At 69.2% G+C, this 45,734-nt stretch carries 43 protein-coding genes; 19 read left to right on the top strand and 24 right to left on the bottom strand.

The annotated features are described in order from the left end of the window. A partial coding sequence (locus AD72_RS32485; protein ID WP_031470470.1) for an amidase occupies nucleotides 1-1,393 on the top strand: 1,393 nt, incomplete at its 5' end. Here the strand turns inward: AD72_RS32485 and AD72_RS32480 are convergent. Continuing rightward, a complete protein-coding gene (locus AD72_RS32480) occupies nucleotides 1,394-2,410 on the bottom strand; it encodes an Lrp/AsnC family transcriptional regulator (protein ID WP_031470469.1) in 1,017 nt (338 codons plus the stop codon). It lies immediately after the preceding gene. A gap of 128 nt (nucleotides 2,411-2,538) precedes the next feature. Here AD72_RS32480 and AD72_RS32475 point away from each other — a divergent pair, with 128 nt between their 5' ends. The 5 genes from AD72_RS32475 to AD72_RS32455 all read left to right on the top strand — a co-directional run bounded on the left by AD72_RS32475 (nucleotide 2,539) and on the right by AD72_RS32455 (nucleotide 8,938). Continuing rightward, nucleotides 2,539-3,729, top strand: a complete 1,191-nt coding sequence (locus AD72_RS32475) for a M20 metallopeptidase family protein (protein ID WP_031470468.1) — start codon at nucleotides 2,539-2,541, stop codon at nucleotides 3,727-3,729. A gap of 7 nt (nucleotides 3,730-3,736) precedes the next feature. Beyond that, on the top strand, nucleotides 3,737-5,056 hold the full coding sequence (locus AD72_RS32470; protein ID WP_031470467.1) for an MFS transporter: 1,320 nt from the start codon (nucleotides 3,737-3,739) through the stop codon (nucleotides 5,054-5,056). A 33-nt stretch (nucleotides 5,057-5,089) separates the two neighbouring features. Next, complete coding sequence (locus tag AD72_RS32465) at nucleotides 5,090-6,007, top strand: carbon-nitrogen hydrolase family protein (RefSeq protein ID WP_031470466.1); 918 nt, start codon at nucleotides 5,090-5,092, stop codon at nucleotides 6,005-6,007. A gap of 418 nt (nucleotides 6,008-6,425) precedes the next feature. Beyond that, a complete protein-coding gene (locus AD72_RS32460) occupies nucleotides 6,426-7,568 on the top strand; it encodes a PrpF domain-containing protein (protein ID WP_031470465.1) in 1,143 nt (380 codons plus the stop codon). Beyond that, nucleotides 7,565-8,938 carry an MFS transporter gene (locus tag AD72_RS32455; RefSeq protein ID WP_031470464.1) on the top strand — a complete coding sequence of 458 codons (1,374 nt, stop codon included), beginning with the start codon at nucleotides 7,565-7,567 and terminating at the stop codon, nucleotides 8,936-8,938. The genes AD72_RS32460 and AD72_RS32455 overlap by 4 nt, the downstream gene beginning before the upstream one ends. A 10-nt stretch (nucleotides 8,939-8,948) precedes the next feature. Here AD72_RS32455 and AD72_RS32450 read toward each other — a convergent pair whose 3' ends face one another. Together AD72_RS32450 and AD72_RS32445 are read right to left on the bottom strand one after the other, a co-directional pair. Further along, entirely contained in the window at nucleotides 8,949-11,219 is a 2,271-nt protein-coding gene (locus tag AD72_RS32450) for an FdhF/YdeP family oxidoreductase (RefSeq protein ID WP_031470463.1), read from the bottom strand. Nucleotides 11,220-11,239: 20 nt separating this feature from the next. Further along, a complete protein-coding gene (locus AD72_RS32445; RefSeq protein WP_031470462.1) occupies nucleotides 11,240-11,938 on the bottom strand; it encodes an SRPBCC family protein in 699 nt (232 codons plus the stop codon). A gap of 22 nt (nucleotides 11,939-11,960) precedes the next feature. Here AD72_RS32445 and AD72_RS32440 point away from each other — a divergent pair, with 22 nt between their 5' ends. After that, nucleotides 11,961-12,845 carry an alpha/beta fold hydrolase gene (locus AD72_RS32440; protein WP_031470461.1) on the top strand — a complete coding sequence of 295 codons (885 nt, stop codon included), beginning with the start codon at nucleotides 11,961-11,963 and terminating at the stop codon, nucleotides 12,843-12,845. Nucleotide 12,846: 1 nt separating this feature from the next. Here the strand turns inward: AD72_RS32440 and AD72_RS32435 are convergent, their stop codons facing one another. Next, nucleotides 12,847-14,550: a choline/carnitine O-acyltransferase gene (locus AD72_RS32435; RefSeq protein WP_231645099.1), complete on the bottom strand. Its 1,704-nt coding sequence runs from the start codon at nucleotides 14,548-14,550 to the stop codon at nucleotides 12,847-12,849. Nucleotides 14,551-14,569: 19 nt separating this feature from the next. Beyond that, on the bottom strand, nucleotides 14,570-15,991 hold the full coding sequence (locus AD72_RS32430) for an APC family permease (protein WP_031470459.1): 1,422 nt from the start codon (nucleotides 15,989-15,991) through the stop codon (nucleotides 14,570-14,572). A 120-nt stretch (nucleotides 15,992-16,111) separates the two neighbouring features. Here AD72_RS32430 and AD72_RS32425 point away from each other — a divergent pair, with 120 nt between their 5' ends. Then, nucleotides 16,112-17,326 carry an ROK family transcriptional regulator gene (locus tag AD72_RS32425; RefSeq protein ID WP_031470458.1) on the top strand — a complete coding sequence of 405 codons (1,215 nt, stop codon included), beginning with the start codon at nucleotides 16,112-16,114 and terminating at the stop codon, nucleotides 17,324-17,326. Between the two features lie 5 nt (nucleotides 17,327-17,331). On the opposite strand, the gene AD72_RS32420 is transcribed toward AD72_RS32425, so the two are convergent. Further along, nucleotides 17,332-18,441, bottom strand: a complete 1,110-nt coding sequence (locus AD72_RS32420) for an alkaline phosphatase family protein (protein ID WP_031470457.1) — start codon at nucleotides 18,439-18,441, stop codon at nucleotides 17,332-17,334. Further along, nucleotides 18,438-21,560 carry a beta-galactosidase, LacZ type gene (lacZ, locus tag AD72_RS32415; RefSeq protein WP_031470456.1) on the bottom strand — a complete coding sequence of 1,041 codons (3,123 nt, stop codon included), beginning with the start codon at nucleotides 21,558-21,560 and terminating at the stop codon, nucleotides 18,438-18,440. Before lacZ ends, AD72_RS32420 begins: the two co-directional genes overlap by 4 nt. Nucleotides 21,561-21,677: 117 nt before the next feature. Here lacZ and AD72_RS32410 point away from each other — a divergent pair, with 117 nt between their 5' ends. The 4 genes from AD72_RS32410 to AD72_RS36915 all read left to right on the top strand — a co-directional run bounded on the left by AD72_RS32410 (nucleotide 21,678) and on the right by AD72_RS36915 (nucleotide 23,597). Then, nucleotides 21,678-22,100, top strand: coding sequence for a PPOX class F420-dependent oxidoreductase (locus AD72_RS32410; RefSeq protein WP_031470455.1), 423 nt, complete (start codon nucleotides 21,678-21,680; stop codon nucleotides 22,098-22,100). A 37-nt stretch (nucleotides 22,101-22,137) separates the two neighbouring features. Continuing rightward, nucleotides 22,138-22,719, top strand: a complete 582-nt coding sequence (locus tag AD72_RS32405) for an HhH-GPD-type base excision DNA repair protein (protein ID WP_031470454.1) — start codon at nucleotides 22,138-22,140, stop codon at nucleotides 22,717-22,719. Between the two features lie 67 nt (nucleotides 22,720-22,786). After that, nucleotides 22,787-23,419 carry an alpha-ketoglutarate-dependent dioxygenase AlkB gene (locus AD72_RS32400; protein WP_031470453.1) on the top strand — a complete coding sequence of 211 codons (633 nt, stop codon included), beginning with the start codon at nucleotides 22,787-22,789 and terminating at the stop codon, nucleotides 23,417-23,419. Nucleotides 23,420-23,429: 10 nt separating this feature from the next. Next, nucleotides 23,430-23,597, top strand: a complete 168-nt coding sequence (locus tag AD72_RS36915) for a hypothetical protein (RefSeq protein ID WP_156365478.1) — start codon at nucleotides 23,430-23,432, stop codon at nucleotides 23,595-23,597. Between the two features lie 18 nt (nucleotides 23,598-23,615). On the opposite strand, the gene AD72_RS32395 is transcribed toward AD72_RS36915, so the two are convergent. Genes AD72_RS32395 through AD72_RS32385 form a run of 3 tightly spaced genes read right to left on the bottom strand, consistent with a single transcriptional unit; the run spans nucleotide 23,616 to nucleotide 25,779 of the window. Further along, the gene (locus AD72_RS32395; RefSeq protein WP_031470452.1) at nucleotides 23,616-24,890 is read right to left on the bottom strand and encodes an RNA polymerase sigma factor; all 1,275 of its coding nucleotides are present in this window, start codon (nucleotides 24,888-24,890) and stop codon (nucleotides 23,616-23,618) included. A 50-nt stretch (nucleotides 24,891-24,940) separates the two neighbouring features. After that, the gene (locus tag AD72_RS32390; RefSeq protein WP_231645097.1) at nucleotides 24,941-25,321 is read right to left on the bottom strand and encodes a YciI family protein; all 381 of its coding nucleotides are present in this window, start codon (nucleotides 25,319-25,321) and stop codon (nucleotides 24,941-24,943) included. Between the two features lie 29 nt (nucleotides 25,322-25,350). Next, nucleotides 25,351-25,779 (bottom strand): YciI family protein, encoded by a 429-nt coding sequence (locus AD72_RS32385; RefSeq protein WP_031470450.1) that lies wholly within the window; start codon nucleotides 25,777-25,779, stop codon nucleotides 25,351-25,353. Between the two features lie 278 nt (nucleotides 25,780-26,057). On the opposite strand from AD72_RS32385, the gene AD72_RS32380 reads away from it, so the two are divergent. Then, nucleotides 26,058-27,098 (top strand): LLM class F420-dependent oxidoreductase, encoded by a 1,041-nt coding sequence (locus AD72_RS32380; protein ID WP_031470449.1) that lies wholly within the window; start codon nucleotides 26,058-26,060, stop codon nucleotides 27,096-27,098. Here the strand turns inward: AD72_RS32380 and AD72_RS32375 are convergent. Continuing rightward, nucleotides 27,061-27,600: a DinB family protein gene (locus AD72_RS32375; protein WP_031470448.1), complete on the bottom strand. Its 540-nt coding sequence runs from the start codon at nucleotides 27,598-27,600 to the stop codon at nucleotides 27,061-27,063. The genes AD72_RS32380 and AD72_RS32375 overlap by 38 nt on opposite strands. Nucleotides 27,601-27,608: 8 nt before the next feature. Between AD72_RS32375 and AD72_RS38280 the strand changes: the two genes are divergently transcribed. Beyond that, entirely contained in the window at nucleotides 27,609-28,178 is a 570-nt protein-coding gene (locus AD72_RS38280) for a DUF6918 family protein (protein ID WP_425480794.1), read from the top strand. 81 nt (nucleotides 28,179-28,259) lie between these two features. On the opposite strand, the gene AD72_RS32365 is transcribed toward AD72_RS38280, so the two are convergent. From AD72_RS32365 to AD72_RS32355, 3 genes are read right to left on the bottom strand one after another with little or no spacing between them, the layout of a single operon-like run. Continuing rightward, the gene (locus tag AD72_RS32365) at nucleotides 28,260-29,099 is read right to left on the bottom strand and encodes a siderophore-interacting protein (RefSeq protein WP_051899249.1); all 840 of its coding nucleotides are present in this window, start codon (nucleotides 29,097-29,099) and stop codon (nucleotides 28,260-28,262) included. Nucleotides 29,100-29,137: 38 nt separating this feature from the next. Further along, complete coding sequence (locus tag AD72_RS32360) at nucleotides 29,138-29,788, bottom strand: response regulator transcription factor (RefSeq protein WP_031470445.1); 651 nt, start codon at nucleotides 29,786-29,788, stop codon at nucleotides 29,138-29,140. Next, the gene (locus tag AD72_RS32355; protein ID WP_197285141.1) at nucleotides 29,785-31,056 is read right to left on the bottom strand and encodes a sensor histidine kinase; all 1,272 of its coding nucleotides are present in this window, start codon (nucleotides 31,054-31,056) and stop codon (nucleotides 29,785-29,787) included. Before AD72_RS32355 ends, AD72_RS32360 begins: the two co-directional genes overlap by 4 nt. 265 nt (nucleotides 31,057-31,321) lie before the next feature. Between AD72_RS32355 and AD72_RS32350 the strand changes: the two genes are divergently transcribed. Further along, nucleotides 31,322-31,969: a GOLPH3/VPS74 family protein gene (locus AD72_RS32350; RefSeq protein WP_031470443.1), complete on the top strand. Its 648-nt coding sequence runs from the start codon at nucleotides 31,322-31,324 to the stop codon at nucleotides 31,967-31,969. A 10-nt stretch (nucleotides 31,970-31,979) separates the two neighbouring features. On the opposite strand, the gene AD72_RS32345 is transcribed toward AD72_RS32350, so the two are convergent. The 3 genes from AD72_RS32345 to arc form a co-directional block, all read right to left on the bottom strand. Next, nucleotides 31,980-33,374 (bottom strand): WS/DGAT/MGAT family O-acyltransferase, encoded by a 1,395-nt coding sequence (locus AD72_RS32345; RefSeq protein WP_031470442.1) that lies wholly within the window; start codon nucleotides 33,372-33,374, stop codon nucleotides 31,980-31,982. 105 nt (nucleotides 33,375-33,479) lie between these two features. Beyond that, nucleotides 33,480-34,394, bottom strand: coding sequence for an aldo/keto reductase (locus AD72_RS32340; protein WP_031470441.1), 915 nt, complete (start codon nucleotides 34,392-34,394; stop codon nucleotides 33,480-33,482). A gap of 3 nt (nucleotides 34,395-34,397) precedes the next feature. Beyond that, a complete protein-coding gene (gene arc, locus AD72_RS32335) occupies nucleotides 34,398-36,266 on the bottom strand; it encodes a proteasome ATPase (protein ID WP_031470440.1) in 1,869 nt (622 codons plus the stop codon). 343 nt (nucleotides 36,267-36,609) lie between these two features. Here arc and AD72_RS32330 point away from each other — a divergent pair, with 343 nt between their 5' ends. Beyond that, complete coding sequence (locus tag AD72_RS32330) at nucleotides 36,610-37,320, top strand: hypothetical protein (RefSeq protein WP_156365477.1); 711 nt, start codon at nucleotides 36,610-36,612, stop codon at nucleotides 37,318-37,320. Between the two features lie 27 nt (nucleotides 37,321-37,347). Here the strand turns inward: AD72_RS32330 and AD72_RS32325 are convergent, their stop codons facing one another. Both AD72_RS32325 and AD72_RS32320 read right to left on the bottom strand, forming a co-directional pair. After that, the gene (locus tag AD72_RS32325) at nucleotides 37,348-38,184 is read right to left on the bottom strand and encodes a tRNA (adenine-N1)-methyltransferase (protein ID WP_031470438.1); all 837 of its coding nucleotides are present in this window, start codon (nucleotides 38,182-38,184) and stop codon (nucleotides 37,348-37,350) included. A gap of 23 nt (nucleotides 38,185-38,207) precedes the next feature. Continuing rightward, complete coding sequence (locus tag AD72_RS32320; RefSeq protein ID WP_031470437.1) at nucleotides 38,208-39,317, bottom strand: site-2 protease family protein; 1,110 nt, start codon at nucleotides 39,315-39,317, stop codon at nucleotides 38,208-38,210. Between the two features lie 135 nt (nucleotides 39,318-39,452). Between AD72_RS32320 and AD72_RS32315 the strand changes: the two genes are divergently transcribed. Together AD72_RS32315 and AD72_RS32310 are read left to right on the top strand one after the other, a co-directional pair. Further along, nucleotides 39,453-40,337, top strand: a complete 885-nt coding sequence (locus tag AD72_RS32315) for a RecB family exonuclease (RefSeq protein ID WP_031470436.1) — start codon at nucleotides 39,453-39,455, stop codon at nucleotides 40,335-40,337. An 8-nt stretch (nucleotides 40,338-40,345) separates the two neighbouring features. After that, nucleotides 40,346-41,116 carry a thioesterase family protein gene (locus AD72_RS32310; RefSeq protein WP_031470435.1) on the top strand — a complete coding sequence of 257 codons (771 nt, stop codon included), beginning with the start codon at nucleotides 40,346-40,348 and terminating at the stop codon, nucleotides 41,114-41,116. 4 nt (nucleotides 41,117-41,120) lie between these two features. Here the strand turns inward: AD72_RS32310 and AD72_RS32305 are convergent, their stop codons facing one another. The 3 genes from AD72_RS32305 to AD72_RS32295 are packed head-to-tail and all read right to left on the bottom strand — an operon-like array spanning nucleotide 41,121 to nucleotide 43,105. Beyond that, entirely contained in the window at nucleotides 41,121-41,945 is an 825-nt protein-coding gene (locus tag AD72_RS32305; RefSeq protein ID WP_031470434.1) for an arylamine N-acetyltransferase family protein, read from the bottom strand. A 42-nt stretch (nucleotides 41,946-41,987) separates the two neighbouring features. Then, a complete protein-coding gene (gene hisG / locus AD72_RS32300; RefSeq protein ID WP_031470433.1) occupies nucleotides 41,988-42,830 on the bottom strand; it encodes an ATP phosphoribosyltransferase in 843 nt (280 codons plus the stop codon). Nucleotides 42,831-42,841: 11 nt separating this feature from the next. Next, entirely contained in the window at nucleotides 42,842-43,105 is a 264-nt protein-coding gene (locus AD72_RS32295) for a phosphoribosyl-ATP diphosphatase (protein ID WP_031470432.1), read from the bottom strand. A 46-nt stretch (nucleotides 43,106-43,151) separates the two neighbouring features. On the opposite strand from AD72_RS32295, the gene AD72_RS32290 reads away from it, so the two are divergent. After that, nucleotides 43,152-44,045 (top strand): phosphotransferase family protein, encoded by an 894-nt coding sequence (locus AD72_RS32290; RefSeq protein WP_031470431.1) that lies wholly within the window; start codon nucleotides 43,152-43,154, stop codon nucleotides 44,043-44,045. Here AD72_RS32290 and AD72_RS32285 read toward each other — a convergent pair whose 3' ends face one another. Together AD72_RS32285 and AD72_RS32280 are read right to left on the bottom strand one after the other, a co-directional pair. Beyond that, nucleotides 44,046-44,687 (bottom strand): HAD family hydrolase, encoded by a 642-nt coding sequence (locus AD72_RS32285; RefSeq protein WP_037348107.1) that lies wholly within the window; start codon nucleotides 44,685-44,687, stop codon nucleotides 44,046-44,048. It lies immediately after the preceding gene. Nucleotides 44,688-44,751: 64 nt separating this feature from the next. Beyond that, nucleotides 44,752-45,734 (bottom strand): vitamin B12 dependent-methionine synthase activation domain-containing protein (locus AD72_RS32280; RefSeq protein ID WP_031470429.1); only part of this gene is annotated, 983 nt, incomplete at its 5' end.

Here is a 45,734-nt window from a genome sequence, read left to right as displayed (position 1 = left end):
TGAGATCACGTCCATGGACGCGCGCGAGCTTTCCGCACTGCTCACCACGGGAGAGGTCTCGGCGCGCGAGGTGGTAAGCGCCCATCTGGACCGCATCGAGGCCGTCAATCCGGACATCAACGCCGTGGTCACGCTTTGCCCGGAGCGTGCCCTCGACGAGGCGGACGAGGCCGATCGCAAGCTCAGCTCGGGCGCGGAAACCGGTCCGCTGCACGGAATCCCCATCGCGCACAAGGACACCCACGAGACCGCGGGCTTGCGCACCACCTTCGGTTCCCCGCTGTTCGCCGAGCACGTTCCCGAACGCGATGAGCTCGTCGTGGAGCGGATGCGCGCGGCGGGCGCGATCACCATCGGCAAGACCAACGTCCCCGAGTTCGCGATGGGTTCGCACACCTTCAACCCGGTGTTCGGCACCACCCGCAATCCGCACGACACCGGCCGGTCCGCGGGCGGCAGCAGCGGCGGCGCGGCCGCGGCGCTGGCCTGTGGGATGACCCCGCTAGCCGAGGGCAGCGATATGGGCGGCTCACTGCGGAATCCGGCCTCCTTCTGCGGGGTCGTCGGGCTGCGCCCCTCCCCCGGCCGGGTGCCGAGCTGGCCGGATGTGCTCGGCTGGCAGACCATGTCGGTGCAGGGCCCGATGGCGCGCACCGTCGCCGACTGCGCGCTGCTGCTCTCCGTGCTCGCCGGTCCCGATCCGCGTTCCCCGATCGCGCTCGGGGAACCGGGCGCGGGGTTCGCGGGGCCGCTGGAATGCGACGTGCGCGGGCTGCGCGTGGCCTGGGCGCCCGATCTCGGCGGCCGGGTCCCGGTCGATCCGTCCGTCACCGCGACCCTGGAACGCGCGGTGCGAGCCATCGCCGATACCGGCTGCGCGGTGCGGCCCGACTGCCCGAACCTGGACGGGGCCGACGAGGTGTTCCGGACGCTGCGCGCCGCCCAGCTCGGATACGGCTTCGCCGAGCACCTGGATGTGGTCAAGCCCAGCCTCGCCGAGAACGCCCGCGCCGGACTGGCGCTCAGCGCCGCGGATGTGATGCGGGCCGAGGCGCGGCATACCGAACTGTTCGACCGGGTACGCGAATTCTTCACCCGCTACGACATCCTGCTCGCACCGGTCAGCCAGGTCCCGCCGTTCCCCGCGGAACTCGAGTACCCGGCCGAGGTCGCCGGACAGGCCATGCACGACTACCTCGACTGGATGCGCTCGGCCTATCTGATCTCCGCGACCGGTTGCCCCGCCCTCTCCCTGCCCGCGGGATTCACCGAGGACGGGCTGCCGATCGGGCTGCAGGTGATCGGCCCGCACCGGGCCGAGGCTGCGCTGCTGCGTGCCGCGCACGCCTTCGAAGCGGCACTCGGTGGAGCACCCGGCGTCGTCCGTGGCTGATCAGCCGACCGCCGCGTGTACCGCGGCCGGTTCGACGAACTCGCCGCGGCTGCGCCCGTAGCCATCCAGCAGCCAGCCCATTCGCTTGGGCATGCGCAGGGTCTGCACCGATTCGAGCAGGGTCAGCCAGGGCAGTTTCTCGTTCATCCGGTGTTCCAGGCGCATCAGGTCGCCGGGAGAACGCGCCCACACCGCGAACACCAGGTTCGCCTTTCCGGAGATCGAAAGGCACAGCCGCAGTTCGGGGAGCGTGGCCAGCGCCCGCACGGTGCGCTCCATCGCGCTCATCGGGACCCTGGCGAACCAGGTGTACACGATCGGCCAGCGGGACCGCAGCTGGGCGACCTCGCACCGGAAGCCGAGCACATCCGATTCGATGAGCCGGGTGACCTGGCGGCGCACGGTCGCGGGATTGCGTCCGGTGCGCCGCGCGATCTGGGCAGCGCTGGCCCGCCCGTCCCGCGCGAGGGCGTCGATCACCGGCAGATAGCCCTCCGGGATGTGGTTCCTCGGTTCCCCGGCCCGTACCGCGGCGAGCAGCGCGGACTGCTGGCCCCGGTCGAGCGCGTCCAGCCGCCAGTCCCCTCCTTCCCGGTGCACCGCCGTGATCAGGTGCATCGCCACTCGCCGGACACCGGAGATCCGGGGCAGATCGTCCAGCACGAACGCGGCCAGCGCCGCCTGTTCCCTGGCGAAGGTGGTGACCACGAGATCCCGTCCTGATGCGGTCTCCTCGATGGTGACCGCCCGCGGATCCCGGCACAGCGCGGCGATCGCGTCGTCCTTGCGCGCGCCCTCCAGCTCGATCTCCAGCATCGCGCTCTGCACCCGTTGCCCGATCGCCCTGGGGGACACCGTGATCCAGGCGGTCCCGGTCGAGTGCAGGCGCTCCCAGCGGGCGGCGAGGGTCGCCGGGGTCGAACCGAGCACCCTGGCGAGCTCGGCCCATCCGGCTCGCGGCGCGATCTGTAACGCGTGCAGCAACGCAAGGTCATCCTCGCTCAGCTGCGGTTGCACGATTCATCGTCCTCTCGCCGGAACCTTGCGCGAAATCCACGATTCACACCGTGTCAGCGGGCACTATCGCACACTCCCCGGCAGCTGCCCAGAACCTCGGCGACGGTCACGTTTACAAGGAGGTATCCGTGTCGGTACTGGAAGATGCCCGGGCCATGCAGGAACAACTGGTGCACTGGCGGCACGCCCTGCACACCGAACCCGAGATCGGTCTCGACCTCCCCCGGACCCAGGAAAAAGTGCTCACCGCGCTGGACGGCCTCCCGCTCGAGATCGGGACCGGCACCGGCACCACCTCGGTCACCGCGACCCTGCGCGGCACCGGGGAAGGACCGACCGTGTTGCTGCGCGGGGACATGGATGCCCTGCCCGTGCAGGAGAACACCGGGCTCGACTACACCTCCCGGGTGGCGAACCGGATGCACGCCTGCGGGCACGATCTGCACACCAGCATGCTGCTCGGCGCCGCGCACTTGCTCGCCGGGCAGCGCGACAAACTCGCCGGGGACATCGTGTTCATGTTCCAGCCCGGAGAGGAGGGTTACGACGGCGCCTCGGTGATGCTCGACGAGGGTGTGCTCTCCGCGGGTGGCAAGGACACCGATGCCGCCTACGCCGTGCACGTGTCCTCCATGCGGTTGCCGCACGGAGTCTTCGCCACCCGCAAGGGAACCATCATGTCCGCGTCGGACACCCTGCACGTCGAGGTGCACGGCAGCGGAGGCCACGGTTCGGCCCCGCAGTTCACCTCCGATCCGGTCACCGCGATCAGCGAGATGGTCACCGCGTTGCAGAGCATGATCACCCGTCAGTTCGACGTGTTCGATCCCGTGGTCATCTCGGTCGGTTCGCTGCACGCGGGCGCGGTGAGCAACGTGATCCCGGAAACCGCGCGGTTCGACGCCACCGTGCGCACCTTCAGCGAGACCGCGCGCGAACGGGTGCAGGAACGGGTTCGCACCGTGCTCGGCGGGATCGCCGCGAGCCACCGGGTGGATGTGGAGATCGACTATCAGTCCGGTTATCCGCCCACCGTCACCGATGCCGAGGAGACCGCGTTCACCGGCGGGGTGATCGAGGAGCTGTTCGGCGCCGAGCGCCATCAGGTGCTCGCCGATCCGCTGACCGGCTCGGAGGACTTCTCCCGGGTCCTCGGCGAGGTGCCGGGCAGCTTCGTGATGCTCGGCGCGGTGCCGCCCGAGGGTGACCCGGAAACCGCGGCCTACAACCATTCCCCGCTCGCGGTGTTCGACGACCGGGTGCTTTCCGACGGTGCCGCGCTCTATGCCCAGCTCGGCCTGACCCGTACCGCGAAGTGAGGAACCGATGGGTACCGCGGCCGAGGCGGCGATGCGGCGCAAAACCGTGGTCGCCGCCTCCATCGGCAATTTCATCGATTTCTTCGAATTCGGTCTCTACGGTATTTTCTCCGCGGCCATCGCGCTGAATTTCTTCCCGGGGGAAGGCGAATCCTCGCTGTTGCTCACGTTCGCGGCATTCGGTGTCTCGTTCGTGCTCCGTCCACTCGGCGCGGTCGTCTTCGGTCATTTCGGCGATCGCATGGGACGGCGGGGAACCCTCGCGGTCACCATTCTCGGGATCTCGGTGGCCACCTTCGTCATCGGCGCGCTCCCCACCGCGAACACGATCGGGCTCGCCGCGCCGGTCCTGCTGGTGATCGCACGGGTGGTGCAGGGTTTCTGTACCGGCGGCGAATTCGGCGGGGCGACCGCGTTCATGGTGGAGAACGCACCGGAGCACAAACGCGCGCTCTATGGCAGCTGGCAGATGTTCACCCAGTTCGCCGCGACCGTGATCGCCACCGCCATCGGCACAATCCTCACCGCCACCCTGTCCGGTGCGGCGCTGAACGACTGGGGCTGGCGGTTGCCGTTCCTGCTCACCCTTCCGCTCGGGCTGCTCGGACTCTATCTGCGCCTGAAAGTGGACGAGACGCAGGAATTCAAGCAGGAAGCGGGAAACCGCGAGCCGGCGAGTGCGCCGATCGTGGTCGTGCTGCGCGAGCACTGGCGTACCGTGGTCAAGATCGTGTGCTTCTGCATCGTCGGCACCACCGCCACCTACATGATCAGCGGGTTCTGGCCGGCGTTTCTGGTGCAGCGCGCCGGGGTTTCCCAGTCCCTGGTGTTCACCGCCACCCTGATCGGCACCCTCGCCCTGGTGATCGCGGTGCCGTTCTGGGCGATGTTCTCCGACCGGATCGGCAGGCGCAAACCGTTCCTGATCACCAGCGCCATCGCCATCGCGGTGCTGGCGATTCCGGTGTACTACCTGGTGCTCGCGGGCACCACGGCCTCGGTCGTCACCGGGTACCTGCTGCTCAACCTCGCGCTCTCGGTGTGCCTCGGCAGTTCGGCGACCGCGATGGCCGAGATGTTCCCGACCAGGGTGCGCTATACCGGGATGTCCATCAGCTACAGCGTCGGAATCTCCGTGTTCGGCGGGGCCACCCCGCTGATCCTGACCGCCGTGGTGAACGGGACCGGTATGCAGCTCGGTGCCGCGTTCTACCTCATCGCCACCGCGATCGTCTCGCTGATCGGGGTGCTCCGGTACCCGGAGACCGGTGGAAAATCCCGTACTGCCAACACATCCACGGCGAAGGCGGAGCCGCAGTATGGTTGACTGATGCCATCGCCGAGCCGAGGAGAGCCGTTCATGAACAAGGTCCGTGCCGCCGTCGTCCAGGCCGCCCCGGTGACCTTCGATCTGGAAGCGACACTGGACAAGGTGGAGCGGCTGGCCGCCGAGGCCGGTGCGGTCGATCTGCTGGTGTTCCCCGAGGCCTTCGTCTCCGGCTATCCGCGCGGGGCGAGCTTCGGCGCGGTGGTCGGTTCCCGTTCCGCACAGGGACGGGAACTCTACCGCCGCTACGCCGAATCCTCGATCACCGTGCCGGGGCCGGCGACCGAACGGCTCGGCCGGATCGCGGCACGGCACGGCTGCCGGCTCGTGATCGGGGTGATCGAACGCGGTGGCGACACGCTCTACTGCACCGCACTCACCTTCGACGCGGACGGTGAACTGCTCGGCAAGCATCGCAAGCTCATGCCGACCGGGAGCGAGCGGCTGGTGTGGGGCTTCGGCGACGGTTCCACCATGCCCGTCCACGACACGGCCATCGGGCGCATCGGCACCGTCATCTGCTGGGAGAACTACATGCCCGCGATGCGGATGCACATGTACGCCAAGGGCGTGCAGCTCTACTGCGCGCCCACCGCCGATCCCCGGGACAGCTGGGTGGCCAGCATGCGCCACATCGCCTGCGAGGGCCGCTGTTTCGTACTGGCCGCCAACCAGTTCGCCCGGCGCAGTGATTTCCCGGCCGACTATCCGCTGGAGACCGGCGATCCGGACGAGGTCCTCTGCCGCGGTGCCTCGGTCATCGTCGACCCGCTCGGGGAAATTCTGGCCGGACCGGCGACCGAGGGCGAGACCGTGCTGCACGCCGAACTCGATCTCGGCAGGATCACCGAAGGCAAATACGACTTCGACGCGGTCGGTCATTATGCCCGGCCCGATATTTTCACCCTGAACGTAAACACCGCCGAACAGCACGCCGTCACGGAGCAGTAGTTTCGGCCCGACTTTTTCGTCCCGGAAACACGAATTTCACCTGATCCAGGAAATACGAGGAATCCCGAAATGAACGCCGGATTACAGTACCGGGAGAATCGGATCCTCGTGTAACATTCGATCCGAACCCGCCGACGACCCCGCAACAGGGAGCGCCAGGCGTGGAATATCGGTTCACGAGCCATCAAGTTCCCAACACAAAGCGATAGACGAGGAAAATCCAGGTAAACTGGACGAAAAACCGCAGAACGTGCACTAGCCCACATACCGCCAGCGGGTGAGTCGACCTTTACATTTGGTCACCACCCCTGTTTAGAATCGGATCATCGAACAAGGCTTTCAGCTCGAAGGGCGAGCTTTTTCGGAATCGCACATCCGGAATTCAACGGCGATTTCCTTATTCTCGCAGGGAATGTGTATGGCTACTACGCATGGTCAGGTAGAACCGATACGGGGCACCCTCGTCCGCGGCGGAACGAGCAAGTGCTGGTTGTTCGACGCGACCGAGGTGAGCCCGGAACGCGAGGCCCTGGAACGGGTCTGGCCTGCCGCGTTCGGGTCCGCGGACGCCAAACAACTCGACGGGGTCGGTGCCGGAACCTCCACGACCTCGAAGGCCGCCGTGGTCGGTTCGGCCGCTGCCGAGGACGTGGATGTGCAGTACACCTTCGGTCAGGTCGGCATCGGTGATCGCCGGGTGGAATGGGGAAGCAACTGCGGCAACTGCGCCACGGCGGTGGGTCTGTACGCGGTGCACAACGGATTCGTGTCGCCGCACGGGGACGACACCCGCGTGCGCATGTGGAACGGCAACACCGGGGCGCGCATCGACGCGGTGGTGCGCACCCCCGGCGGCATCGTGCCCAGGCACGGCGGGGCGGTGGTCCCCGGGGTGACCGGGCACGGAGTCGGCGTGGACCTGGAGTTCCGCCACCCGGTCGGCCCGGCAACCGGACGACTGCTGCCGAGTGGGAACGGGCTGGATTTCCTGAACCTGCAAGGGAACTCTGTCCCGCTGAGCCTGGTCGACGCCGGTGCCCCGGCCGCACTGCTCGACGCGGAGGCGGTCGGCCTCACCGGAACCGAACCGCTCCCCCGCTTCGCCGAGGCGCTGCACGACCTGCTGCCGCTGCGTGCCGAGGCAGCCGTGCGCATGGGCCTGCGCGCCCCGGAGGATCCCGTGGACCACGCCGTGCCCAAGCTCGGTGTGGTCGGAGCACCCGCCGATTACCACACCGCCGAAGGAAAGCCGGTGGGTGCCGGGGAATTCGACATCGCGGTTCGGATGGCCTCGATGCACGCCCCGCACCCCTCCATCGGGCTCACCTCCGTGGTCGCGGTGCTCGCCGCCGCGGTCGTCCCCGGGAGTACGGTGGAGCGGATCACCGGCGCCCCGGACGGCCCACTGCGCATCGGCACCCCGGCAGGCGTGGTCACCGGAATGCCGGTGCTGGACGCCGAGGGTGAGCTGACCGGAGTGCGACTGTCCCGCTCGGCCCGGGTGCTCGCGGAGGCCACGATCTACGTGCCCGCCGCCCCCGTTCTCGCCGGCACCGCATGACCGCGGCACCGGAACAGGTCGCGGGCCGGACCGCGTTCGGTCCCCGGTTCCTCGCCCCGCTCGTTCTCGGCACCCTGCTCAACGCCATCAACTCCTCGATGATCGCGGTGACCCTCACCCCGATCGGCCGGCAGTTCGACGCGTCACCGGCACACACCGTCTGGCTGGTGACCGTGCTCTACCTGGCCACCGCCATCGCCCAGCCGATCATGGGCCGCCTCGTGGATCGTTACGGCCCGCGCCGGGTGCTCTGCACCGGCCTGGTCCTTGTCGCCCTCGCCGGGCTCGCCGGGATGCTCGCGCCCAGCCTGTGGGTATTGCTCGTGGTCCGCGTCGTGCTCGGCTTCGGCACGGCAAGCGGGTTCCCGGCCGCGATGGCGATCATCAAACAGCGCACGAGCGCGCTCGGCCTGGAAACGGTGCCCGGCGGGGTGCTCGCCACGGTGGCCACCTCCACCCAGGCCTCCATGGCCGCCGGTCCCACCCTCGGCGCGTTCCTGACCAGTGCCCTCGGCTGGCAGGCGACCTTCGCGGTGAACATCCCGCTCGCCCTGGCGGGCCTGGTGCTGGCGCTGCTCTGGCTGCCCGCCGACCAGCTACGGCGCGCCGGTTCCGCACGCGGGATCGACCTCGCCGGGATCGGTCTGTTCTCGGCCACCCTGCTCGCCCTGCTGCTGCTCGGCACCACCCCCTCGATGCCATTGCTGCTCACCGGTGCGGCACTGGCCGCGGTGCTGGTGTGGTGGCAGCTGCGCGCCCGGGAACCGTTCCTCGATCTGCGCGCCCTCGCCGGGAACGGCGCCCTGCTGCGCACCTACGGCAGGCAGGCGCTGGCCTATCTGGCGATCTACGCCTTCCTGTACGGCTATCCGCAGTGGCTGGCGCACACCGGGCAGCTCGGCGACTCCGCGATCGGAGTCGCCCTGCTGCCGATGTCGCTGACCACCGTGCTGCTGTCCGCGTTCGGCAACCGCCTCGGCATCAGGGCGCGGGGCCGACTGATGCTCACCGCGGCCACCTTGCTCGCGGGCAGCCTCGCGCTGCTGTTCCTGAGCTCGGACACCGCGCTCGGGGTGCTCGTCGCGGTCGGGTTCTGCTTCGGCCTCGGTCAGGGGCTGGCCACGGTGGCCAACCAGACCGCGCTCTATGCGCAGGCACCACTGGACCGGATCGGCACCCTGAGCGGGTTGTTCCGCACCTCGCAGTACATCGGCGCGCTCGCCTCGACCAGTGTGCTCGCCCTGTGTTTCGGCACCGGGGTCAGCGATGACGGGCTCGGCGTGCTCGGCCTCGTGCTGTGCGGCGCCGGGCTGCTGCTGTTCGGCCTGACCGCTCTGGACCGGAACCTGCGCGGGCTGCGCGAGGCCTGACCGGGCCCGCTCAGCTACGCGGTTCCAGGCGCACCACGATCGACTTCGAGGTCGGTGTGTTCGAGGCGGCCGCGGTGGACTCCAGCGGAACGAGCGGGTTGGCCTCCGGGAAGTAGGCGGCCGCGCAGCCCTCCGTGGTCGGGTAGTCGACGATCCGGAACCGCTCCGCGCGCCGCTCCCCGTCGGCCCATTCGCTGACCAGGTCGACGATCTGGCCGTTGCTGAGGCCGAGTTCGGCGAGGTCCTTCTCGTTCACGAACACGACCCGCCTGCCGTTCTCGATGCCCCGATACCGGTCGGAAAGCCCGTAGATCGTGGTGTTGTACTGATCGTGGCTGCGCATGGTCTGCAGCAGCAGCCGCCCCTTCGGGGCGCTCGGCGCCTCGAACTCGTTCACGGTGAAGTTCGCTTTCCCCGTGGCGGTGGGGAATTCCCGCGAGTCCCGCGGCGGATGCGGGAGCACGAAACCGTTCTTGGTGCGGACCCGCTGGTTGTAGTCGGCGCAGCCGGGCACCACCGCCGCGATCGCGTCCCGGATCGCGTCGTAGTCCCGCTCGAAGCGCTGCCACGGAATCGGGTGCTGCTCGCCGAACAGCGCGCGGGCCACCCCGCAGACGATCGCGACCTCGGAGCGCAGCTGCTCGGAAGCCGGGGCCAGCCGCCCGCGCGAGGCGTGCACCATGGACATCGAGTCCTCGACGGTGACGAACTGGTCCCCGCCCTCCTGCCGGTCGCGTTCGGTGCGCCCGAGGGTCGGCAGGATCAGCGCCGTGCGCCCGGCGACCGCGTGCGAACGGTTGAGTTTCGTCGACACCTGCACCGTGAGGTCGCAGTCCCGCAGCCCCTTCTCGGTGGCCTCGGTGTCCGGGGTCGCGGCGACGAAGTTCCCGCCGACCCCGAAGAACACCCGCACATCCCCGGCGTTCATGGCGCGGATCGCGTCCACCGTGTCGAAGCCGTGCTCGCGCGGCATGGGCACCCCGAACCGCTTCTCCAGCGCGTCGAGGAAAGCGTCCGGCATCTTCTCCCACACGCCCATGGTCCGGTCGCCTTGCACGTTCGAGTGGCCGCGCACCGGGCAGGCACCCGCGCCCGGCTTGCCCATCATGCCGCGCATCAGCAGCACGTTCATGACCTCGCGGATGGTGGGTACCGCGTGCTTGTGCTGGGTCAGTCCCATCGCCCAGCACACGATGGTGCGCTCGGACCCGGCGAACAGGTCGGCGACCCGCCGGATCTGGTCGAGCTCCAACCCGGTGGCGCGCTCCACGGCGGCCCAGTCCAGCCCGCGCAGGTGCTCGGCGTACTCGGCGAATCCGTGGCCGTACTGCTCGACGAACTCGTGGTCCACCGCGTCCGCTTCGAGCAGCAGCTGCCCGATCGCGGCGAACAGCGCCAGATCGCCGCCGAGCCGGATCTGGCAGAACTCGTCGGCCAGTGAGGTGCCCTCACCGAAGACCTTCAGCGGGCGCTGCGGGTTCTTGAACCGCATCAGCCCTGCCTCGGGAAGCGGGTTGACCGCGATGATCTTCGCGCCGCCTTCCTTGGCCTCCTCGAGGGCGGAGAGCATCCGCGGATGGTTGGTTCCCGGGTTCTGCCCGACGACCACGATCAGGTCGGCCTTGCCGATGTCCTCCAGGGTCACCGAGCCCTTGCCGATGCCGATGGTCTCGGAGAGCGCCGCGCCCGAGGACTCGTGACACATGTTGGAGCAGTCCGGCAGGTTGTTGGTGCCGAAGGCACGCACCATGAGCTGGTAGAGGAAGGCGGCCTCGTTGCTGGTGCGCCCGGAGGTGTAGAAGGCGGCCTGGTCCGGCGAGTCGAGGGCGTGCAGCTTCTCCGCGACGAGCGCGAAAGCGTCCTCCCAGGAGATCGGCTCGTAGTGGCTCGCGCCCTCCCTGCGGACCATCGGCTCGGTGAGCCTGCCCTGCTGGCCGAGCCAGTAGTCCGTCTTCGCGTCCAGCTCTTCGAGGCTGTGCGTGGCGAAGAAGTCCCGTTCCACGCGCCGTTTCGTGGCTTCCTCGGCGACCGCCTTCGCCCCGTTCTCGCAGAACTCGGCGGGTTTGCGGTGCCCGAGCGGATCCGGCCAGGCGCAACCGGGGCAGTCGTAGCCCTGGGTCTGGTTCAGCAGGCGCAGCGTGCGCACCGTGCGGACCGGTCCCATCTGCTCCATTCCGCGTTTGAGCGAGACCATCACCCCTGGTATGCCCACTGCCCATTCCTTGGGGTGGCCGACCTCGATGGCGGATTCGTCGATGTCCTCGCGTGGCGCCTTACTCATACCCCTATCCTGCGCCTTCCCTACCCGCCTTGACCAGCGGGGTCCCTCGGAATGATCAGCTTCACCGTGATCTCCCGGCCGCCCCGCCGCCGCAGGACCAGTCCGGCGAGGAATCCGCCCACCGCCCCGGCCAGCACCGGGGCCGCGCGGCGCAGTAGCGGGGCCAGCACCAGGCCGAGCCCGTCCACCGCTCCGGCTTCCGGTGGTGTGACGGCGGGCGCGGACTGCTGCGCACTGTCGGTGGCCCCGTCGGTGCCCGCGGTGTCCAGGCCGCCACCGGCGAGCCGTTCCCCGAGATTGCGGGCGAACTGCTCGATCAGCCGTTGCGAGACGTCACCGAGCACTCCCCTGCCGAACTGTGCGACCTTGCCGCGGATGTCCAGATCCGTGGCAAGGTGCAGCACGCTGGCCCCCTCGCCGTCCGCGGTGACCGTGGCCACCACTTTCGCCTCCGCGTTCCCCCCGCCGTGCTGTTCGGTGCCACGCGCGGAGAGCACGGCGCGCCGGTTGGTCTCGTCCAGTTCGAGGAACCGCACCTTCCCCGCGTACTGCGAGGCGATCGGGCCGACCTTGATCCGCACCGTCCCGGTGTAGGCCTCGCCGTCCCGCCCGTCCAGGCTCGCTCCCGGAAGGCAGGGCGCGATCCGCTCCACCTCGCACAGCAGCGGGAACAACCGCTCGGGCGGGATCGCGAGCCGGACTTCGTTCTGGATCTGCATGAAACATGGTATACCATTTGCCATGGCCTACGTCACTACGGACGACGGTGTCCGGCTGTTCGTCGAGGAGACCGGAACCGGGTTCCCGATCCTGTTCGTGCACGAGTTCGCCGGTGACCATCGCAGCTGGGAACCACAGCTGCGGCGGTTCTCCCGGCAGTACCGGTGCGTGAGCTACGCGGCGCGCGGTTATCCGCCCTCCGGGGTGCCCGCGGATGCCTCGGCCTACTCGCAGCAGCGGGCGGTGGCCGACGCGATCGCCGTGCTGGACGGGCTGGGCATCGAACGCGCGCACATCGTGGGCCTGTCCATGGGCGGATTCTGCACGCTGCATCTCGGCCTCGACCATCCCGAACGCGCCGCCTCGCTCGTAGTGGCCGGGGTCGGTTACGGGGCCGCCCCGGACAAGCGAGCGGGATTCGCCGCCGAGTGCGAGAAGGTGGCCGAGGCCTACACCGAAACGGGAGCCCGCGCGGTCGCCGAGTGGTACGCGCGCGGGCCGTCCCGGGTGCAATTCCAGAACAAGGATCCGCGGGGCTGGGCCGAATTCCACGAGCGGCTCGCCGAGCACGATCCGCTCGGTGCCCGGCTGACGATGCTCGGCGTGCAGCGCCTGCGTCCCTCCCTCTATGAGCTCACCGACCGGCTCGCGGAACTGCGGGTGCCCACGCTGGTGCTCACCGGGGACGAGGACGACGGCTGCCTCGAACCGGCCCTGCTGCTCAAGCGCACGATCCCCACGGCGGGCCTGCGGGTGCTCGAACGCACCGGGCACACCGCGAACCTCGAGGAGCCGGATTCGTTCAACGCCGCCCTCGCCGATTTCCTGGCGGCCGTGGAGTCCGGTTCCTGGCGGGCCCGCGACCCACGGGCCACCGTCGGGGCAACGATGCTGCGCGAGCGGTGACTCACCCCAGCAAGCTGCGCAGTTCAGCGATCGCCCCGGACAGTTCGCGGGCGAAGACCTGCATCGGTTCGCGTACCGCCTCCGGGGTGCACAGGTGCACATGGAATCGCGAGGGCAGCAGCACGTAGGCGATACCGATGCACTGCGGGCTGGTCGAACCGAAGCCGAAGTACTGAATGTGCCGGGAAGGCGCCGAACTGGTGGACAGGTAATCCGAGCGCATGATGCGCCAGCCGGGGCTGTCGTAGAGCGCGAGACCCTCCGCACCGCGCCTGGACAGTTCCCACAGGTGTTGTTCGGGCGCGGCACCTGCCTGGCACTGCTTGGCCCGCGCGACATGGGCACGCGCCGCATCGCGTGCCGCCGCGATCCGCTCCGCCGCGCTCGCCGCCGGGTCCTCCATCAGCGTCACGAAGCGGTGCAGCTCCGGGGTGACCACCCGCATCGCTTCGGTGCGCCCGTTGCGGTACTGCCGGGTGGCGATGGATTCGTAGGTGGCACCGAGGAATCCCTTGGCGCGCTGGTGCGCGAGCTGATAGGCCAGCTGGACGAACGCGTCCGGGGAGACCCCGAGCGCCTTCGCGTCCTCGGCCCCGAAATCGTCGATCGCGAGCAGTTCGGTCGCCGTCTGGCCCGCGTATTCGGTGAACGCGGCCGCGGTCTCGGCGATCCGGGCCCGCAGTGCCTCGTCGAGGGTGAACGAGATCGGCGCGTAGCCGGGTTCCCCGGTGCTGTCCTGGTCCGTACCGTCCTGGTCCTCGTCCGTGCCGAGGATCGCGTCCACCAGATGCAGCATCGTGGTGCCGTCCAAGCGGCAGTGCTCCACGTTGACCCCTGCGGTCCCGTCCGGGAACACGATCAGCGAGAGGGCCTTGTCGAACCACCGGTTGCCGGGGTCCCCGTGCAGCAGCTGGGCGCAACTGCCGTGGGTGTCCCCGGGCTGCTCGTCCTCCAGGCACAGGCACAGCAGCGCCGTCTCCACCGTCTCGAGCGCGGGCGTGTTGCCCAGTTCAAGCAGCGCCTGGCGGTCCCCGGCCCATTCGGCGCGGGCCGCACTGGTGAGCGCGCCGACCCCGGCTCCCCTGCCCACCGTCGCTTCGAGGACCGTGTCCAGCACCGCGGCGAGTTCCGCTTCCGCGTACGGCAAGCCCTGTTCGTCGAGCACATCCACGCGGAAGGCGTGCCCGCGGACGAACACCACGATGTGCCGCGCCGGTCCCGGCGGGCGCGCGGTGTCCTGGCCTTCACCGGGAATCCGGGTGGTGCCGAACAGGAATCCGTACTGCGCCATGGATTCCGGCTGCCCGCGGTTGCCCGCCTGAGCGAGTTTCCCGTCCAGGATGCGCTGCCGGTACCGCAGCGCGCGGTGCAGCAGGGTTGCCGCGCGCGGAAGCTGGCGCTGTCCGGAGTCCTCGAACAGGAAGAAGAAGTTCGCGTTCAGCGCGATCCGGTCCCGCCTGCCGAGGTAACGGAATTCCCAGAACTCGTCCAGCCAGCTCTGCACCCCCGGGCTCTGCTCGTACTCCGCGAGCCGGGCCTGGGCGTCCACCGCTTCCGGCGCGCCCCGGAACTCGGCAACCGCGGTCTCGGTCTCGCGCAGCTGCTCGGTGGTGAGCAGCGGGGCGCACCAGTCGAGGAACCGTGCACAGCTCTGTTCGACGGTCGGCAATGGCACCCGCGGTAGGACATCCTCGTTCTGCTCCACGGGCGGCACCCTAGCCGAGTCATCCGGCTTGCACAGGGTCCTGGCCGAGGAACCGCTCCTGAATGTCCTTCGGCCCGAACGGCCAGGTCCGCTCCACACGTGCCCAGATCAGGAAGGCGCTCACCCCGACGGCGAGCCAGATCAGCGACATGACGATCGCCAGCGTTCCCGAGGAGATGTACACGTAGATCCAGCCGAGAATGGCCAGCACACAGGGCACCGGGTACAGCCACTGCTTGTACGGCCTGCGCAGATCCGGTTGCCTTCGCCGCAGCACGATCAGCGCGACCGCCTGGGCAACCGCCTGCACGACTACGATCACCGCGTTGAGCATGGAGATCACCGTGGACAGATCGAGCAACGAGCCAAGTGCGGTGATCACCCCGAGTACCAGCAGTCCCACGTGCGGGAAGCGCAGCCGGGGATGCAGTTTCCCGAACCACGGCAGGAAAACCCGGTCCTTCGCGGCCTCGTAGGGCACCCGGGAACCGCCGAGCAGTCCGGCGAACACCGAGGCGAACGCGGTGATCACGATGAACACGGTGAGCACCTTGGCCACCACGGAGCCCCAGGTGCGTTCCAGCACGAGCGCCGCCGCCGAGTTCGAGTGCGCGATCTCCTGCCACGGCACCGCGCCCAGCACGCCGACCTGCAGCAGCAGGTACAGCAGCATGATGCCGATGACCGAGATGATGATCGACCGCGGCAGATTGCGCCCGGGATTCCGGATCTCCGCGCCCATGTAGGCGGTCGTGTAATAGCCGAGGTAGTCGTAGATCGCGAGCATCAGCCCGGCGCCGAGCCCCATCCAGAAGTGCCCGCCGAGGCTGAACGAGCCCTTCGGGAAGGTGAAGGCCAGATCCGGGTGGAAATGCGTGTAGGCCGCGATGACCACCGCGAGGATGGAGAACAGCATGATGCAGAAGAACACCGTGGTGATCCGGCTGACGTCGCCCACCTTGCGGTAGAGCAGCACCACGATGGCGCCCACGAGCAGGATGCCGATCACGTGCCCGAGCACGTTCGGATTGCCCGCGGAGTCCACCACCGCGGGCCACAGGTAGCCCAGGTACTGCACCAGTCCGATGATTCCGCTGGACATGATCAGCGGGATGGAGAGCACCGCGGTCCAGACGAACAGGAACGGCATCAATCGCCCGGTGCGGTACTGGAAGGCCTCGCGCAGGTACAGATAGGTTCCCCCGGCACCCGGCATCGCGGCCCCGAGCTCGGCCCAGATCAGGCCGTCGAGCAGGGCGAGCAGCGCGCCGACCACCCAGCCGATGACCGCCTGCGGTCCGCCCATCGCGGTCACGATGAGCGGGATCGTGATGAACGGGCCGATGCCGCACATCTGCGTCATGTTGATCGCGGTCGCCTGGCCGAGCCCGAGCCTTCGCTCGAACCCTGCGGAGGAGCCACCCTCTCGCGGTTTCGCCACTGGAACCACCTCTGCTCGTTATTTTGGAAAGTTTCTTAACATATGCCGGGGGCAAGTGGAAGGGCGGCGGCGTAAACTCCCCGGGAAACAGCGACAGTGGTGACGCAACCGAGGAGCGCGGTGACAACAAGCAAGCCCCCGCAGGCCGGAACCCCGGCGAGCCTGCGCGAGCTGAATCAGCGCGCGGTGCTCGACCTGCTTCGCCGTTCCGGTGCCACTACCCGCCCGCGGATCGCCAAGGAAACCGGGATATCCAAGCCGACGGTCGGCCAGGCACTACTCGATCTCGAACAGTGCGGGCTCGTCCGCGAGGCCGGACGGGAGCTGTCCGGGCCCGGTCGCTCGGCCGTGGTGTACGAGGCCGATCCCTCGGCAGGACATGTGCTCGGCATCGACATCGGCGCGGAACGGCTCCGGCTCGCCGTGGCCGATCTGGACGGGACCGTGGTCGCCACCCTCGACGAGCGCAACCGCTCCCGCTCGGCGAGCTCCCTGGTGCGCACCATCGAGAAGTATGCGAACCGGGCGGTCGCCGAGGCCGGGATCGAGCGCGATCAGGTACTCGCCACCGTGGTCGGCAGCCCCGGTGTGCCCAACCACGCTTCCCGTACCCTGCGCCAGGCGCACAACCTGCCCGGCTGGGGACGCGCCGGTCTGCTGGACGAGCTCGAGGCCGTGCTCGGCGAGGGGCTCGTGGTGGAGAACGACGCGAACCTGTGCGCGGTCGGCGAGCACCGGCTCGGCGCGGCCCGGGACGTGGACGTGTTCGCCTTCATCACCGTCGGCACCGGGATCGGCATGGGCATCGTGGCGGGCGGATCGCTGTTCCGCGGGGCGCACGGAGCGGCCGGCGAGGTCGGTTATCTGCCCTACGGCTGGCCGTTTCCCTTCGAACCGGTGGACGGCGATGCCGAGGTGCCACCGCGCCAGGGCCTGTTCGAGGCGGCGGCCGCGGCCAATTCGGTGGTGCGCATCGCCACCGACAACGGGGTGCAGGGCGTCAGCACGGCCCGCGAGGTGTTCGCGCGCGCCCATGAAGGCGATCCCCGCGCCCGCGCGGCCGTCGAGGAGGAGGCGACCCGGCTCGCGTTCGTCGTGGCCTCGGTGACCGCGGTGATCGATCCCGAGCTGATCGTGCTCGGCGGCGGGATCGGGGCGAACACCGGGTTGCTCGCCGAGCCGCTGCAGCGGGCGCTGCACCGCACCACCCCGCTGGCCCCGCCGGTCGTTTCCGGGGAACTCGGTGAGCGGGCGGTGCTCTCCGGCGCGATCAGCACCGCACTGCACACCGCGCGCGATCTCGCCTTCGAACGCAAGACCCGCGCCGGGTCCTGAACGGCTCAGCCGCGCGCAAGCAGGAGCGGCACATCCAGTTCGGCGGAGGTCAGCGAGCCGTGCTGGCCGGGGAAACGGGACATGAGTTCGGTCTCCGAGCGGGTGACGATCGTGTTCCCGCGCGCGGCGGCGAGTACCGCGCCGATCCGCGGACGGACGTGCCCGGCGACCCGCGGACCGAACCAGCCCGCCTCGATGGCCTCCTCACGGCGCACGACCCAGGCCCGGTCACCGAGCAGTTCCCGCCAGGTCGCGTACACCTGTTCGGCCGCGCCTTCCTCCGGATACAGATGCCGCATCCGCGGTTCCCCGGCCAGGGTCCGCACTCCCTCGGCGAGCTCGGGCGTGTGCTCGTACTCCACCCGCTCCCCCGCCTCGATCATCCCGTGGTCCGCGGTCACCGCCAGCAGGCCACCCGTGGGCAGTCCTTCCGCGAGCGCGGCGGCGAGCCGGTCGACGTGCACCAGCTGGTGGCACCACGGATCGCTGCCCGGCCCGTACAGATGCCCGAGCTTGTCCAGATCGGCGTGGTAGGCATAGCAGTACTGCGGACCCGGTTCGCGCAGCGCGGCATGGCTGGCTGAGACCAGATCCCCGAGCGCGTGGACGCCGTGGAACCGGGCGCCGCGCAGCACCGCCCGGGTGAGCCCGCTGCCCTCGAGTTCCGCCGGACTGACCACGTGCGCACCGATCCCGGCTTCGGCCGCGCGCTCGAACAGGCTCGGCTCTGGCTGCAGCCGTTCCGGAACCACATCCTCGGACCAGTTCAGCGCGTTCAGCACGGAGCCGTCCCCGACCGCGAAGGAGTAGCCGACGATGCCGTGTTCCCCGGAGGGGCGGCCGGTGCCGATCGAGGAGATGCTCGTCGCGGTGGTGCTCGGAAACCCGGCGGTGAGCGGTCCGCGGTCCGCGGAGAGCGAGGCCAGAAACGGTGCCCTGTCCCGGTGTTCGCGCAACAGCTCCCAGCCGAGCCCGTCCACGAGCAGCAGGCAGACCTTCTGCGTTTCCGGGAGCCCGAGCACATCCTCGGCACCGGGCAGGCCGAGCCGGGCCAGCAGCGAACCGGCGAGATCGGCGAGCGCGCCCGATCCGTAACGCGGGGCGGCCGGGATCATCGGGTGCCCCGGACCGCGCGCAGCCGGTACGCGTAGCCGTACTCGCGATCGGCGTGCAGCAGGTACCGTTCGAGCGGTGGCGCGCCCCAGGAATCGTTGCCGCCAAGACCCATCTGCCGATGATTCACCCCGAGCGTGACCTCGGCCCGCCTGCGCAACTCGTGCGGATGCCGCGGACCGTCCAGATCGAACGGGGTGTAGTGCAGCGCGCTGATCTCCAAGGGTTCTCCTTCCGGTTCGGCACCCACCTCGATCCCGGTGCCGTGCTCATCGGTCAGCCGGGCCCACCGCACCCCGGTCACGTTCCCCGTCTGCTGCGGGCGCACATACGGGGTGAACTGCTCGTCCACGGTGCTGCGATAGCTGCCGAGAAACGCCGCGGTGTGCCGGTCCCAGTAGTTCTCCTGCGGACCCCGCCCATACCAGGAAAAATCCTCGAACCCCGGCGGCACCGTGTACAGGGCGCCGACCATCGCGAGATCCGGCAGCCCGGGGCCGGGGCGCAGTGTGTGCCGCACCCGGACCTCGCCGTCCCCGCGCACCAGGAACGCACTGTCCCAAGTGGACGGTGCGGGACTCGTGGGCAGGACCGCGCGCACCTCGACGAGCACCTCGCCCGCACCCGGCCGACGCACCCGCACGCTCTCGACCCGGCGCTTGGTTCCCGCATCCCGCCAGGTGCGGGAGGTCTGCTGGAAATTCCGGCCGATGTCGTTGTCCAGTGGGCCACGCCAGAAGTTCGGTACCGGTCCGCCGGTGAGCAGACTCCGCCCACGGTCCCGGTACTCGCTCAGGACTCCGGTCTCCTTGTCCAGGCGCACCAGGAAGTCCCGCCCCGAAACGGTGATCTCAGCGGTGGTCTCGGCGAGCGTGACCTGTTCGGTCACGGCCGGTTCGGGCCGCGGCGGGGACGGCCAGTCGAGGGCGAGCTGTTCGGCGGCGACACAGTGGCCCGCCCGCGCCCAGGTGGTGTCCGCCCGCAGCGCGAAGGACAGGTTCAGCCAGTATTCCGCGCCGGCTGCCGCGGGCGGACGCTGGACGGGAACCGCGATCGTGGTGTCCTCCCCAGGATCGAGCCGCGGGGCGGGCAGGGTGCCGTGCTGGATCCGGTCCCCGTTCTCGGTGACCTCCCAGTGCAGCACGTAGTCCTCGAGGCCGGTGAACAAGGCCAGGTTGGTGATCCGCACCCGTGCGGCGCGCGCATCGGCCGTCGCCATCCGCACGGTCTGGTAGACCTTCTTCACCTCGGCGAATTCGGGTTGCACGGCAAGGTCCGCGGAGACGAGCCCGTTACAGCAGAAATTGCCGTCGGTCGGATAACCCGGCTTCCAGTCACCGCCGTAGGAAAGATAGGTCCCGCCGGGTCTCGGCAACCGGATCGCCTGGTCCACGAAATCCCAGATGAACCCGCCGTGCAGATTGGGATAGGCCTCGATGATCTCCCAGTATTCCCGGAAATTTCCCACGCTGTTGCCCATCGCGTGGGCGTATTCACAGAGGATGAACGGTTTCGGGTTGCCGGATTCGCCGTAGGCGCGCACCTCATCGGGTTTCGCGTACATCCGGCTCTCCAGATCGGCGACCGCGTTCATGCCCTCGTAGTGCACCGGCCGGGAGGAATCCCTTTCGTGCACCCAGTCGGCCATCACCTGGAAGTTCCGCCCGGCTCCCGCCTCGTTGCCGAGCGACCACACCACCACACAGGGATGGTTCTTGTCCCGCTCCACCATCGAGCGCAACCGGTCCACACAGGCCTCGGTCCATTCCGGAAGGCTCCCGGGCAGGAAATCGCGCACCCCGTGCGATTCCAGATTCGTCTCGTCGACCACGTAGAGTCCGTATTCGGCGCACAGTTCGAGCCAGCGCGGATCATTCGGATAATGCGAGGTGCGCACCGCGTTCACGTTGTGCCGCTTCATGATGCGAATGTCCGCACGCATCCGCTCCTCGGTCAGCACCTGGCCGCGTTCCGGATCCGACTCGTGCCGGTTGACCCCGCGCAGCACGATCGGTTTCCCGTTCACCGTGAAGGTTCCTGGTCCGTACTCGACGGTGCGGAACCCGACGCGGACCCGGTGCGCCTCGACGAACCCCCGCGGACCGTGCAGGCCGAGCACGAGCGTGTACAGCTGCGGGCGCTCCGCCGACCACAGCGCCGGATTCGCCAGCCGGGTCCCGGTGGTGACCGTGGCCTCGGATCCGGTGAACGGCACCGGCGCGCCGAACTCCGCGACCCGTTCGCCGTGCTCGTCGTAGAGCAGTCCGCCGATCCGGTGCCGGCCCGGCACGCCACCGCTGCGGTCGCGCACCGTGACCGTGGCGCGGAGCTCGCCGTCCTGTCCGGCGCGTACGAACACATCGTGCACCCCGACCATGGGCACCGCGTACAGGTACACCTCCCGGAAGATCCCGGACAGGTCGATCATGTCCTGGTCCTCCAGCCAGCTGCCGTCCGACCAGCGGTACACCTCGACCGCGAGCAGATTCTCCCCCGGCCGCAACCGTTCGGTGATGTCGAACTCCGCGGGGGTGTAGCTGTCCTCGCTATACCCGACGCGTTCCCCGTTGACCCAGACGAAAAAGGCCGACTTCACGCCTTGGAAGGAGAGCAGCACCCGGCGGCCGCCCCACTCCCGCGCCACGGTGAACCTCCGCCGATAGGAGCCGACCGGATTGAACCCGGTCGGCACATCCGGTGGCCGCGGTTGTTCATAGCCGATCCAGGGATAACGCACATTGAGATAGATGGGCTCCGGGTACCCTTCGATCTCCCAGTTCGAGGGAACCGGGAGCGTTGCCCAGTCCCGATCGTCGAAATCGGTGCGCCAGAACGATTCCGGGCGCTCCCCCGGATTCTTCGCGAAGTGGAACCGCCAGCGTCCGTTCAGGCTGTGGAAATACGGGGAATCGCGTTCGTTCCCCTCCCGGGCGGCGGCCGTGTCCGGGAACGGGACCAGACGCGCCCGCGCGGATTCCCGGTTCAGCTGGAAAACGCTCGGGGCGCCGTTCCATTCCGGGCGTTCCGCGGCGAAGGCCGCCTTCCGATCGTGTAGCGCCGCCAGTCCCGCCGTGGCGGCTCCGGCGACCAGAAACGACCGGCGACTGACACGGCGGGTCATGCGACCACTCCCCACAGGATTCGGCAGCGGCGGCCATTATCGGGCGGGGCGGAACCAGTCGGCAACATCATTCTCCGCTGATGGCGCATGGTTCCCGTGAAGGTTAGGTTTGCGGATATGCCCAGCGAAGCCGATTACCTCGCCCTCGTGGCCCGCAGGGACCAGGGAGTGCTGGCCACCCTCCGGCGCGCCGGAACCCCGCAGCTGTCCACGGTCAACTACGCCTTCTATCCCGAGGAGCGCCTGCTGCGCGTTTCCACGATCACCAGCCTCGCGAAGGTGGCCAACCTGCGCCGCGATCCACGCGCCGGTTTCCACGTGGCCAGCGAGGACGGCTGGTCCTACACGGCCCTCGATGTGACGGCTGAGCTCAGTCCCGTCGCCGAGAGCCCGGAGGACACGACCGTCGAGGAGCTCGTCCGGGTCTACCGCGACATCCTCGGCGAGCACCCCGACTGGGCGGATTACCGCGCCGCCATGGTCGCCGATCGCCGGTTGGTACTCCGGCTACGGATCCAGCACGCCTACGGCCGGGTTTGACCCGGGCACCGCACCCGATACGTGCGATCATGGACCCATGACGCGCACCGTGTACCTCGTCGGTGAGCCGGCGGCCGACGCCCTGCTCGCCACCGATCCACTCGCCCTGCTCACCGGCATGCTGCTGGACCAGCAGGTGCCGATGGAGACCGCGTTCGCCGGGCCCAAGAAGCTGCTCGACCGGCTCGGCGCCCTCGACACCGGCCGGATAGCCGCCATGGACCCGGACGAGTTCGCCGGCATCTGCGCCACCCCGCCCGCCGTGCACCGGTTCCCCGGTTCCATGGCCAAGCGCATCCAGGCGATGTGCCAGGCCATCGTGGAGGACTACGACGGCGACGCCGAAGCCATCTGGACCCGGGGCGAGCCGAGCGGCAAGGAAGTGCTCACCCGGCTCAAGGCGCTGCCCGGCTTCGGCGAGCAGAAGGCGCGCATCTTCCTCGCCCTGCTCGGCAAGCAGTTCGGGCTCCAGGCCGCGGGCTGGCGCGAAGCCGCGGGCGGGTACGGCGAACAGGGCGCCCGCTACTCGATCGCCGATGTCGTGGACGCCGATTCGCTCGGTGAGGTGCGGGCCTACAAGAAGGCAGCGAAGGCGGCGGCCAAGCAAGCCAAGGGCTGAGCTCGTTCGATCGAGTGAAGCACCGTCATTCGAACCTGTGTTCGAATAATTCGTGTACACTGGTGTTATGACGGCGATGTTGCAGGGTTCCCTGTTCGGCACGGAGGAAGCGGTCGGCCTGCGGCCGCTGGAGCAGGCGCGGCGCACCGAACTGGGCGACGGGGCGTGGATCGACCTGCTTCCCGGCTGGCTCAGCGGGGCGGACGAGGTGTTCGACCGGCTCGCCTCGGATGTGCCCTGGCACGCCGAGCGCCGGGTCATGTACGACCGGGTGGTGTCGGTTCCCCGGCTGCTCAGCTTCTACGAGGAGCACGACGAGCTACCGGATCCCTGCCTCGGCGACGCGCGCGCCCTGCTGACCGCGCACTATCTCGACGAGCTTCGCGAACCGTTCTGCACGGCGGGACTGTGCTACTACCGCGACGGGGCGGACAGCGTGGCCTGGCACGGCGACACCATCGGGCGCGGCGCGCGGGAGGACACCATGGTCGCGATCCTGTCCGTCGGCGCCCCGCGCACCCTGCTGCTGCGGCCACGCGATCCCGGAGTGGGTTCGCCGGTCCGCCGTTCGCTCGGACACGGCGATCTCGTCGTCATGGGCGGGTCCTGTCAGCGGACCTGGGAACACGCCATCCCCAAGACGTCTCGCGCGGTCGGCCCCCGGATCAGCATCCAGTTCCGGCCGCGCGGCGTGCGATAGGAGCGGGGAGATGGCCGGGATGCCGCTGACGACCGGGCGATGGCGGGTCGTCGATGTGGACCTCTGGGACAGCGATGCCGTCGATCTCCTGGAACCCGGTCTCATCGAGTTCACCGGCGAGGGGGCGGGTGGTTCGGTTTCCACGCCCTGCCCTCAGGACACGGACATCTCCGAATGAGCATCACCAGGCCCCGCCTCAGACCGTGCTCTCCGCCCGCTCGCGCATCACCGCCCGCTCGGCGGCGTTGCCGGTCAGTTCCGCGGCACGCGCGAATTCGGCACGGGCCTCCGCCGCCCGGCCGAGTTTCGCCAGCAGATCCCCGCGCACACTGGCGAGCAGGTAGTAGTCCCGCAGCGCGGGATCGGAACGCAGCTCGTCCACCAGCCCCAGACCGGCCTCTGGTCCGTAGGCCATGCCGAGCGCCACCGCGCGGTTGAGCTCCACGACCGGCGAACCGGTCCGGCGAGCCAGCTGCTCGTACAGGGCGGCAATACGCGCCCAGTCGGTTTCCTCCGCGGTGACGGCGCGCGCGTGACAGGCGGCGATCGCGGCCTGCAGGGTGTACGGGCCTGGTTCCGCGGCCAGTTCCACCGCGTGGCCGAGTGCTTCGAGGCCCCGGCCGATCAGTAACCGGTCCCATCGTCCGCGATCCTGATCGAGCAGCAGGACCGGCTCACCCCGCGGTCCGAGCCGCGCAGCCGTCCGGGAACCCTGCAACTCCAGCAGCGCGATCAGTCCGTGCACCTCCGGCTCTCCGGGGAGCAGGGTGGCCAGCATCCGGCCGAGCCGCTGCGCCTCCTCGCACAGCGCGGGACGCATCCAGTCATCGCCCGCGGTCGCCGAATAGCCCTCGTTGAAGATCAGGTACACCACCTCGAGGACCGAATCGAGCCGGTCGTGCAGCTGCTCCTGGCCCGGCACCGTGAACCGCACCCGCTCCTTGGTCAGGGTTCGCTTCGCGCGGACGATCCGCTGCGCCATCGTCGATTCGGACACCAGGTAGGCACGGGCGATCTCCTTCGTGCTCAGCCCACCCAGCATGCGCAACACCAGGGCGACCCTGGCCTGCGGTGCGAGCACCGGATGGCATGCGGTGAACACCAGCCCGAGCAGATCGTCCCCGAAATGCGCGTCCAGTGTGTCGTCCGGTTCGCCGGGCTCCTGCTCCAGATCCCGGCCGAGCTCCCCGAGCTTCGCGGCGAACCGCTCGTCCCGGCGGAAGCGGTCGATGGCGCGCCGCTTCCCGGTCGTCATCAGCCACGCCCCCGGATTGTCCGGCACCCCGGATTCCGGCCACTGTTCGAGCGCCGCGACCAGAGCGTCCTGGGCGAGCTCCTCGGCGAGACCGACATCGTGCACCATCCGGGCCAGCCCGGCGATCAGCCGGGCCGACTCGATGCGCCACACGGCGTCGATCCGGGCTCGGACGCGCGCACGCGCGTCCGAGCCCGGTGCTTCCGATTCGCTCATGCGGTCATCTCAGCAGCACAGCGCACCAGGCGGCAACCGGCTTACCGGCCTCAGCCCTCCAGCGCGGTGAGGCCGAGTTCCTCGAACTCGTAGATCCGCCGGATCTCCAGCCGCGCGGCACCGTGCGCGTCCAGTTCCGGCCAGCCCTTGACCCATTCGATGGCCGCGGCGAGCGAGGGAGCTTCGATCAGGCTGTAGCCCGCGATGAGCTCCTTCGTCTCCGCGAACGGCCCGTCCAGCACCCTCGGTTTCCCGCCGTCGAACTCAACCCGGGCGCCCCGCGCGCTCGGATGCAGCCCGTCCCCACCGAGGAACCGCACACCTTCCGGGGTCTTGCGGTTGAACTCCTCCATCGCCTCGTACAACTCCTGCTCGGGCTGCACTCCGGTCTCGGTCTCCTCGTCCGCCTTGCGGATCACCATGAATCGCATCGCAGTCCTTTCCGGTGCCGGTTCCCCGGTCACCGCCCCTGGTTCTGTTCGACGACGGCCGCGCGCAACCGCTCCTCCTGTGCACGGATCTCCGGTGAGTAGTTCTGCTCGAAGTCCTCGGCCTCGAAGATCTGCCGGAGCTCCACGACACCACCCTCCCCGGGGCAGCGCCTCGCCCATTCGAGCGCTTCATCCCAGTCCTTGAACTGGAGCAGCCAGAAACCCGCGATGAGTTCCTTGCTCTCCGCGAACGGACCGTCCACCACCGTCGGCTTCCCGTCACCGTCGAACACCACGCGCTTGCCCCGCGAACTCGGGTACAGCCCCTCGGCCGCGAGTAGCGCACCGGCCTTCGCCAGTTCCTCGTTGTACGCCCCCATCCGCGCGACGTCCTGCTCCGAAGGGAGCTCCCCGGCCTCGCTGTGCTCATCGGCGTGCACGAACATCAGGAATCGCATCTCGCCCTACCTTTCGTTGTGGCCCGTCCCCAGTGGCCGGGCCCGGATACCAAGGCGTCGAACGGGCCCGATCCGGATCGACAGGTGCACCGGAAATCACCCCGAACAATTCTCGGTGACCTGCATCACGCCCGCATACGGGATCCTGCCGCCCCGGGAGCAGGTCGGCAATGCCCGCCCGCCCGTGGTGAGCGGCGCGATGTTTCCAAGGCAGGCATGGTGGGTTAGCGTGACGAACAAACCGACTGGAACGTATGTAGAGCAGTAAGGGTGATCCGATGCGCTTCGGCATGGCAATGAGCTACAGCGGTGGGTTCTCCGAAGCGGTCGAGGAGATGAGCGCCCTCGAACAGGCGGGACTCGACATCGCGTTCGTCCCCGAAGCCTATTCCTTCGACGCGGTCAGCCAGCTCGGCTATCTCGCAGCCCGGACCACCCGGATGGAGCTCGCCTCCGGGATCTTCCAGATCTACACCCGGACCCCTTCACTGACCGCGATGACCGCGGCCGGGCTGGACTTCGTCAGCGACGGCCGGTTCGTACTCGGCCTCGGCGCCTCCGGCCCGCAGGTGATCGAGGGATTCCACGGCGTGCCCTACAACGCGCCGCTCGGCCGTACCCGCGAACTGGTCGAGATCTGCCGCAAGGTGTGGCGCCGCGAGCGGCTCACCTACGACGGCAAGTACTACCAGATCCCGCTTCCCGCGGACCAGGGAACCGGTCTCGGCAAGCCGCTTAAGCTGATCAACCACCCGGTGCGGGACCGGATCCCGGTGCTGATCGCCGCGATCGGCCCGAAGAACGTGCAACTGACCGCCGAGATCGCCGAGGCCTGGCAGCCGATCTTCTTCCTGCCGGAGCGGGCGAACGAGGTGTGGGGCGAGTCCCTGAGCAAGGGCAAGCAGAAGCGCGATCCCGAGCTCGGTGAGCTCGCCGTGCACGCGAGCGCGACGCTGGCCATCGGGGAGGACGTCGATCACCTGCTCGAGGCGGTGAAACCGGCGCTGGCACTCTACATCGGCGGAATGGGCGCCAAGGGCAAGAACTTCTACAACGACCTCGCCTGCCGCTACGGCTACGCGAAGGAAGCCGAGCAGATCCAGGACCTCTACCTCGCCGGGAACAAGGAGGCCGCCGCTGCCGCCGTTCCGGACGAACTGGCCAGGAACATCTCGCTGATCGGCCCCCGTTCCTTCGTCAAGGAGCGGCTCGCGGCCTTCGCCGAGGCCGGGGCGACCACGATCCACCTGACGCCCATGGCGGGCACCACGGCGGAAAAGGTCAAGCTGGTCGAGGCGGTTCGGGAGCTGAGCGACTGACCTCGCGGATATCGCGCACGTGATGGACTCCCTCGTGCGCGGCCTGACGGACGAGCCAGCGGGTCCCGCGCACCTCGCCGGGTAGCCGGCTCGCCGTCCGGTCCCAGTCCCGCACCCGTTCGATCTCGGCGAGGCATCCGTCCACGGCTGCCTCGAGCTCGCCGAGCACCGCCTCGGGAATCGTCCCCGCGTACTGGAATCGCGCCGCGCGCAGGTCGTTGAGCATGGGTTCCAGTACCGGCCGGTCCTCGGTCCTGGTGCGGTAGAGCCGGATCGTGGACGTGACGTAGACGTCCCGCAGATGGCAGGCGTATTCGAGCGCACACCAGATCCCGGGCTCCGGGCGGCGGCGCAGCACCGGCGCGGGCGTCGCCTCGAGCGCGGCCCGGGCGTTCACCGGCACCTCCCCGATGATCCGCACGGCCTCCGGTACCCCGAGCTCGGCATAGGAGAGCGCGCACGGGGCGCAGTGGAAGTCCTCGGCGGCAAGCGTGCCCAACACAGTAGGAGATGCTACCCAGGCGAGCTTGGGTATCCCCCGAGGACACGATCGGGTGCCGACCCGCTATGGTCACCCAACGCTCAATAGAGCACGCGAACAAGCACACGAAAGGAATAGACTCGGTGCCAGAGGATCTTCGTACGCAACTGGTCGATTCGCCGCAGTACCCCGAGTTTGTTTCAGATTGCCGCCAACTCGTCGACGACGAAGTGGCCTCGAAATCGGGAGCTACGGGACTCACCGTGAAAAGCGCCTACAAAATGGTGCAGAAGCTCAAGCCGAACATGATCGACGAGGCCGTCAAGGACCTGCTCCCGGAGCTGACCAGCCGGCTGCAGCCGTTCTACGCCGACTACAAGTCCGCGGGCAACGGTGCGGGTCTTTCCAGCTACTTCGAGTCGAGGCAGGACGAGATCTCCGAGGCGCTGCTCGGTCTCACCGACGACCGTGCCGAGCGCAGCAACCGGGGCACCATCAAGAAGGCCTACGGCATGCTGCGCCCGCAGGGCAAAAAGCACGTCACGGTCGCGGTCCCCAAGCTCGGCGAGCTGATCGCCAAGCACACCGGCACCAACTGAGACAAACGACGTTCGGGCGGGAATTCGATCACCGAATTCCCGCCCGAATGCTTTCTCCCCCGCGAACCGTGGGTCGGTGCGCTATTCGATAGCGCTGCCGAGCTTCCAATATCCGGAGAAATAGATATCCCCCTTCGGGATCCCGCGCTCACCGACGAGGTGCCTGCGGACCCCGCGCACCATCGCCGACTCCCCCGCGAGCCACACGTACGGCCTTCCGGGGCGCAGTTCGGCCCGCCGCAGTGCCTCGAGCAGCACCGCGGGATCGCCGGGCGCGGCGCCGGACCTGGTCACGACGTCGATCTCCACCTTCGCCGCACTGTGCAGCGGTGGCACATCCGCCCGCGTTCCGACTTCGAGGACCACGTGCGCGACCGCATCCGGGTCGAGGCCTTCCAGGATCGCCGCGATCGCGGGAAGCGCCGTCTCGTCCCCGATGAGCAGCGAATAGTCCGCTTCCCTCGGCGGGGCGTATTCCCAGCCGCCGATCTGCGCGCAACGCGCGTTCGGGGCCAGCAGCGCGACCCGGTCCCCCGGCCGCGCCGACTCGATCCAGGAACTCGCGGGCCCGCACGGCTGGTCACCGGTCTCGTGCAGTACGAACTCGATCCAGGCCATCCGCAGCGACCGGTCGAACCGCCGGATGGTGTACGTGCGGATCGGCGGGCGATGTTCGGCCGGGATCGCCCGGTAGTCGTGGAACCATTCCCGTCCGACCGGCACCACCGGACGGTCCTGACCGGGCAACGGGAAGAACAGCTTGACCCGCTGGTCCCGGCCCGCACAGGTCATCTGGTCCAGATCGGGCGCGGTGAACGCGACACGACGCAGATGCGGCGTCACCTCCTCGATCTCGGCGACCTCGACGTCGAACAACACGAACGGCATATCGGGCGCGCGCACATCGACCGGGGTGGTCATCGATCACCTCCAGCAGGCTCGGACTCGGTTAGGTTAACCTAACCTACCAAACCGGCCTGGTGTGCGAGCAACCCCGCCTGGGTTCGATTCGCGCAGTCGATCTTGACGAGCATCCGCGAGATGTACCCCTTCACGGTGGCCTCGGAAAGGTAGAGCCGACCGGCGATCTGTGCGTTGGACATCCCCTCGCCGAGGCAGGTGAGCACTTCGAGCTCGCGCTCGGAGAGCGCGCCGAGCTGGTCCCGGGCCCGGTTCCGCGCCTCGTACTCGCCGCTGGAGTTGCCCACGAGGCGTGCGGCCGCCGAGGGGGAGAGCACGGTGTGCCCGTCCGCGGCCACCCGCACGAGGTTGATCAGATCCTCCGGAGGGGTGGATTTCACCAGAAATCCGGCGGCCCCGGCCTTGAGGGCGCGCAGCACGTAGGAGTCCGCATCGAACGTGGTGAGCGCGACCACCGCGGGCGGAGCGGCGAGCGCGGTGATCCGTTCGATCGCGGTGAGCCCGTCCACTCCGGGCATCCGCAGGTCCATGAGCACCACCCGCGGCTCGGTGCGCACCACGACCTCCACCGCCTCGGCGCCGTCCTGCGCGGTGCCGAGCACCTCGATGTCCGCCGCACTGCCGAGGATGGTGCGCAGGTGGGCGCACACCATGGGCTCGTCGTCCACGACGACGACACCGATCGTCATACCAGCTCCTTCGCCTTCTCGGTCGGCACATAGGCCGGAAGCACCGCCTCCAGCAGGAATCCACCCTCGCCGTCGGGCACCGCATCGAGGCGCCCGTGCACCAGCTCGACCCGCCTGCGCAGCCCGCGCAGCCCGGATCCGGAACCGGTCGCGGGCAGTGGATTGTGCGCCACCGCGGACGGCGCGGCGTTGCGTACCCGCAGACGCAGCCGTTCCCGTTCGTAGTCCACCGTCACCTCGGTGCGGGCACCGGGCGCGTGCTTGTGCACGTTCGTCAGCCCTTCCTGCACGATCCGGTACGCGGTCCTGCCGACCACCGGGGAGACGTGCGCGCGGCTACCGTTCTCCGTGAGGGACACATCCAGGCCCACCGCCCGGGATCCCTCCACGAGTTCGGTGAGCGAGGGCGGCCGGGCGCCGTCGTCCGTGACCCGGTCCCGTTCCTCGGCGGGCGAGCGCAGCACCCCGATCAGATCGCGCAGTTCCTCCAGCGCCTCGCAGCCCGCGGCGCGCAGTTCCTCGGCGGCGGCACGGGTCTGTTCATCCCCCGCGGTCACCCCGAGGGCACCCGCCTGCAGCACCATCAGGCTCAGCCGATGGGTGACCACATCGTGCATCTCCCCCGCCAGCTTCACCCGTTCGTCCGCGCGAGCCTGCTCGGCGAGCAACTGGCGCTCCCGGTCCGCTCGCTCGGCCCGTTCCCGCAGCGCGTGCACGGTGCGCACCCGGTATCCGAGGAACAGCCCGAGCAGCGTCGGGGCCGTCGCCATCAGCACCCCGGTGGCCAGCGTGGACCAGTCCAGCGCCCACACCCGGATCGCGAGCACGTTCAGCAGCGCCAGCATCGGGATGATCAGGTACCCGAACCGGCCGCGCCAGCCGAAGTACGCCAGCGTCCAGCCGATATGCGAACAGGCGATGTTGATCCAGATATTGGTGCCGTTGGTCATCGGCGGCACCCAGGAGGGGAACAGCAGCGAACAGCCGAGCCCGAGCAGCGCGGTCCCCAGCAGCGCGAGCATCAGCCATTCGCGGGGCACATTGGGTAGGAAGATCAGCACGCTGACGGCCAGCTGCAGCACCATGATCGCGATCGCCGGGCCGTAGCCGTGTTCCGGACGCCAGGGCACCCCGACCGCGCCGAAGAATTCCGCGCCGACCGTGCACACCATCAGCACCGGCCAGACGTGCACCGCGAGGATCGCCGCCAGCACCGCGGCCAGACCGAACCTGTTCCGCATGTACGGCAGCCCGACTCCATCACACACGCCGCTGACGCTACCCGCTTCCCCGGTCGTCACCACCCGAAACCATGCTCCGGTCGCACGGAATGACAACGAAAGTTGCCTCCACCGACCACCATTGCGGCTCACGCCAGAGGGCCCCGATGCGGTGAACTCATTCGGTATGACGACCACACCCACGGGCCGCGCGCTCGCCGAGAGCGCAGCCGCGGGACTGCTGCGCGCGGTTGCGCCGTGGTACCCGGTACCGAATCATGTGCCGTGGTCCGACGACAGGGAGGAATCAGACATGAGCAAGACGTTGCCGCAGCAGCTCTACCTACTCAGCTACAACGTGGACAAGGGCAAGCTGAGCAACGGCCAGTTCCGCGGGCACCTGATGCGTGCCGCGGCACTGGCCGAGCTGACCATCGACGGCTACCTGACCGACGCGGACGGGAAGGCGATCGCGGATCCGGGGAAGCCGCCCGCCGACCAGTTCCTCGCCGAGGTGCTCGCGGACAGTCCCGCCGAACGGCCCCGGTCCTGGCGGTCGCTGGTGCGGCGGCGCACCCGTGCGGCCGAGGCGACCGTCCGCTCCCAGCTCGCCGCCGAGGGCACGATCACCGTGACCCCGGCACGCGTGCTCGGCCTCTTTCCCCGGCACGAGGTCACCGTCACCAGGGATTCCGAGGTCAGCACCCTGCGCGAGACCGCCCGGCGCCCGGTGCTCAACCAGCTGGACCCCGCCTCGGTGCCCCAGCGTGAGGCGGCGCTGGCGGTGCTGGCCGCGGCCGGAGAGCTGAGCAGTGTGTTCTCCCGCGCGGAGCGCCGCGAGCACAAGCGGCTGATCCGCGAGCTCGGGGACAATCTCGGCGAGGCGGCCCCGAGCCTGCGCAAGGCTATCGCCTCGATCCGGGCCGCCATCGCGGCGAGCGCGGCACACGGCGGCGGTTAACCCGGGACCGCTAAGCAGCAGCGGTCGCCTTCTCCAGCTCCACCAGCGCCGTCTCCAGGTGTCCGAGCAGCCGCTGCAGGTGCGGCACGCTGCGCCGGCAGCCGGTGAGGCCGAACGAGAGCCGATCGGCGTAACTGACGCAGGTGATGTTCAGCGCCTGGCCGTCGTAGGGAATGGAGACCGGGTACAGGCCCTCGAGCTCGGCGCCGTTGTAGTAGAGCGGGCGCCGCGGCCCCGGCACGTTCGAGATGATCAGGTTGAACGGCGGCCTGGTCAGCTCCGGGACCCCGGGAATCGGCTGCAGCGCGAGCCCGCCGACCGCGAAGGCCGAGAGCAGCAGCACCTCGAGCGGGCTACGTCCGGAGAAAGCCTCTTTACCGCTGGCCATCGAGGCGGCGATCCGCTCCAGCCGGGTCGCCGGATCGGTCGCATCCGTGGCCAGCTCGCACAGCGTGCCGCCGATCGCGTTGCCCTGCGCGGAATCGTCCCGCCGGATCGACACCGGGACCGCAGCGACCAGCGGTGACTCCGGCAGCGCGTCCAGATCGAGCAGATAGTGCCGCAGCGCCCCGGAACACATCGCGAGCACCACGTCGTTGATCGTCGTCCCGGTCGCCTTGCGCACCGCGTTCAACCTGTGCAGCGGCCAGTCCTGGGCGGCGAACCGGCGCGCCCCGGTGATCGGCACGTTCAGGATGCTGCGCGGTGCCTGATACGGCAGCATCTCGGCGGGTTCGCGCAGCCCGCGGCGGATCTTGCCGGCCAGCGTGGGACCGAACCGGGCCAGATCGCCGACCGCCCTGACCACCTCGTTCGCCTGGCTGCTCAGCCGCTGCGGCAGCTCGGTCAGCGTGCTCGCCGTCGTGCGCTCGGGTTCCCCTGCCGGACGGGGGCGGGCCTGGAAAGGCGCGGTCGCGGTGTCCGCCTGCGGGTCCGAGGTCAGCGAGCGCTGCAGCAGCCGAAGCGCCGAGACGCCGTCGAGCAGTGAGTGGTGCACCTTGGTGTACACCGCGAATCGATCGTCCTCGAGCCCTTCGATCAGGTGCATCTCCCACAGCGGACGATGCCGGTCGAGCAGCGTTCCGTGCAACCGGGACACCAGCTCGAGCAGCTCGCGCACCCGGCCCGGCTTGGGCAGCGCGGAGAGCCGGACGTGGTACTCCAGGTCCAGATCGCCGTCCTCGACCCAGGCGAACTGACCGAGGCTGTTGACCGGGGCGCGCGGGGTGCGCCGGAACATCCTGGCGACCTCACCGGTGTTGATCAGCTCGCGGTGCACATCGCCCACGTAACCGGGTCCGGCGTCCGGGGGCAGCCGGAACAGTTCGAGCCCGCCGACATGAATCGGATGCTCGCGCCCCTCGGCGAGCAACCACATCGAGTCGTTCAGCGGCATGATCGACATCCCGGCCCCTCCTCTGCGCGATTCCGGGTTGATGAACCCGAACGTGGTAACACGAGTAGGTGAAGTGAATCACATCTCGTGCGGATTATCGTGGCCGGGCCGCGGTCAGGTCCAGGTCAGTTCCGCCCGTTGGGACCAGTAGCGCTCCGGGTCCTCGGCAAGGTCCTCGCGGAGGTCCGCGCCGAGCCCGGCCGCCCGCAGATTGCTGGTCAGCTGCCCGGTACTCGCCGGACCGAGCAACACGCGATCGGCCCACGGCCGCGCGAGCGCCGCGGACAGGGCGATCACATCCGGATCCGTGTGCTCCCGCTCGGCGGCCGCGCGCACCGGCTCCGGGGGATCCACCGCGAGCCTTCCGTTCGCCAGCGGCTCCTTGACCAGCACCAGCGCACCCGAATCGTGCGCTTCGGCGAGCGCGGGACCCACCGAGGGTTCGAGCAGGTTCCACGTCGACTGGACCGCGGTGAACAATCGTGTGCCGTCCACCTCGAGCGCCAGGCCCCTGCGCACCGCATCGGCCTGGCGTGGCCCGGAGGTGGAGAAGCCGAGCCGAACCCCCTCGGCGGCCAAGTCCGCGAGTGCGCCGAGCACACCCGGGTCCCCAAACAGCGGGCTGTCCACGGTCAGCGAGTGCACCTGGTAGAGATCGAGCCGGTCGCCGAGCAGTTTCCGGGTCTCGGCGAGCTGCTCGCGCAGGCGGGTGAGGCTGTGCTCCTTGACCTCGTGCACTTCGGCCGTACGCCGCCAACCGCCGACGTAGGTGTAGCCCCATTTGCTGGACACGGTGACATCGCGGTGACCGCGCTCGCCGAGCCAGGAGGCGAGGAATTCCTCGGCGAGGCCGTACGAACGGGCCGCGTCCACCCAACGGACACCCGCCGCGTACGCCTCGTCGAGCACCGCGAAGGTGGCCGACCGCATCGCCTCGACGGTGCGGTCGGCCGGAAGTGCTCCTTCGCGTCCGAGATTGAGGTAGGCGGGCCTGCCGAGGGCGGCGAGCCCGATCGCGAACCGATCCACTCCTTAAAGGTACTGACCGGTGTTGTTGGCCGTGTCGATCGCCCGTCCGGACTCGGCGTTCTTCCCGGTCACGAGGGTGCGGATGTAGACGATCCGCTCCCCCTTCTTGCCGGAGATGCGCGCCCAGTCGTCCGGGTTCGTGGTGTTCGGCAGATCCTCGTTCTCCGCGAACTCGTCCACGATCGCGTCGAGCAGGTGCTGCACGCGAAGGCCGGGCTGCTTGGTCTCCAGCACGGCCTTCACCGCGGTCTTCTTCGCCCGCGCCACGATGTTCTCGATCATCGCGCCGGAGTTGAAGTCCTTGAAGTACAGCACTTCCTTGTCCCCGTTGGCGTAGGTCACCTCGAGGAACCGGTTCTCGTCGCTCTCGGCGTACATCCGGTCGACGGTGTGCTGGATCATCGCGTCGATGCAGGACTGCGGATTGCCACCGAACTCGGCGAGGTCGTCGGCGTGGATCGGCAGCGACTTCGTCAGGTACTTCGCGAAGATGTCGGTCGCCGCCTCCGCGTCCGGGCGCTCGATCTTGATCTTCACGTCCAGCCGGCCCGGCCGCAGGATCGCCGGGTCGATCATGTCCTCACGGTTGGACGCGCCGATCACGATCACGTTCTCCAGGCCCTCGACGCCGTCGATCTCGGCGAGCAGCTGGGGAACGATCGTGGTCTCCACATCCGAGGAGACACCGGAACCGCGGGTGCGGAAGATCGAGTCCATCTCGTCGAAGAACACGATCACCGGAGTACCCGCCGAGGCCTTCTCCCGCGCCCGCTGGAAGATCGTGCGGATGTGCCGCTCTGTCTCCCCGACGAACTTGTTGAGCAGTTCGGGGCCCTTGATGTTGAGGAAGTAGGACTTCGCCTCCGCGGCGGCGGTCGGGTTGTCCGGATCCGAGCTCTCCGCGGTCTGCTTGGCCAGCGAGTTCGCCACCGCCTTCGCGATCAGCGTCTTACCGCAGCCGGGCGGACCGTAGAGCAGCACGCCCTTGGGCGGGGTGAGCTCGTACTCGGTGTACAGATCCTTGTGCAGGAACGGCAGTTCGACCGCGTCCCGGATCTGCTCGATCTGGCGGAACAGGCCACCGATGTCCTCGTAGCGCACATCCGGGACCTCCTCCAGCACGAGATCCTCGACCTCGGCCTTCGGCACCCGCTCGTAGGCGTAACCGGCCTTGGTGTCCACCAGCAGCGAATCGCCGGGCTTGAGCAGATCGGCCTCGATGGACTCGGCGAGCAGCACCACTCGCTCCTCGTCGGCGTGCCCGACGATCAGTGCCCGGTGCGGCTGATCCTGCTCGATCGGGGCCAGCACCTCACGCAGCCCGCACACCTCGCCGACACGTTCGAAGGAGCCCGCCTCCACGACGGTCAGCGCTTCGTTCAACCGCACCGATTGCCCGAGCCGGAGGCTCTCCCCGTCGACCGCGGGCGAGACGACGACGCGCATCTTGCGCCCCGAGGTGTACACGTCGACCGTGCCGTCCTCGTGCCTGCCGAGGAAGACGCCGTAGCCGCTCGGCGGCTGGGCGAGCCGGTCGACCTCCTCACGCAGCGCCAGCAACTGACTGCGGGCGTCACGCAAGGTGTCGACGAGCTTCGTGTTGCGCTCGGTCAACTGGTTGACCCGCTCGTTCGCCTCGGCCAGCCGCTGTTCGAGCGCGCGCGACTGACGCGGGGACTCGGCGAGCCTGCGTCGTAGTTGGTTGATTTCCTCTTCCAGGAGCCGGACCTGCGCCGCAGGGTCCCTCGTGGTCGAGGCGTCTGGGGTCGGGGACGTGCTGGATCCGGCGAATTCGCCGACCTCGCCGTCCGCGAACTGATCCTCGGGGGAGCCACCGTCTTCGTAGTGGCCACCGGTGCGGTCGTGCTGCATATCGGCAACCCTCCTCCCGCTCTGTTTTCCCCTACGGTACAAGCGATCACCGACATCCCGTGAGTACCAAATGTTGCCGGTGTCGTCACCGCCCAGTTGGCGAGACGATGCCGCGAGGTCATTCGCGGTGCACTGCGGGGCACAGAGCCGTATTCACGGCTCCTGCGGGCACGGTGGATCGGCAGCTGCCCCACCTCGTGGGCGTGTGGCCTTGATCACCTTGTGTTTTCGTTCGATAACAGTTAACGATCCCGCTTCGGCTGAGCTGCGGCGAGGCCTTCGGGACGGCACGATACCGTTGCCCCGCGCAGCCACGCACCACAAGCACAACCAGGGTTTTGCCATGTCCTCGCAGAAACCGGCGACGAATCCGTATCGCACGCCGGAAGCTCGGCAGCACAACGGCGCGCCTTCGGCTGGTGGGCGCCGTAGACGCACCGGGCTCCTGCTCGGCGTCGGAACCGTCGTCGTGGTGCTGCTCGCTGCCTTCGGTGTCGCGGGTTTCGCCTATCCGGGCTGGTTCCTCAACGTGGACGACACCAAGCACACTCCGCGCAAAGAGCCGGTCGTCTCGCAGGGCCCCCGGGACGCGGGCCGCACCGCGGAGGGCACCACCAACACCGCGCTCGACTACCTCAACTCGGGCGATCTCGACGGGTTCGCCTCGCTGTCCTGCGCCGGTCAGCGGGAGGAGATGCTGCGCACGATCGACTACTTCGACCCTCGGCTCACGCCGGGCACGAAGGCGGAGGTCGACCGTATCGAGGTGCAGTACGCCCTCGAACAGGTCGGCATGCGCGGCAGGAACCAGGCGGTCGCGGACATCAGCGAGAACTTCGACAATCTGCCGAAGGACTACGACAAGCTCATCCCGCAGGACCGGTTCTCCGGCCAGATCTCCCTGCAGCGCAAGGGCGGCCAGTGGCAACTGTGCGGGATCGAGTTCACCGTTCCCGGGGATGACTCCGCCGACTCCGGCGAGGGGCCCGATCAGGACATCGGACCCGCCCCGGATCAGGACGAGCCGGATACCACGCTCCCGCCGACTTCCTGAGCCCCCTCGGCACCCGGTACGGCGAATTCAGCGCAACTGGCGGCGGCGACCCTGCTTCGGCGGGGTCACGCCGTCCGCGAGCCTGCGCGTGGTGAGCAGGAAGGCGGTGTGCGCGATCATCCGGTGCTCCGGGCGCACCGCGAGGTCCACCACGTGCCATGGCCGGATCAGCGATTCCCAGGCCTGTGGTTCGGTCCAGCACTCCTGCGCACGCAGCGCCTCGGTCACCGTGGACAGCTGGGTCGTCGTGGCCACGTAGACCAGCAGCACGCCGCCTTCGACGATCCCGCGCGCCACGGTGTCCAGCATCTCCCACGGCGCGAGCATGTCCAGCACGACGCGGTCGAAAGGCTCGGCCGGTTCGTGCCCTGCGAGGTCACCGACCCGCAGCGACCAGTTCTCCGGCAGGTCACCGAAGAAGGCCCGCACATTGCGTTCCGCGTGCTCGGCGTGGTCCTCGCGCACCTCGTAGGAGCACACCTGCCCGGTCTCGCCGACCGCGCGCAGCAGCGAGCAGCTCAGCGCCCCGGAACCGGCACCCGCCTCGAGCACCCGCGCGCCGGGGAAGATGTCGGCCCACATGATGATCTGCGCGGCGTCCTTGGGGTAGATGACCTGCGCACCGCGCGGCATGGAGAGCACGTAGTCGGCGAGCAGCGGGCGCAGCGCCAGGTATTCCGAGCCGTTCGCGGAGAGCACCACCGAGCCCTCCGGCTTGCCGAGCACCGTGTCGTGCGGGATCTCGCCGCGATGACTGTGGAAACTCTCCCCGGAACGAAGCACCAGCGTGTACTTGCGCCCCTTCGAATCGGTCAGCTGGACCCGGTCCCCCTCGACGAAAACCCCTGTACGCACGCGCGCCATCCTCGCAGACGCCGGTGCCCGGTTCAGCGGCGGCGCTCGTGCAGTGCCGTACGCAGGTCCGCGCGGTGCAGCACCCCGGACGGCCGCCCGTGTTCGTCGAGGACCAGGAACTGCCAGGCCGCCGTGGTGCGCACCCGTTCGATGATGTCCTCGCCGTCCTCGGAGTCCAGCAGCACGTTGCCCGCGCCGACCGATTCCGCCGCACGCTCCGCGGGGGCCTGCGGCGAGTGCGCCGCCAGCTGCTGAGCCCTGGTCTCGTCCAGCAGTCCCGCCGCGATCCCGTCGGCGCGCACCAGCACCACACCGCGGCCCGCGGAAGCGGCGAGCGCGTCCGCGACCGGGCTCTCCGCGGGCAGCTGCAGCACCGGGCGCACGAGCTCGCCCAGGGTGAGCCCGGCCGGCCAGACCGAGCGCACCTCGGAGTCCAGTTCCTCGCGAGCACCGGCGATCACGAACCACGCGGTCAGCGCGCACACCGCGAGCCGTAGCCAGCGGTCCTCACTGTTCGCGAGCAGCCCGGCGATCGCCCAGGCCAGCAGCGCGACCGAGATCGCCGCCGCACCGGCCACCGCGATCTTGGTGCCGAGGGTCCGCCTTCCGGTCAGTGCCCACACCCCGGCGCGCAGGATCCGCCCGCCGTCGAGGGGAAGCCCGGGCAGCGCGTTGAACACCCCGACCGCGAGATTGGCCACCGCGCACTCGATGATCAGCAACCAGGCCGGGCCGCCGTAGGGAACCACGAGCAACAGCGCCGCGAACACCGCGGCGAGCGCCAGAGACACCACCGGACCGGCCACCGCGACAAGGCCCTCCTGCGCGGGACGGCGCGGTGACCGCACCACCTCCGTCGCCCCGCCGAGCAGCGAGAGACGCATCCGGCGCACGCCCATGTTCAGGCGCAGCGCCACGACACAGTGCCCCAGTTCGTGCAGCAGCACCGAAATCCCGAGCAGCACGGCGAAGGTGACCGCGAACAGCGCCGCGGCCACCAGCCCGGTCCCCGGGAGTATCCGCTGCACGATCGGCGTGTACAGGGCCACGATCAGCAGCGAGCCGACCCACCAGGTCGCGGAGAGCAGCACGGGGACACCGCGTACCCGGAACAGCAGCAGGCCGCCGCCATCCGGGACCACTCTCGTCACACTCGCTGATGATGCCACGTACGCAGCCTAACCGCCGAGATGTGGGACGCCCGTCATGCGCTGCACTTCAGGGCACGGCGGCACGCCTGGACGCCGATTGTCGGTGCGGGGGAATAAGGTTGCCGCATGAACACGACGGCCGAGCAGACCGGGGAGACCACGCAGTCCGGGCAGTCCGGGCGCAAGCCGCGGTCGATCGCCCTCTCCCCCTCGCGCGCCGCCGATTTCAAGCAGTGCCCGCTGCTCTACCGGTTCCGCGCCATCGACCGCATCCCGGAGCGCCCGAGCGAGGCGCAGGTGCGCGGCACCGTGGTGCACGCGGTGCTGGAACGGCTGTTCGGCCTCCCGGCGAGCCAGCGCACCCTCGCCACGGCGGCCGAGCTCGTGGACCCCTGCCTCACCGAACTGCTCGAACGCGAACCCGAGCTCACCGAGTTCTTCGACGAGGCGGGCCTGGACCAGTTGCGGCAGTCGGCGCGGCCACTGCTGGAGACCTACTTCGGCATGGAGGACCCCAGCCGCTTCGACCCGGACGCCTGCGAACTGCTCGTGGAAGCCGAGCTGGATTCCGGTGTCCGGCTGCGCGGCTATGTCGACCGGGTGGATGTCGCCCCGACCGGCGAGGTGCGCGTGGTCGACTACAAGACCGGCGCGGCACCACGGGCGGTGTTCGAGGCCAAGGCGCTGTTCCAGATGAAGTTCTACGCGCTGGCCCTGCTCCGGTTGCGCGGCGAGGTGCCCAACCAGCTCAAGCTGATGTATCTGCGGGACGGCGAGGCACTCACCTACGCCCCCGAGGAGGGCGAGCTGCGCCGCTTCGAACGGACCTGCGAGGCGATCTGGGGCGCCATCCGGCGGGCGGGCGATTCCGGGGACTTCCGGCCGAGCCCGAGCAAGCTGTGCGACTGGTGCGAACACAAGACACGCTGCCCCGCCTTCGGCGGCACCCCGCCGGAATATCCGGGCTGGCCGGAGAGCCCGGCCGAACAAGCCGCGATCGAAGTGGACTGAGCCCGCGCATGCCCTTTTTCAAGCAACTCGACGAGAACCGGTTCGCCGCACAATGGGAGACGACCGGCCCCTGGACCGAGGGCGCGCAGCACCTCGGTCCGCCTTCCGCGTTGATGACCAGGGCGCTCGAGGCGGTCCCCGGCGAGCTCGATGCCAGGATCGCCAGCATCACGGTGGACATCCTGGGACCGGTGCCCGTCGGGGAACTCACCGTCTCGGCCTCACTCGACCGTCCGGGCCGTTCCGTGGAACTGCTGTCCGCCCACCTGTCCGCCGGGGACCGGGTCGTGGCCCGGGCCACCGCGTGGCGCATCATCGCCAGCGACAGCGAGGCGGTGCGCACTTCCACGGTGGCCCCGCTGGCTCCGGTCGAGCAGTCCGTGGAGAGCCCGATGCCCGAAGGCTGGGGCCGCGGGTACATCGACGCGATGGAGTGGCGCAGTCTCACCGGGGGCTTCGGTGAACCCGGGCCGGCCGCGCTGTGGGTCCGTCAGCGGATCCCGCTCGTGGACGAAGAGGAACCGAGCCCGCTGCAGCGGCTGATGACCGTCGCCGACTCCGGCAGCGGCGCCTCCAACATGCTGCGCCCGGACCAGTGGTGGTTCATCAACACCGCGCTCACCGTGCACATCCACCGCGAACCCGATGGCGAGTGGATCGGTCTCGACGCGAGCACCACCATCGGGCCCGGCGGCCTGGGCACGGCCCGCTCCGAGCTGCACGACGTGCACGGTCACGTGGCCGGTGGCAGCCAGCCGCTGATGATCCGCCCACGCTGAGCTCCTAGCCCGCGAGGGCGCGGAGAATCCCGGCGGATTCCTCCTCGTCCAGGGCGATCCCCAGGGAACCGAGCAGTTCCGGCATCTCCGCCGTGCTGACGGTGCGTTCCTCGGTGTGCCCGTCCGGGTACTCGGTGGTGAAGGTGTGCCCCAGCAGGCTGCGCACCTGTTCGGCCTCGGTACGGAACACCATGACCCTGCCCACGAACGGCGAGCGCGGGTGCGAGCTGATGAAGTGGTTGGCGAGTTCGAAATCCGAGGGCCAGGCCGGTTCCAGATCGAAGGCGTGCAATGGAATCCAGCCCTGCGGCCCGTGCTGTTCCAGCGTCCAGGCGCCGTCGTGCAGCATCATCCGGTGCGGTTTGCCGGACTGGTCGACCCGCACCCCCTCGGTCAGCCGCATCGGATTCGGCATGCCCAGCCCGAACCCGGCGTCGGCGAGGTATTCCACACCTTCCACGTCGACGATCACGCAGGCATGCGTGCGATATCCGGAGCCCTGCGGCTTCCTCCGGGACAACACCCGCCAGGTCCGGTAACCCAGGCGTTCGAGCACGGCGGCGAACAGCAATACGTGCTCGTAGCAGTAGCCGCCGCGGCCCCGGCGCAGCAGCTTGTCCGCGATCGCGCTCAGTTCCAGGTCCGGCCGCCGCCCGAGCAGCACATCCAGGTTCTCGAACGGGAAGGTCCGCACATGTGCCGCGGTGAGCTCGTGCAAAGCGGCGGCCGAGGGCGGCCTGCGGGACAGCCCGACCCGGTCGAGGTACGCGTCCACATCGACGGCCGCCGTGTCGAACTGCCCCGGAGTCAAGGCGTGTGTCGTCGTCATACCGACCAGCCAAGCACCTCCAGTTAACTGGAGGTCAAGGGGCTACATCCGGCAGGAGCGGATGTCGAAGGCCAGCACCGCCCGCGCACCCAGCGCGGAGAGCTCGTCCATCAGCCGGTTCGCCTCGCCGCGCGGCATCATCGCGCGCACCGCGACCCAGTCCGGATCCGCGAGCGGGGCCACGGTCGGCGACTCCAGCCCGGGCGTGATCGCGATCGCCTCGTCCAGCAGCGCCCTCGGGCAGTCGTAGTCCAGCATCAGGTACTGCTGGGCGTACACGACACCCTGGATCCGCGCGGTGAGCTGGGCGCGCGCTTTGTCATCCACGGCCCCGGAGTGCTCGATCAGCACGGCCTCCGAACGGCAGATCGGCTCACCGAACGCGACGAGTTCGTGCTGGCGCAGGGTACGGCCGGAGCCGACCACGTCCGCGATCGCGTCGGCCACCCCGAGTTGCACGGAGATCTCCACTGCCCCGTCGAGCCGGATCACCTCCGCCTCGACACCGTGCCGGGCAAGATCGTCCCGCACCAGTCGCGGATACGAGGTCGCGAGCCGGCGCCCGCGCAATTCCTCGACGGTCCACTGCTTTCCCGCCGGGGCGGCGTAGCGGAACGTGGAGGAACCGAAGCCGAGGGCGAGCCGTTCGCCGACCGCGGCACCGGAATCGAGGGCTAGATCGCGGCCGGTGATCCCGAGATCGAGCTGCCCGGAACCGACGTAGACTGGAATGTCCTTGGGGCGCAGGAAGAAGAACTCGACCTCGTTCACCTGGTCGATGACCGTCAGCTCGCGGCCCGAGCGCTGCCGGTACCCGGCCTCGGCCAGTACCTCGGCCGCCGGAGCGGAGAGCGCGCCCTTGTTCGGCACGGCGACACGCAACATCGGTTTGGCTCCTACAGGTAGCGGTAGACGTCTTCGGTGGTGAGTCCGCGGCTGAGCATCAGCACCTGCAAGCGGTAGAGCAGCTGCGAGATCTCCTCGGCGAGCGCGTCATCGGACTCATGCTCGGCGGCGAGCCACACCTCGCCCGCTTCCTCGAGCACCTTCTTGCCCTGGGCGTGCACCCCGGCATCGAGGGCGGTGACGGTTCCGGAGCCGGCCGGGCGCTCCACGGCCCGGCTGGACAGTTCGGCGAACAGCTCGTCGAAGGTCTTCACGGGGGCCAAGTCTTTCATGCCGTGTTCGGCGCTAACTTGGGTGGCCATGACCGCCTCGATCGATGACGCCGAGACCGCGCTGCTCGCTACCGCCGGGCTGCGCGGGAATCTGACCGCCCGGCCGCTCGATGGCGGGTACTCCAATCACATGCGAGCGGTCACCGACGGGGAGCGCACCGTGGTGCTGCGGCACTGGAAGGACGGCCCGGATGCGGCCCGGACCGAGCTCGCCGCGCTGCGCGAGGCGGCCGCCGACGGGATACCGGTGCCCGAAGTACTGGCAGCCGAGGCGGACCGGGCCGTGCTCGCCCTGGTGCCCGGTGAACTCGCCTCGACCGTGCTCCCCCGCGCCACCCGGACCCAGGCCGAGGCCATCGGCGAACGGATCGGTGCCGTCTTCGCCACGGTGTGGGCTCGGCCGCGGGAGGTCGCGGGCGAGGCGAAACGTGGTGCGGACCCGCTGGAGTTCACCCCGTGGCCGATCCGGCCCGCGGAGCTGTTCGAGCAGCTGCTCGAACGGATCACCGCCGCCCCGCCCGGCTGGGTGGCCATGGCCGCCGACTACGCCGAGACCATGAACTACCTGCTGCACCGCCCGGTCCGCTCGCACAGCGACGCGAACCCGAAGAACATCCTGTTACGCCGCGAAGGCAAGGATTACACCGTGGCCGCCCTGCTGGACTGGGAGTTCACCTGTGCCGCCCCGCTCGAGCACGACCTCGGCAATCTGCTGCGGTTCGAACGGCTGGGTTCCGTGCTCGGCCCCTTCGGCACCGGGATCGCGCGCGGCAGCGGATGCGACCGCGAACAGATCACCCTCGGCAGGCGCCTGGACCTGTTCGCGGTCGCTGAGCTGTTCTCCCGGGAGAACATCGAGCGGCACGGGATGTACCGGGTGCTCTACGAACTGGCCGAGCGCCAGTTGCGCACCCCGCTGTAGCTAAGCGTGTTCGGCGTGGATCCTGGCCAATTCCGCCGCGTCCACCCCGACGAGCGAGTCACGCAGTACGGTGCGCTCCCCCGGTTCGACGGGCGCGTCACAGGGAACCACCAGCACCACGGCACCCGCCGCCCGCGCGGAACCGCTGCCCGCGGACGAGTCCTCGACGGCGACACACGCGGACGGATCCACGCCGAGCAGCCGCGCGGCCTTCGCGTAGGGCTCCGGATGCGGCTTGTTGAGCCCGTCCACCTCGTCACCGCACACCGTCACGTCGAAGTTCTCCCGGCCGATGGTGTTCAGTGCGAGCTCGGCGGTCTCCCGCTGGGTGGAGGTCACCAGCGCACTGCGCAGGCCGGCCTCCCGCACCGAACGCAGCGCCTCGGCCGCGCCCGGCCGCCAGGGCAGCGGCTGGGCGAAGAGCTCGGCGACACGCTCGGTGATCCAGCTACTGATCTCGGCCTTGCGCTGCTCGGTCGCCTCGACTCCGGCGAATCCGAGCAGCGCGGCCGAGGTGTCGGCCATGTTCGAGCCGACGAGCGAGGCCCGTTGCTGCTCGGAGAGCCGGACACCGTAGTGCTCGGCGATCTCCCGCAGCGGGATGTCCCACAGCTTCTCGCTGTCCACGAGCGTGCCGTCCATGTCCCACAGCACGGCCCGTAGTCCCTGTCCCGTCAACTGGCCCCTCTCCCCTCACGAAACTGCATCAGGTGTTGAAGTACTTCGCCTCTGGATGATGCACGACGATCGCGTCCGTGGACTGCTCCGGGTGCAGCTGGTGTTCCTCGGACAACTTCACCCCGATGCGCTCCGGGTCGAGCAACTCCTCGATCTTGGCGCGGTCCTCCAGGTTCGGGCAGGCCCCGTAACCGAGCGAGAACCGGGCGCCCCGGTAGCCGAGCCGGAAGAAGTCCTCGATGTTCTGCGAGTCGTCCTTGGCCACCGCGGAGCCGTCCGGGAGGGTCAGCTCGGCGCGGATCCGGGAGTGCCAGTACTCGGCGAGCGCCTCGGTCAGCTGCACACCGAGCCCGTGCACCTCGAGGTAGTCGCGGTAGGCGTTGGTCTCGAACAGCTCCTGGGCGTAGTCGGCGATCGGCTGGCCCATCGTCACCGTGGAGAACCCGACCACGTCCACCTGGCCCTTTTCCTTGGCGAGTTCCCGCGGGCGGAAGAAGTCCGCGAGGCACAGGTGCCGGTCCTTGCGCTGGCGCGGGAAGGTGAACCGGAAGCGCTCGGGCGCGTCCGGATCGGCCTCGGTGAGCACGACGAGGTCGTCCTTCTCGGCCACACACGGGAAATAGCCGTAGACCGCTGCCGCGTGCTGCAGGATCCCGTCGGTGGAAAGCCGCTCGAGCCAGTAGCGCAGCCGCGGGCGGCCCTCGGTCTCCACCAGGTCCTCGTAGCTCGGCCCTTCCTTGCCCTTGGTGCCGCGCAGGCCCCACTGACCGAGGAAGGTGGCGCGCTCGTCGAGCATGCCCGAGTAGTCCGCGAGCGGAACACCCTTGGAGATCCGGGTTCCCCAGAACGGCGGGGTGGGCACCTGGATGTCGGTGGACACGTCGGAGCGCTCCGGGATCGGGCCCGCCTCGGCCTCCTCTTTCTCCCGGCGCTTCTCCGCGATCCGCTTGGAGCGCTCGTGCCGCGCCTTGCGCTCGGCGGCCTTGGCCTTCTCCTCCTCGGAGATCTCCG

It is taken from the genome of Sciscionella sediminilitoris (assembly GCF_000737195.2).
Classification (GTDB): Bacteria; Actinomycetota; Actinomycetes; order Mycobacteriales; family Pseudonocardiaceae; genus Sciscionella; species Sciscionella sediminilitoris.
This window is presented reverse-complemented; position numbering and strand designations above follow the sequence as displayed.

Bases quoted from the DNA above. Each gene is read 5' to 3' on its own strand.
- arc (WP_031470440.1), bottom strand. From the start codon at position 36,266: ATGCAGCACGACCGCACCGGTGGCCACTACGAAGACGGTGGCTCCCCC.
- AD72_RS32460 (WP_031470465.1), top strand. From the start codon at position 6,426: ATGGCTACTACGCATGGTCAGGTAGAACCGATACGGGGCACCCTCGTC.
- AD72_RS32390 (WP_231645097.1), bottom strand. From the start codon at position 25,321: ATGCGATTCATGGTGATCCGCAAGGCGGACGAGGAGACCGAGACCGGA.
- AD72_RS32285 (WP_037348107.1), bottom strand. From the start codon at position 44,687: ATGGACGGCACGCTCGTGGACAGCGAGAAGCTGTGGGACATCCCGCTG.
- AD72_RS32330 (WP_156365477.1), top strand. From the start codon at position 36,610: ATGTCCTCGCAGAAACCGGCGACGAATCCGTATCGCACGCCGGAAGCT.
- AD72_RS32400 (WP_031470453.1), top strand. From the start codon at position 22,787: ATGACGGCGATGTTGCAGGGTTCCCTGTTCGGCACGGAGGAAGCGGTC.
- AD72_RS32310 (WP_031470435.1), top strand. From the start codon at position 40,346: ATGCCCTTTTTCAAGCAACTCGACGAGAACCGGTTCGCCGCACAATGG.
- AD72_RS36915 (WP_156365478.1), top strand. From the start codon at position 23,430: ATGGCCGGGATGCCGCTGACGACCGGGCGATGGCGGGTCGTCGATGTG.
- AD72_RS38280 (WP_425480794.1), top strand. From the start codon at position 27,609: ATGCTACCCAGGCGAGCTTGGGTATCCCCCGAGGACACGATCGGGTGC.
- AD72_RS32315 (WP_031470436.1), top strand. From the start codon at position 39,453: ATGAACACGACGGCCGAGCAGACCGGGGAGACCACGCAGTCCGGGCAG.
- AD72_RS32405 (WP_031470454.1), top strand. From the start codon at position 22,138: ATGACGCGCACCGTGTACCTCGTCGGTGAGCCGGCGGCCGACGCCCTG.
- AD72_RS32455 (WP_031470464.1), top strand. From the start codon at position 7,565: ATGACCGCGGCACCGGAACAGGTCGCGGGCCGGACCGCGTTCGGTCCC.
- AD72_RS32360 (WP_031470445.1), bottom strand. From the start codon at position 29,788: ATGACGATCGGTGTCGTCGTCGTGGACGACGAGCCCATGGTGTGCGCC.
- AD72_RS32290 (WP_031470431.1), top strand. From the start codon at position 43,152: ATGACCGCCTCGATCGATGACGCCGAGACCGCGCTGCTCGCTACCGCC.
- AD72_RS32410 (WP_031470455.1), top strand. From the start codon at position 21,678: ATGCCCAGCGAAGCCGATTACCTCGCCCTCGTGGCCCGCAGGGACCAG.
- hisG (WP_031470433.1), bottom strand. From the start codon at position 42,830: ATGTTGCGTGTCGCCGTGCCGAACAAGGGCGCGCTCTCCGCTCCGGCG.
- lacZ (WP_031470456.1), bottom strand. From the start codon at position 21,560: ATGACCCGCCGTGTCAGTCGCCGGTCGTTTCTGGTCGCCGGAGCCGCC.
- AD72_RS32470 (WP_031470467.1), top strand. From the start codon at position 3,737: ATGGGTACCGCGGCCGAGGCGGCGATGCGGCGCAAAACCGTGGTCGCC.
- AD72_RS32445 (WP_031470462.1), bottom strand. From the start codon at position 11,938: ATGCAGATCCAGAACGAAGTCCGGCTCGCGATCCCGCCCGAGCGGTTG.
- AD72_RS32450 (WP_031470463.1), bottom strand. From the start codon at position 11,219: ATGAGTAAGGCGCCACGCGAGGACATCGACGAATCCGCCATCGAGGTC.
- AD72_RS32305 (WP_031470434.1), bottom strand. From the start codon at position 41,945: ATGACGACGACACACGCCTTGACTCCGGGGCAGTTCGACACGGCGGCC.
- AD72_RS32440 (WP_031470461.1), top strand. From the start codon at position 11,961: ATGGCCTACGTCACTACGGACGACGGTGTCCGGCTGTTCGTCGAGGAG.
- AD72_RS32395 (WP_031470452.1), bottom strand. From the start codon at position 24,890: ATGAGCGAATCGGAAGCACCGGGCTCGGACGCGCGTGCGCGCGTCCGA.
- AD72_RS32420 (WP_031470457.1), bottom strand. From the start codon at position 18,441: ATGATCCCGGCCGCCCCGCGTTACGGATCGGGCGCGCTCGCCGATCTC.
- AD72_RS32380 (WP_031470449.1), top strand. From the start codon at position 26,058: ATGCGCTTCGGCATGGCAATGAGCTACAGCGGTGGGTTCTCCGAAGCG.
- AD72_RS32365 (WP_051899249.1), bottom strand. From the start codon at position 29,099: ATGACCACCCCGGTCGATGTGCGCGCGCCCGATATGCCGTTCGTGTTG.
- AD72_RS32385 (WP_031470450.1), bottom strand. From the start codon at position 25,779: ATGCGATTCCTGATGTTCGTGCACGCCGATGAGCACAGCGAGGCCGGG.
- AD72_RS32325 (WP_031470438.1), bottom strand. From the start codon at position 38,184: ATGGCGCGCGTGCGTACAGGGGTTTTCGTCGAGGGGGACCGGGTCCAG.
- AD72_RS32465 (WP_031470466.1), top strand. From the start codon at position 5,090: ATGAACAAGGTCCGTGCCGCCGTCGTCCAGGCCGCCCCGGTGACCTTC.
- AD72_RS32345 (WP_031470442.1), bottom strand. From the start codon at position 33,374: ATGTCGATCATGCCGCTGAACGACTCGATGTGGTTGCTCGCCGAGGGG.
- AD72_RS32350 (WP_031470443.1), top strand. From the start codon at position 31,322: ATGAGCAAGACGTTGCCGCAGCAGCTCTACCTACTCAGCTACAACGTG.